This window comes from Pseudoxanthomonas sp. PXM01 (assembly GCF_014851815.1).
Taxonomy (GTDB): domain Bacteria; phylum Pseudomonadota; class Gammaproteobacteria; order Xanthomonadales; family Xanthomonadaceae; genus Pseudoxanthomonas_A.
Map to the genome: position 1 here is coordinate 57,672 of NZ_JACVAJ010000001.1, position 57,671 is coordinate 115,342.

Consider the following 57,671-nt stretch of genomic DNA (forward strand, 5'->3'; position numbering starts at 1 on the left):
TGTCGCGCGAGCACGTGATGGACTACGAACTGATGATGGCCGGCTCGGTCGTCACCATCCTGCCGGTGCTGCTGCTGTTCCTGGTCTTGCAGCGCTACTACATCCAGGGCCTGTTGCTGGGCAGCGTGAAGGGCTGATTCCTTCGCGCTGCGGCCCGTTGCCGGAGACAAAACATGCTGTCGACCTTTGCCCGCCGGATGGCCGGGGTGGTGCTGCTTCCGCTGGCCGGTGCCGTCGCGGCCGAACCGGTGCGCGTGCTGGACGCGTTCGACGATGCCTCCACCTGGCGCGTGGTGACGTCGAATCAGGTGAGCGGTGCCATCCGCCTGGTCGATGGCGTGCAAGGGAAGGGTATGTGCCTGGACTACGACTTCAACGGCGTGTCGGGCCATGCGGGCATCCAGCGCGACCTGCTGATCGACTATCCGCAGAACTACCAGTTCGGCTTCCAGTTGCTTGGCGATTCGCCGCGCAACGACCTGCAGTTCAAGGTCATCGACGCCAGCGGCGACAACGTGTGGTGGGTCAACCGGCCGAAGTACGAGTATCCGACGGCGTGGACGCCGGTGCGCTACAAGCAGCGCCATATCGACAAGGCCTGGGGCCCCGACCCGGACCGCGTGCTGCGCAAGAGCGTCAAGCTCGAATTCACCGTCTACAACAACGTCGGCGGCAAGGGCTCGGTCTGCTTTGACGAACTGACGTTCCAGCCGTTGCCGGTCGATGACGGCGCGCCGCTGATCGGCAAGGCCAGTGCCTCGGTCGCGTTCCCGGCTGGCGCCGCGGCGCTGGCGGTGGATGGCAAGCCGGACACGGCCTGGTCGGCCGACCTGCACGACGACAAGGAGCCGCAGCTGACGCTGGACCTGGGCAAGGTGCGCGAGTTCGGCGGGCTGGTGCTGCGCTGGAAGCCGGATCAGCATGCGTCGGACTACCTGGTGCAGCTGTCGGACGACGGCGTACGCTGGCGCGATGTGCGTACCGTGGTCGATGGCAATGGCGGCAACGATTACCTCGCGCTGCCGGAGTCGGAAGCGCGCTACGTGCGCCTGACCGTCGGCGACGGTCCGGGGCGTTCGTTCGCCCTCGCCGAGCTGGACGTGAAGCCGCTGGCCTTCGCCGCGCATCCCAACGACCTGCTGAAGGCGATGGCGGCGGAATCGCCGAAGGGCTGGTTCCCGCGCGGTTTCAGCGGCGAGCAGCCGTACTGGACCATCGTCGGCCTCGACGGTGGTCGCGAGCAGGGGCTGATCGGTGAAGACGGTGCCGTCGAGATCGCCAAGGGCGGCGTCAGCGTCGAGCCCTTCGTGCAGGTCGACGGACGCTGGATCGGCTGGTCGGACGTGCAGGCGACGCAGTCGCTGCAGGACGGTTACCTGCCCATGCCGACCGTTGCGTGGACGCACGCGGATTTCGCGCTGGCCACGACCGCGTTCGCCGCGGGCAAGCCCGGCGATTCGCGCGTGGTCGCGCGTCATCGCCTGACCAACACCGGCAAGACATCGCGCGAGTACGTGCTGGCACTGGCCGTGCAGCCGTGGCAGGTCAATCCGCCCAGCCAGTTCCTGAACACCACCGGTGGCTTCAGCCCCATCACCGATCTCACCGTGCGCGATGGCGTGGTCAGCGTGAACGGACGCGCCAGCCTGCGCTTCGCCAAGCCCGATGCGGCACTGGCGTCGCGCTTCGATGAAGGACTGGTGCGCGAACGACTGGCGTCGATCGACGCGGTGTCGGGTAGCACCGATGCGCAGGTGGCCGGTGAAGCGGGCGGGCTCGCCTCCGGGGCCGTGCTGTACCGGATCACGCTGGCCGCCGGCGAAAGCCGCGACATCGACTGGGTCGCGCCGCTCGAGGGCGCGCTGCCGGCACGCATCGACGCGGCACGCGACCAGGACGCGACTGCGGCTCTCTGGCGCCGCAAGCTCGGCGAAATGAAGCTGCAGGTGCCCGCCGAAGGTCAGCCCGTGGCCGATACGCTGCGCACGGCGCTGGCGCACATGCTGATCTCGCGCATCGGCCCGCGCCTGCAGCCGGGCACGCGCTCGTATTCGCGCAGCTGGATCCGCGACGGCGCGATGATTTCCGAAGGCCTGCTGCGGCTGGGTCGCCCGGAAGTGGTGAAGGAATACGTCGAGTGGTACGCGCCGTACCAGTTCAAGAACGGCAAGGTGCCGTGCTGCGTCGACGACCGTGGCAGCGACCCGGTGCCGGAGAACGACAGCCACGGCGAGCTGATCTTCAACGTGGCCGAGTACTACCGCTATACCGGCGACAAGGCGTTCCTGCGCAGGATGTGGCCGCATGTGCAGGGCGCGTTCGCCTACATGGAAGAACTGCGCCTCAGCGAGCGCACCGAGGCCAACCGCGCGGTCAACGCGGCGTTCTACGGCATGATGCCGGCCTCGATCAGCCACGAAGGCTATTCGGCCAAGCCGATGCATTCGTACTGGGACAACTTCTGGGCACTGCGCGGCTACAAGGATGCGGTGGACGTCGCCGACGCGCTCGGCGAAACCGCCGCGTCGAAGAAGATGTCCGCTTCGCGCGACCAGTTCCGCGACGACCTCTACGCCTCGCTCGACGCGGCGACCAAACTGCACAACATCAGCTACCTGCCGGGTGCGGCGGAGATCGGCGATTTCGATCCGACCTCGACCACCATCGCGCTGGCGCCGGGTGGCGAGCAGGGCAAGCTGCCGGCGGACCTGTTGAACGGCACGTTCGAGCGCTACTGGACCGAGTTCGTGCAACGCCGCGACGGCAAGCGCGAGTGGAAGGACTACACGCCGTACGAGTGGCGCAACGTCGCCGCGTTCGTGCGGCTGGGCTGGCGCGAGCGGGCCTGGGACGTGCTGGACTTCTTCTTCAAGGACCGCGCGCCACAGGCCTGGAACCAGTGGGCGGAAGTGGTGTCGCGCACACCGCGCAAGCCGTTCTTCGTCGGCGACCTGCCGCATGCGTGGGTGGCCTCGGACTTCGTCCGCTCGGCGCTGGACATGTTCGCCTATACGCGCGAGGTGGACGACAGCCTGGTGCTGGCGGCCGGCGTGCCGACGAGCTGGCTGGACGGGCAGGGCATCGCCATCGATGGCCTGCGCACGCCCAACGGCGTGCTTGGCTACGCGCTGCGCACGCAGGGCGATGAGGTTGTCCTCGACGCGAAGGCTGGATTGAAGCTGCCGGCCGGCGGCCTGGTGCTGCCGTGGCCCTACAAGGATGCACCCGGCGAGACGCGCATCAACGGCAAGCCCGGGCAGTGGAAGGATGGCGAGCTGCGCATCACCACGCTGCCGGCGAAGGTCAGCATCCGGACGCGTTGATACGCGCCACGCTTCACGGAGCCGTCGACAGCTGTGCTCCGTGAGGCGCACGCGGACGGTTCCCGCATGGCCCACGCGCGTCGGTGGACAGGACGCGCCCACGGGTCTCCGGGACGGGCTCTACTCACACCAGGACTGGCGCGCCAGTGGAAAAGACTGACGCGTGAGTGTCGAAGACTGGCGCTACTCACATTGGAACTGGCGTGCCAGTGAAAAAGACTCACGCATGAGTTCCAACGACGGGCTCTACTCACATCAGGACTGGCGCGTCAGTGGAAAAGACTGACGCGTGAGTGTCGAAGACTGGCTCTACTCACATTAGAGCTGGCATGCCAGTGAAAAAGACTCATGCGTGAGTCTCCAGGACTGGCGCGCCAGTCCCGGGGGCTGGTCTCGCCGGCGAACCGCCGCACGTGCGCTGAAGACAGTCTGCGCCGGGGAGGGGCGGGTGCGCGCTACCCTGGGACCGGCTTCCGCCACGTTCGACGCCATGTCCGCCCACGACGCCCCGCGCCTCCCGCTGTGGCCGCTGCCTTTGCTGATCACGCTGCTGTTCGTGGTCGCCGCGCATGCGGCCTACCTGCTGTCGATCCACGGCGGCCACGTGCCGGCCTGCATTCCCTATCTCGACGGCTGCGTGTCGATCAGCCGTGCCGCGCGGCACGGGTGGGGCAATCACCTGTTCCAGCTGCTGGTCATTCCGTGCGCGGTGCTGCATGCGCTTGTGTGGTGGCTGGCGATGCGTTGGCTGCGCGGCGGTCGCGCGATGCTGGTGCTGGGCGTGCTGTCGGCGATCGCGCTGGCGGTGTACGCGACGTTCCTGGGTACGGAGGGCGAGGCGTATCGCTTCCTGCGGCGCTACGGCGTGGTGGTGTATTTCGGGTTCGGCTACCTGGCGCAGCTGGCGCTGATGCGGCGCGCGTCGTTGACGAAGGCGCTGGCCGCGGGCGTCATCGCGTCGATGTCGTGGATTTCGATCGCGATGTTGGCGTTGGGCGTGGCGAACGTCGTGGCCGGCGTGGTCGTCGACGAGCCGTCAGAGAAGGACCGCTGGGAGAACGTCTTCGAATGGTGGCTGGGCCTGCTGATGGTCGGCTGGTACGCCGTGTTGGCGTCAGGGTGGCGACGACGGCATGTTGCGATCGCGCTGCAGACGGATGCCTGACCTCCGGTTGTTCGGCGGGAATGAGCCGTCAGGCAGTACTTCCTTATAGCGAGAGGTTTCCGCCGGGAGCCACATCACGTCCGTATTCGAACGTGCGCTCCGCGACCAGGGCTCCACTACAGGTGAGCGTGACGCGATGTCCTTTGCGCGACGGGTTGATCAGAACGCGCTGTTCGAAGTTGCCTGACACAGTCCACGTCCTTGGAGCGCTGCTGGAATCGGTACCGCCGACAGATAGCACGCAAGCGCTGCTCTCCGGCGTGGAGCCCAGCACGCTGAAGGTGCCGTGTGCGGGACCGAACCAATGTGCGCAGCCTGCCAGCAACATCAGCGTTGCTGCCGACGCAAGAAACTTCACGGCTGCCGAACCTGCGTCAGCCGCGAACGCGCTGCACGATGCCCGCCGCCTTGGCCGAGCTCTCGGTGACCTTGTCCCACTCGCCGTTTTCCAGCCAGTTCTTAGGCACCATCCACGAGCCACCGATGCAGACCACATTCGGCTGGGACAGGTAGTCGGCCGCGGTGTCTTCGGTGATGCCGCCGGTCGGGCAGATCTTCAGTTCCGACATGGGGCCGGCCAGGCCCTTGAGCATCGCCAGGCCGCCGACGGCGGTGGCGGGGAACAGCTTGCAGACGCGGAAGCCGCGCGCCATCAGCGACAGCAGTTCGGTCGGCGTCGCCGCGCCCGGCACCACCGGGATATCGGCGGCGGCCAGCGCATCGGCCAGCGCCGGCGGCGTGCCCGGCGTGACCAGGAAGTCGGCGCCCGCATCGATCGACTGCTTCATCTGCTCGGTCGTCAGCACGGTGCCGGCGCCGATCACGATGTCGGGCAGTTCCTTCTTCAGCATCGCCAGCGCCTCCATCGCCACCGGCGTGCGCAGCGTCAGCTCGATCGCCGGCAGCCCGCCCTTCAGCAGTGCTTCGGACACCTTGCGCGCCTCTTCCAGCGTGTGGACGGTGACGACCGGCAGGATGCCGGCGGCGCGGAGGAGGGATTCGGCTTTCTGCTGGCGGGCTTCGATGGTCATGTCGTTGTCTGGCACGTGCACTGTGTTGGGTGTGGGAGCGACGTCAGTCGCGATGGCGCAAGTGGGAAAGCCTCGCGACTTACGTCGCTCCCACCAGGTTCCGGTCAGGCATCCTTGGCTTCATGCGGCGCTTCGGCGGCATGCGCCGCGTCGCCCAGTTCGTATTCGGCATCGTATTCCCAGGTGCCGTCGTGGTACGGCAGGCCGCAGGAAATCGACATCGCGCCGCGGTCGGCCGGCGTGACCACATCGCGGCTCACCGCGAACAGGTTGCGACCCAGATCCAGCGCGGCGGGCGAGGTGTTCGGTGCGATTTCGCGCGCCGCCCACTCCTGCGCATCGACCAGCGCTTCCAGCGTGCCGGCTTCGGCGTCGAGACGGATGATGTCGCCCTCGCGCAGCTTGGCCAGCGGACCACCACGCGCGGCTTCCGGCGTCAGATGGATCGCGGCGGGAATCTTGCCGGACGCACCGGACAGGCGGCCGTCGGTCACCAGCGCCACGCGGCGGCCCTGGTTCTGCAGCAGGCCGAGCAGCGGGGCGAGCGAGTGCAGTTCAGGCATGCCGTTGGAACGGGGACCCTGGTAGCGCACCACGGCCACGAAGTCCTGCGGCAGCGCACCGGCCGCGTGCAGCTTGTTGAGCGCGCGCGGATCGTCGACGACGACCGCGGGCGCTTCGATGTAGCGGTATTCCGGCTTCACCGCCGAGGTCTTGATCAGCGAGCGGCCGAGGTTGCCGCGCAGCAGGCGCAGGCCGCCCTGGGCCTCGAACGCGCGCGACACCGGGCGCGCGACGTCTTCGTCCGCGCTCTCGGCGATGCCGGGCGCATAGGCGAGCTTGCCGTCCTGCAGGCGCGGCTCGTCGCAGAACGCGCGCAGGCCGCCGGGCACGATGGTGGTGATGTCGTGCATCAGGCCGGCGTCGAGCAGTTCGCGGAACACGAACTGCGTGCCACCGGCGGCAGCGAAGCGGTTCACGTCGGCTTCGCCGTTCGGATACACGCGCGCCAGCAACGGCACGGTCTGCGACAGCAGGTCCATGTCGTCCCAGGTCAGCACGATGCCGGCCGAACGCGCCACGGCGATCCAGTGGATGGTGTGGTTGGTCGAACCGCCGGTCGCCATCAGCGCCGCCATCGCATTGACGATGGCGCGCTCGTCGATCAGGCGTCCGATCGGACGGTAGTCGTCGCCCAGCGCGGTGATCGCCAGCGCACGCTCTGCAGCGGCGCGCGTCAGCACATCGCGCAACGGCTGGTCGGGATTGACGAACGAAGTGCCGGGAAGCTGCAGACCCATCGCCTCCAGCAGCACCTGGTTGGAATTGGCGGTGCCGTAGAACGTGCAGGTGCCGGCGGCGTGGTAACTCGCGGCCTCGGCTTCCAGCAGTTCCTCGCGCGTGGCTTCGCCGGCGGCGTAGCGTTCGCGTACCGCGGCCTTTTCCTTGTTTGGGATGCCGGGCGACATCGGCCCGGCCGGCACGAACACCGCCGGAAGGTGGCCGAAGGCCAGCGCACCCATCAGCAGGCCCGGCACGATCTTGTCGCACACGCCCAGGTACAGCGCGGCGTCGAACATGTCATGGCTCAGCGAGATCGCGGTGGCCTGCGCGATGACGTCGCGCGAGAACAGCGACAACTCCATGCCCGGACGGCCTTGCGTCACGCCGTCGCACATCGCCGGCACGCCGCCGGCGACCTGCGCGGTGGCACCGAGATCGCGCGCGACCTGGCGGATGATCTCCGGGTAATGCTCGAACGGCTGGTGCGCCGACAGCATGTCGTTGTACGCGCTGATGATGCCGAGGTTCGGCGTGACGTCGGCGCGCAGCCGGCTCTTGTCGGTCGGACCACACGCGGCGAACGCATGGGCGAGGTTGCCGCAGCTCAGGCGCGCGCGTTGCGGGCCATCGCGATGGGCGGCATCGATGCCGTCGAGATAGGCGCGACGCAAGGGTGCGCTGCGCTGGCGGATGCGTTCGGTGACTTCCTGGATGCGGGGGTGCAGGCTCATGGGCGTAGGGCTAGGCTGCAGACGCGGTCATTCTGCATGGCGTGGCGATGGAGGGCCGTGATGCGCAACCTTCCTGCGACTCCAGCGCGTGGAGGGGAAGGGCGGTGAACGACGGCGACGGCATGATGCTTTCTACCGCCTTTGCGGCAAGCGCGAAAGCGACCAAAGTCAGACCAGTCGGGGTGCGGCGGCGCTGCGTGTGTTGCGTTGCAGCGCGCATCTGCGCAAAACCTCAGGCGTGCGCGGGGCTTTTCGGTCCGAACAGTTCGACCGCATACGCGGCGGCACCGAGCAGGCCAGGACGTGGATGCACGTTGGCGAGCGTCGGCACGCGGCCCATCGCGGGCGAGAAGCGGCCCTTGTGTTCGAAGCGCTGGCGAAAGCCCGAGTGCTGCAGCGAGGTCAGCAGTTTCGGCACCAGTCCGCCGGTGAGGAATACGCCGTCCCACGCGCCGGTGGTGAGCACGAGGTCGCCGGCGATGGCGCCGAACACCGCGCAGAACACGTCCAGCGTGCGCACGCAGCGTGGATCGCCTGCCGCCGCGCGCGCGGTGACGTCCTTCGGTTCCAGCGGACCGCCCGGATCTTCGCCCGCGATCTCGCTGAGCGCGCGATACAGATTCACCAGGCCGGGACCGCAGATCAGGCGTTCGTTCGACACGCGGCCGAACTGCGCGGACAGGATCTCGAGGATGCGGATTTCTTCCGGCGTACCGGGCGGAAAGCTCACGTGGCCGCCTTCGGTTTCCAGCGGATACGCGCGGCCGTCGCGGATGATCAGCGCCGCCACGCCCAGGCCCGTGCCCGGGCCGATGACGGCGTAGGTGCGCGATTCACTGAGCGGAGCAGGGCGCCATTGCGCACCGCCGATCGCCACGACGTCTTTCGGCGTCAGCAGCGACACCGCCATCGCCTGCGCAGCGAAGTCGTTGACCAGTTTCAGGCCCTGAAAACCGAGTGCCTGCCGCGTGCGGTTCACCGAAATCACCCACGGGTGGTTGGTGATACGGGCCTCATCGCCATCGACACGGCCGGCGACGGCGAATACACCGTTCTGCGCGGTCGCGCCCGTTTCATCCAGGTAGTGCTGCGCGGCGTCCGCGAGCGACGGGAAATCGGCGACCACGAACTCGCGCACGCTGTCGTCCAGCAGCGGCACGGAGGCGGACGTATCGGCCAGCGCGAAGCGCGCATTGGTGCCGCCGATGTCGGCGAGGAGGACGCGATCGGCGCTGCTCATGCGGCAAACATCCTGTTCGATGCGGGGTGACTTCCAATACGGGTCCGCTGCATTCGCCTGGTCGATCCTGTGCTGCCGTGAGGGGGCCACGTCGCGTGGGCGGCGCATGATAGCGCGCACCTGCGCCGACGGCGTGCAAGCCCGCACGCGCATGCGCCATCCGTATACGTATGCGTCATTCCGGAATAGGTGGCGGCGAGGGAAGCCGGGTGGATGGTCGTCGGGCAGGGCATGGATGGCGTGGCGGGTGCGGGCGCTCCGCGTTGCGTGGGCACACGGTCCGCTTGCGTTGTGAAAACGGTTACATGGCAGAATAGCGCAGCCGCCCGGACCAAGGAACGGGAAGCTGCATGCTCGTCCGTACGGGCATGCCTGCACCCGGGAGGGCCGGGCCGCAGCGAACACACACGGGCCTCGCCCGACCGGAGCAATGATGGCCAGCGTCAAACTCGACCGCGTGCGCAAGGTGTACGACAACGGCCAAGTGGCCGTGCACGGGGCCAGTTTCGAGATCGCCGACGGCGAACTCATGGTGCTGGTCGGTCCCTCCGGCTGCGGCAAGTCCACGCTGCTGCGGATGATCGCGGGACTGGAGGAGATTTCCGACGGCAACCTGCTGATCGGTGACCGCCGCGTCAATGACGTTGCGCCGAAGGACCGCGACATCGCGATGGTGTTCCAGAGCTACGCGCTGTACCCGCACATGACGGTCGCCGAGAACCTCGCCTTCGGCCTGAAGCTGCGCGGCGTGGCGCGCGCGGAGATCGACCGGCGCGTCAACGCCGCCGCCGAGACGCTGGGCATGACCCACATGCTGGGCAAGCTGCCGCGCGAGATGTCCGGTGGACAACGCCAGCGCGTCGCGCTGGGCCGCGCACTGGTGCGCGAGCCGTCGGTGTTCCTGCTCGACGAGCCGCTGTCCAACCTCGACGCCAAGCTGCGCCATTCCGTGCGGACCGAGATCGGCCGCCTGCATCGCCAGCTCGGCGCCACCATGATCTACGTGACCCACGATCAGGTCGAAGCGATGACGCTGGGCCAGCGCATCGTGGTGCTTAAGGACGGCGAGATCCAACAGATCGACACGCCGATGGCGCTGTACGAGAAGCCGGCCAACCTGTTCGTCGCCGGCTTCCTCGGCAGCCCCGCGATGAACGTGTTGCACGGCACGCTGAGCGATGCCGATGGCCTGCAGCTGGTGCTCGATGACGGCGCGCTGCTGCCGCTGGGTCACGCGCAGGTTCCGGACGCGTGGCTCGGCAAGCGCGTGGCACTGGGCCTGCGCCCGGAGCATCTGCTGCCGGCCGGCATCGGCAAGCCGGCCTTCGAGGCGCAGGTGGAGTTGATCGAACCGGTGGGCAACGAGGTCTTCGTCAACCTGACCTACGCGGGTCACGCCCTGGTCGCGCGCATGCCGCCCCAGCGGCTGCCCGAGCCCGGCCAGCCGTTGCGCATCACGGTCGAAGGGGCCGCGCTGCATGTCTTCGATCCTGACAGCGGCCTGCGTCTGGGCTGAGGTTCGCGGTGTCGCAGAAAGAAAAAGGGAGGCCGAAGCCTCCCTTTTTTCCTTCCTGACGACGCCGCAGATCAGCCGCGGCTGACGGTGCGCACCGCGTCCGCCACATAGGCCAGGTTCTGCTGGTTCAGCGCGGCCACGCAGATGCGGCCGGTGCCGACGGCATAGATGCCGAACTCGTCGCGCAGCCGGTCCACCTGCGCCTTGCTCAGGCCGGAGTACGAGAACATGCCGGCCTGCCGCTGGATGAAGGCGAACTCCGGCGCGCCGAGGGCCGCCAGCTTGTCGACCAGACCGGCACGCAGCGCGTGGATACGCTCGCGCATGCCGCCCAGCTCGCTCTCCCACAGCGTGCGCAGCTCGCTGCTGGCCAGCACGCCGGCAACCAGGGCGGCGCCGTGCGTCGACGGGCTGGAGTAGATCGTGCGGATGATGCGCTTGATCTGCGACTGCACCGCCTTGGTGTCCGCGGCGTTCGGGCCGACCACCGACAGCGCGCCGACGCGCTCGCCGTACAGCGAGAACGACTTGGAGTACGAGTTGGCGACGATGAAGCTGTCGATCCCGGCCTCGGCGACGATGCGCACGGCGGCGCCGTCTTCGGCGATGCCCTTGTCGAAGCCCTGGTAGGCCATGTCGATGAAGGGGAACAGGCCACGCTCCTTCAGCAGCGCCGCGACCTGCGTCCACTGTTCGACCGTCAGGTCGGCACCGGTAGGGTTGTGGCAGCAGGCGTGCAGCAGTACGACGGTGCCCGGCTTCAGCTGGCCCAGGTCGGCGAGCATGCCGGCGAAATCCAGGCCATGCGTGGCGGCATCGAAGTAGGTGTAGTCGACGATGTCGAAGCCGGCGGCGCCGAACACCGCGCGATGGTTTTCCCAGCTCGGGTTGCTGATCGCGATGGTGGCGTGCGGCAGCAGTTTCTTCAGCAGGTCCGCGCCGACGCGCAGCGCACCGCTGCCGCCGACGGTCTGGGTCGTGGCCACACGACCGGCGGCGACCAGCTCGGAATCCTTGCCGAACACGAGCTCACGGGTAGCGGCGTCGTACGCGGCCAGGCCGTCGATCGGCAGGTAGCCGCGCGGTTTGCCTTCGGCGGCCAGCGCCTGTTCCACCTGGCGGACGCAGTCGAGCAGGGGGATGCGACCCTGCTCGTCGTAATAGATGCCGACGCCCAGGTTGACCTTCTGGGTACGGGGATCGGCGTTGTAAGCCTCGGTCAGCCCCAGGATGGGGTCGCCGGGCACCAGTTCGACGGATGCAAAAAGAGACACGGAGTGGGGACCGTTGATGTGTGAGGGAGGGGGTGAAGCCGCCCGCGATGCTAACAGGCGCGGGCCTTCTCCGTACGCCGCCGGCCTGTCGGCGTACGGCGCCCGCACGGCCCGGGCAGGGTATGTCACGGGCGGCTATACTCATCCGTTGGCGTGCCCGACGGCAGGCCTGATTGCCACGGAATCAATGACTTGGCAGTCGAAGCTGATCCCACTTCACACTTGCGGCAGCGCGTCGGACCGGTCCGGTCGCGGTGCCCGGAAGACACCGCCGCATGCGCCTTTCCACCATCAAGCTGTCCGGTTTCAAGTCGTTCGTCGATCCCACCGTGCTGCACCTGCCGACCAATATGACCGGCGTGGTGGGCCCGAACGGCTGCGGCAAGTCGAACATCATCGACGCTGTGCGCTGGGTGATGGGCGAGAGTTCGGCCAGCCGACTGCGCGGCGATTCGCTGACCGACGTGATCTTCTCCGGCTCGGCCGCGCGCAAGCCGGTGTCGCAGGCCTCGGTCGAACTGATCTTCGACAACAGCGACCACACCATCAGCGGCGAGTTCGCCGCCTTCAACGAAATCTCGGTCCGGCGCCTGGTCAGCCGCGACGGCCAGAGCAACTACTACCTCAACGGCACCAAGTGCCGCCGCCGCGACATCACCGACCTGTTCCTCGGCACCGGCCTGGGCCCGCGCAGCTACTCGATCATCGAGCAGGGCATGATCAGCCAGATCATCGAGGCGCGCCCGGAAGACCTGCGCGTGTACCTGGAAGAGGCCGCCGGCATCTCCAAGTACAAGGAACGCCGCAAGGAAACCGAAACCCGCATCCGCCACACCCGCGAGAACCTGGACCGCCTCAACGATCTGCGCGAGGAGATCGGCAAACAGCTCGAGCACCTCAAGCGCCAGGCCAAGCAGGCCGAGCAGTACAAGGCGCTGCAGGAAGAGCGCCGGGTCAAGGACGCCGAGTGGAAGGCGCTGGAATACCGCGGCCTGGACGGCAAGCTGCAGGGCCTGCGCGAGGCGCTGGCGCAGGAAGAGACGAAGCTGCAGCAGCTGATCGCCGAACAGCGCGAAGCCGAGCGCCTGCTGGAAACCGACCGCGTCCGTCGCGAGGAGGCCGCCGACGGCTTGAACAAGGCGCAGGGCGAGGTCTACCAGGTCGGCAGCACGCTGGCCCGCATCGAACAGCAGATCCAGCACCAGCGCGAACTCGGCGACCGCCTGAAGAAGGCTCGCGACGAAGCCCATAACGCGCTGCAGGAACTCGGCCAGCACATCAGCGGCGACGAGACCCGCCTCACCGTGCTGCGCGAATCCGTCGCCGATGCCGAACCGCAGCTCGAACAGCTGCGCGAGGAGGACGTATTCCGCCAGGACGCGCTGCGCGAAGCCGAGACCGTGCTGTCCGACTGGCAGCAGCGCTGGGAAACCCACAGCCGCGATTCGGCCGAAGCCTCGCGCGCCGGCGATGTCGAGCGCACCCGTGTCGATTACCTCGACCGCCAGTCGCTGGAAGCCGACCGCCGCCGCGAGGTGTTGGCCAACGAGCGCACCGGGCTGGACCTGGACGCGCTGGCGTCCGCGTTCGAACAGCTGCAGCTGCAGCACGACACCCAGAAGGAATCGCTGGAAACCCTGACCGAGCAGGTCGAGGCACGCAAGCAGGGCGCCGCCGACGTGCAGGAACAGCAGCGCGCCACCCAGACCGAGCTGTCCGACGTGCGCAAGCGCGCGCAGGAAGCCCGCGGCCGCCTGTCGTCGCTGGAAACGCTGCAGCACGCCGCGCTGGGCCAGGAGCAGGGCGCGGCGATGAGCTGGCTGAAGGCGCGCGGCCTGGACAATGCGTCCCGCGTCGGCGAAAAGCTGACCGTCGAGGCGGGCTGGGAAAACGCCGTCGAAGGCGCGCTCGGCCAGCTGATCGAAGGCGTGCTGGTCGATGCACCGGAGGCCTTGGTCGATGCGCTGGGCGAACTCGGCGACGGCCGCATCGCGCTGGTCTCGGATGACCGTAGCGACGTCGCGTTCGCGCCGACCTCGCTGGCCGCCAAGGTGCAGGGTCCCGCCGCGATCCGTCGCTTGCTGGCGCGCCTGCACACGGCCGAGGATTTGAATGAAGCCCGCCGCCTGCAGTCGCAGCTCGGCGATGGCGATTCCGTCATCACCCGCAACGGCGAACGCCTGGGCGCCGGCTGGGTGCGCGTGCTGCGCTCCGGCGCAGCCAAGCAGGGCGCGCTGCTGCGCGAGCGCGAGATCCAGTCGCTGCGCGGCGAGATCGAAACCCTGCAGTCGCGCGAGGCGGAGCTGGAAGAACGCCTGGCCAGCCTGCGCGACCACCTGCTCGCTGCAGAACAGCAGCGCGAGGACGCCCAGCGCACGTTGTACATGGCCCACCGCGGCGTGTCCGAGCTGGCCGGCCAGCTGCAGAGCCAGCAGGGCAAGGTCGATGCCACCCGCACCCGCCTGGAGCGCATCGACGGCGAACTCGCGCAACTGGTAGAGACGCTGGACGCCAGTCGTGAACAGGCCCGCGAGGCTCGTGCCAAACTCGAAGACGCGGTCACCCGCATGGGCGACCTGGAATCGAACCGGCAGGCACTGGAAGACGAACGCCGCCAGCTCGTCGAGGCCCGCGACCAGGCCCGCGAAGCCGCGCGCACCTCGCGCGATACCGCGCATGCCCTGGCGCTGACGCTGGAATCGCAGCGTACGCAGATCGTGTCGCTGAGCCAGGCGCTCGACCGCATGGGCGGTCAGCGCGGCCATCTCGATTCACGGCTGGAAGAACTCACCCTGCAACTGAGCGAAGGCGATTCGCCGGTGCAGGAGCTGGAAAGCCAGCGCCAGGCCGCGCTGGAACATCGCGTCACCGCCGACCGGCAACTCTCGGAGGCGCGTTCGCTGCTGGAAGGCATCGACAACGAGTTGCGCAAGTACGAACAGACCCGCCAGCAGCGCGATGAACAGGCCGTGGCGCAGCGCGAGCGCATCTCGCAGCGCAAGCTCGACCAGCAGGCGCTCGCGCTGAAGGCCGAGCAGTTGTCCGAAGGCGTGGTTGCCGGCGGTTTCGTACTGGAAGACGTCATCAATACGCTGCCCGAGGTGGCCGACGTCCGCGAGTGGGAACAGGCGGTCACCCAGATCGATGGGCGGATGCGCCGGCTGGAGCCGGTCAACCTGGCCGCCATCCACGAGTACGGCGAAGCCAGCCAGCGTTCGGAGTACCTGGACGCGCAGAACGTCGACCTGACCACCGCGCTGGAAACGCTGGAAGAAGCCATCCGCAAGATCGACCGCGAGACCCGCGGCCGCTTCAAGGACACCTTCGACCGCGTCAACGCCGGCGTGCAGCAGCTGTACCCGCGCCTGTTCGGCGGCGGCCACGCCTATCTGGAACTGACCGGCGAAGACCTGCTCGACACCGGCGTGGCCATCATGGCGCGCCCGCCGGGCAAGCGCGTGTCCAACATCTCGCTGCTGTCCGGCGGCGAGAAGGCGATGACCGCGGTCGCGCTGGTGTTCGCCATCTTCCAGCTCAATCCCGCGCCGTTCTGCCTGCTGGACGAAGTCGATGCGCCGCTCGACGAGGCCAACGTCGGCCGCTTCACCAACATGGTGAAGGAGATGAGCGAGAAGGTGCAGTTCCTGTTCGTGTCGCACAACAAGGCCACGATGGAAGCCGCACATCAGCTCAGTGGCGTTACCATGCGGGAACCCGGTGTCAGCCGGCTGGTGTCGGTCGACCTGGAAGAGGCCGCCCGCCTCGCCGGTGCCGCCTGACGCCCACCCACATTCCACCTTGCCGGAGAAACCCCTGTGTCCGACATGGCCATCCTTCGCATCGGAATCCTCGTCGCCGGCGTTCTGCTGCTGGCGGCGATCTTCCTGTTCGGCCGTCCCAAGAAGCCCAGCCAGGGCCGCCGCATCGAGACCACCGAGCGCGACACCGCGCGCGTGGAGCCCAGCCTGTCGGGCGACGACACCAGTGAGCAGGTGCAGGACTACAGTGGCGAGCGCGTCAGCCAGCCCGAGCTCGGCCTGCCAGGCGGCACGCCGGTGGCGGGCGTGGAAAGCGACCTGGGCAAGCGGCCCAACCAGGACTTCGACAAGATCGTCTCGCTGTACGTCGCGGCCAAGGCCGGTCAGGTGCTGCGCGGCGAGGACATCGTGGTGGCGGCCGAGAAGACCGGCCTGACCTTCGGCCACATGAATGTCTTCCACCGGCTGGTGGAAGGGCATCCGGAACGCGGCCCGGTCTTCAGCATGGCCAACATCATGCAGCCGGGCAGTTTCGACATGGCCAACATCCGCACGCTGGAAACCCCGGCCATCGCGTTCTTCCTCACGCTGCCGGCGCCGATGACGGCGCTCGAGGCGTGGGAGAAGCTGGTCCCCAACGTCGAGCGCATGGCCGAACTGCTGGGCGGCGTGGTCCTCGACGACAGCCGCAACACCCTCGGTCGCCAGCGCATCCAGCACATCCGCGAGGAGCTGCGCGCGTACGACCGCCAGCATGAGGCGCCGCCGCTGACGAAGGCGCCGCGGTGGTGAGGACCAGGGCCTGAGAAGGCTGGTAAGGAGTGGGGTTAAAGCTAAGGCCGGGGGCAAGCAGTGAAAGGATTCATTCTGCTTCTAGTGATGCTCTTGCTCACAAGCTGCGCAAAGTGGGAGGAGTTCGCCGCACCGCAACCTCATCATTTACTCCAGCATTCTGGTTGGTTTGATGAGCGCCGGGTGTCGGTATGTGGTTGGGTAAAGCATGGACAGAATTCCTGCACTCTCGAAGTGTGCCGAGATGGCTCTACTTCGTGCGCCAACCCAGTATCCGTCTGGATCTCGACTAAGCAGCTATCGTGTTATGCCCGCCCCACTCAGGAAGTGGCGCCGGCTATCGTGCGGGGACGATTCGTTTCGCTTGAGAGCGAAACGTCCTTTGTTCTGGCCTCAGCGGAAGTCAAGTTTGTGGAAGAGTGCGTAGCGAAGCGGCGACGCGCGGGGAAGCGCATGGGTTGAGGTAAGCGAAGCCAGCCTCAAGATCAGCGCATAGGTTGGGGTGAGGGTAGCGAAAACCGACATCATCGGAGCCGGTTGGGTTTCCACGTTTGATCGTTGTCTCGTGTTGGGGTTCGCTGCGCTCACCCCAACCTATGGCATCCGTGCTGACAAGTCGATGGAGTGACGCATGTACTCATGCAGTTCGATAGCCGCCATCTTCCTTGGACTGGCAGTGACCCTTCCGCAGCCGGCAACGTCGGCGGATCCCGCTTTCACGCCGTCACAGGGATGGATCCTGGTACACCATGGCTCGCCGGCCGAAGTGCAGAAGGCAATCGCCGAGTACGACGAGATAGCGCGCGAGATTCACCCCGGCATCTTCCGGGTAGAGCTGCACCCGCAGCCCGATGGTCGGACTGCCGTATTGCTGCCCGATGGGTTTCCGGCTTACGACCTCGTCAACATGACGGGATGGCTGGACACACCGCCTGAGGAGATCGATGCCTACGGTGCGAACGGATGGATCGTGTCACCCACGAGCGGGATCAAGTACAGCCTCATGCCAGAAGTCGAGAACGCATGGGGCGATACGATGCTGGGTGCCTCCTCCGAGGGTGTCTCGATCCGAGTAAGGATCCCGGAGGGCGCAGCGTCGGAGATCGCGCAGCGTGTCCCGTATCAGGTGGAACCACACATCGACCTCGTGCCCGATCCCGTCAGGATGGAGGTGACGCTCGATACCAACACGAAGTTCGGGAATCCAGGTTTCGTCGTCGAAAGGTGACCAATAGGACGGGTTGAGCGGAGCGGCTTTCAACGGCGCAGCCCATCTACCCATCACTCATCACAAGAATGGCTCATGATGGGTATCGCCTTCGGCTCCACCCATCCTACGATGGCGTTCCATCGCTTCACCGCGTGCCTTTTGGGGAACAACGATGTCCGGCCATCGCATCTTCACCACCTCCTTCGCCAGCGTGTATCCGCTGTACGTCCAGAAGGCGGAGCGCAAGGGCCGCACGCAAGCCGAAGTCGACCGGATCATCTTCTGGCTGACCGGTTACGACGCGGCCGGCCTCGAACGTCAGATCCGCGACAAGGTCGATTTCGATACGTTCTTCGCCCAGGCACCGGCGCTCAATCCCAACGCCTCATTGATCAAGGGCGTGGTCTGCGGTGTCCGCGTGGAAGACGTCGATGACCCGTTGATGCGGAAGATCCGCTACCTCGACAAGCTGGTCGACGAACTGGCGAAGGGGAAGGCGATGGAGAAGATCCTGCGGTGATGCCGCAACACGGATGGTGCCCGCAGCAGCCAGGTTGCCCCAACGGAGGTGGAGCATGCGACGTTGTCTTCTGATGATCCTTCTGGTCTGTGCGGTGCTGGTGTCCGAGGCCGATGCCCAGGACCGCGATCCCGCGTTCGTACCGGCCCACGGCTGGATCCTGGTGAAGGAGAAGGTCGAGACGGTACAGGCCGACATCGCGGCCTATCTCGCGCGCTGGCCGGCTGGAAGTCGCCCCGACACCTTCAGGATCGAACTCCACCCGCAGCCCGACGGGCAGGTGGCATTGCTGTTTCCGGAAGGCGTTCCGGCGCCCCAACTCACCCGATTGGCGGCCTGGATAGGCTCGCCCTGCCGGAAGCGGGTTCCCCCCGTCGCTGCCGCGTGGGTCGTGGCCCCGGATGGCGTTGCCTACTACCTCGAATCGGAGCCGGCGCTGGACACGGTGGAGGAGGGCCAGGACCCGCGGGACGACTGCGACGCGGAGGGCGGCCTGCTGACCGGCGCGTCGCGTGCCGGGCAGTCCGTGCGGTACGACGTCCTGAGGACGCGGCTGGTGAAGTCGGACGCAGGGCGCCCCTACCGCGAGGCGCCTGCACTGCGGCGCTCGGACGCCCCGACCACGGTCCGTGTGCCGCTCGACGTTACGATCGAACGCCGCGATGCGCTGGTCCTCGATACGCGCAGCGAACCGGAACTGGTGGATGTGGCCATCGGCTATTGCCGGGTCCTCAACGGTCCTGATGCCGCCATCGAATCGGTATGGTTCTGGCATCAGGCCCATCGTGCCGACGTATCCAGGAAGCTGTGGCACGAAGCGGGCCGCACCGCCATCGCCGCCAGATTGACCACCGCCACCACGGACGGCGACAAGGCCTGCTTGAGCCGCCTCGAACGCGAAGCGAAGATCCGCAGGATCATCCGCGAGTAAGCCACATGTCCCGCAACGTCCTCTTCATCTGCACCCAGAACCGCCTGCGCAGCCCGACGGCCGAGCAGGTGTTTGCCGACTGGCCGGGCATCGAGACGGCATCCGCAGGGTTGGGCAACGACGCCGAAGTCCCCGTGTCGCCCGAACTGCTGGCGTGGGCGGATATCGTCTTCGTGATGGAGAAGGCGCACCGCAATCGCCTGTCGGCGAAGTTCGGCAGCCATCTCAAGGGTGCGCGGGTGATCTGCCTGGATATCCCGGACGAGTACGAGTACATGGACCCGGATCTGGTCCGTCTGCTGAAGCAGAAGGTCACACGCTTCCTGCCCACCGCCTGAGATCATCGTCGCTCTATGCAACGGACACCGCCATGACCCCGACATCCGGCCCGGAAGCCGAAGCCCTCGAACGCGCTGTCAGCGAAGTGCTTCATTACGTGTGGGACCCGATCGGCGTCGCCGGCGTGCCCGGGGCGCGCGACGAGTACGACGGCTACGTGGGAGATGTCTGCGCGCTGTTGTGGCGTGGCGCCGATGCGGAGGGATTGGCTGCGCACCTCGTCGGCATCGCCGATGCGTTGATGGGCCTGCCCGCGACGCAGGCGCGTGCCGAACGCGCCGCGGATATCCTGCTGGCCTGGCGCGATGTCGTGACACGCTGACGTCGCGTCTTTACGGGAGCCACACCATGATCGACCTGAACCTCGCCGACGTCCGCCCCTTCATCGGCAGCAAGGACTTCGACGTCTCCAAGGCGTTCTACGAAGCCCTCGGCTGGACGACCGAGTATCTCGACGACCAACTGGCGCTGATGGCCAACGGCGATCACCGCTTCTACCTGCAGCGCTACTACCAGAAGGACTGGCTGGAAAACACGATGCTGCACCTCACCGTCGCCGATGCCACCGCCTGCCACGCGAAGATCGCCGCCGTGCTGGCGCGCGGTGCCTACGCTGACGCCCGCGTCGCGCCGCCGAAGCAGGAGGACTACGGCGCCCTGGTGATCTACGTCTGGGATCCGGCGGGCGTACTGCTGCATCTCGCGGAGTGGAGGGAATGACGATGAAGCGTCATGTCGTCGCACTGGGCGTCGCCCTGTTGTCATGGGCCGGTTTAGCGATGGGGCAGCCGGTATCGGAATCGACCGATCGCTACGCCTACGTCCGCGCGCGACTCATCCTGGTGGAGCCACAGGCACCTTGCGGTATCAGCTACTCAGGCTCGCGCGCGCTTTACATGGTCCAGGAAGGGCCGGACGGATTGCGCGGCGAGCCATTGGAGGTCGTCGTCGGATGCATCGAGATGCCCATGACCGAATGGGATGGCATGGGCGACCTGAAGACCTTCGTGCCCGGCGACACCCACTACCTGCGCATCAGTCGCGACAACCTGCGCGGGGTAGGGCTCTATGACGACAAGGGAGGCCGGGCGTGGCACCTGCTGGCGGCGTCGCTCCAACCGTTGCAGAGGTCGGCGGCATCCGCCATCAGGGAAGCCGACGTCCGCGCAGTCTTGATCCGGATGGAGCGCGGTCCGGGCTGTGGAAACCTGTTCGTCGGATCGAACGCACTCTACGTCGTCGAGGATGGGCCGGGATTCCTGAAAGGCAGACCGCTGGAGGTCGTCGTCGGCTGCATCGAGATGCCCATGACCGGCGGGGAGGGCATGGGCGACCTGCAAGCCTTCGTGCCTGGTGATACCCATTACCTGCGCATCAGTCGGGACAACCTCCGCAAGGTCGAGGTCTATGACGACAGGGGTGGCAGCGCCTGGCATCTCCTGGCCGCATCGCTTACGCCGTTGGCGACTCAAGGCCCGCCCGCAAACCCCTGAGCACGGTGCCGCAGCGCTGCGTCACCCGGATCATCACACCCTACGGAAAGCACGCGCCATGTCGTCACGCCCCTCGCAGACCTACAGCGGCAGCTGCCACTGCGGTGCGATCCGCTTCGAGATCGACACCGACTTCCCCGAGCTGACGCAGTGCGACTGCTCGATCTGCCGCAAGAAGAACGCGCTGATGGTGAAGGTGCACGAAAGCGCCTTCCGCCTGCTGGCCGGTGAAGACGCGCTGGCCGAGTACCAGTTCCACACGCATACCGCGCACCACCACTTCTGCAAGATCTGCGGCATCTACCCGTTCCACCGCAAGCGCGTCACCCCGGACTACTACGGCATCAACGTGTATTGCCTCGACGGGTTCGATCCCGTCGGCATCCCGGTGCGGATGACGGTCGGGGCGGGCATGCCGTGATCGCGGCCGGATAGACTCCGGCCATGTGCCGCTTCGTCACCGCCGTCCTTCCCGCCAACGCGCCGCATGAGGCGCTGGACGTGTTGGCGCGGGCCTACGGTCGCCGATTCCTCAGACTGTCGAATCCCTCAGTTATGCGGCAGCTCGCACCAGACGAGGCCTATTTCCTGACGACGCTGGGTCATTGCGATTGCGATGAGCCGCTGGGTGCACGTCGTACGGAGGAGGGCGATTGGGAAGGGATGGCCCACAAGCTGGCACGCAAGGGCTGGAGCGAAGGCAAGATCGCCCGTGCCATCGCGCAGAAGCGCGAGCAAGCGGAGGCCGCGGACGACGTGCGGCGGAGACGCGCAGACGATGACCTGACCCGCTGGCTCGCCTTCGTGGATGCCGTCCTGACGCCCGGTCATGTCCGCGAACTTGGCCTGCTGCTGCACTTCTATGGCGGCGGGCCCGAGGACGAAGAGGTGGCGATCCGACACCGCCGCAGAGTGGGTCGTTCGGAAGATCGCGCCGCGCTGCTGCACGGCATGGAACAGGACGTGCTTTATCTGTTCCACGCCTGACCAGGCCCGCATCAGGCGTTCCACGCGCCGCACTTCTCACATTCCCAGCAGAAGATGGCCCTCGGAGCCCCATCGATGGCCCTCCGAGCCCCATCCGCGAGGCATGGATTCCCAACGATGGAGCACTCAAGTGCCATCGATGGGTTTCCGGAAGCCATCGATGGCTTTCAAAGACCCATCGATCGCTTTCCGAAACCCATCGATGGGATTCCAGACGCCATCGATCGCTTTCCGAGAGCCATCGATAGCTCTCGGAATGCCATGCCATCGCTCCCGGAAAGCCATCGATGGCTCTCCGAAACCCATCGATGGCTTTCCGGGCCCGGGACATCACACTCCGGACCCCATCGTTGGCATTCCGGGCTCCATCTGCCCTCGGACCGCGGGCAGGACCGGCCCTCGACGCCCCGGTGTTGCACGCCCTGTCACAGTCGCCGGCCTTAGAATTCCCGCATGACGCCGACCCCCGCCGCCCGCATCGCCGACCTCCGCCGCCAGCTGGAGGACGCCAACTACCGCTACCACGTGCTGGACGAGCCCAGCATCCCGGATGCCGAGTACGACCGCCTGCTGCGCGAGTTGGACGAACTGGAGGCCGCGCACCCGGACCTGGCCGCCGCCGATTCGCCCACCCAGCGCGTGGGCAGCGCGCCGGCCGGCAAGTTCGCCGAGGTCCGCCACGCCATCCCCATGCTGTCACTGGGCAACGCCTTCAGCGACGAGGAAGTGCAGGACTTCGTCCGCCGCATCGCCGACAGGCTGAAGCGGCCGGCGCTGGCGTTCTCGGCCGAACCGAAGCTGGACGGCCTGGCGATCAGCCTGCGCTACGAGGGCGGCGTGTTCGTGCAGGGCGCCACCCGCGGCGACGGCGCCACCGGCGAGGACGTCACCCTCAATCTCAGGACCGTCAAAGCCATCCCGCTGAAACTGCGCGGCAAGGACTGGCCAGCGGTGCTGGAAGTGCGCGGCGAGGTCTACATGCCGCGTGCCGACTTCGAGAAATACAATGAACAGGCCCGCCTGCATGGCGGCAAGGTGCTGGCCAACCCGCGCAATGGCGCCGCCGGCTCGCTGCGCCAGCTCGACCCGCGCATCACCGCGCAACGGCCGCTGGCGTTCTTCGCCTACGGCACCGGCCTGGTGGAAGGCGGCGAACTGCCGGATGCGCATTCGGCCACGCTGAAGCAACTGCGTGCCTGGGGCTTCCCGGTCAGCAGCCTCAGCGACGTGGTGGAAGGCGCCGACGGCCTGCTGGACTACTACCGCCGCATCGGCGAGGCGCGTGACGGGCTGCCGTTCGACATCGACGGCGTGGTCTACAAGCTGGACGACGGGGAAGGGCAGCGCGAGATGGGCTTCGTCTCGCGCGCACCGCGCTGGGCGATCGCGCACAAGTTCCCGGCGCAGGAACAGGCGACCACCGTCGAGGCCATCGAGATCCAGATCGGCCGCACCGGCGCCGCCACGCCGGTCGCGCGGTTGACGCCGGTGCACGTGGCCGGCGTCATCGTCACCAACGCCACCCTGCACAACGCCGATCAGATCGCACGCCTCGACGTGCGCGTGGGCGACCACGTCATCGTGCGTCGTGCCGGCGACGTGATTCCGGAAGTAGCCGGCGTGATCCTGGACCGTCGCCCCGACGGCACGGTGCCGTGGCAGATGCCGACGCACTGCCCGGTGTGCGGCGCCGAGATCGTGCGCGAGGAAGGCGAGGCGGTATGGCGCTGCTCGGGCGAACTGAGCTGCCCGGCGCAGCGCAAGGAATCGCTGCGGCACTTCGCCTCGCGCCGTGCTATGGACATCGAAGGCCTGGGCGACCGCTATATCGAGGACCTGTCCGACCTGGGCTACCTCACGTCGATCGCCGACCTGTACAAGCTGACGCTGGACGACCTGCTGGAGATGAAGCGCCGCGTGGACGAGCGCGACGGCACCACGCCGGAGACGGTCAAGGCCGGCAAGGTCGCGACCAAGTGGGCGGACAACTTGATCGAGGCCATCGACCGCAGCCGCACCACCACGCTGGAGCGCTTCCTGTTCGCGCTCGGCATCCAGCATGTCGGCGAGAGCACGGCCAAGGCGCTGGCGCAGTGGTTCGGTGATCTGCAGCGCATCCGTCACTTGCCGTGGCCGCTGTTCAAACGCGTACCCGACATCGGCGGCGAAGTCGCGCGCTCGCTCGGCCATTTCTTCGACCAGCCCGGCAACCAGCAGGCCATCGATGACCTGCTGGCGCGCGGCGTGGTGATCGGCGACACGCATCCGCCCTCGGGCAAGCTGCGCGCAGAACTCGGCCTGGCGACGGTGCTGGTCGATCTGGAGATTCCCAAGGTCACCCGCATCCGCGCGGAACAACTGGCGTCCGCATTTCCCTCGGTGGACGCACTGCTCGACGCCCCCGCGCACAACTTCGTCACCGCCGGCCTGCCGAGCGAGTCGGCCAACGCCTTCGCCGCGTGGCTGGAGGACGAGGCCAACGCGACGCTGCTGTCGCGCAGTGGCGCGGCGCTGGAGGAGTTGCTGGCGATCACGCCGGAAGATGTCGCCATCGCCGCCGGCCCGCTCGACGGCAAGACCGTCGTCCTTACCGGCGGTCTGGCCGCGATGAGCCGCGACGAGGCCGGCGAGAAACTCGAAGCCCTCGGCGCCAAGGTGGCCGGCAGCGTGTCGAAGAAGACGCATCTCGTCGTCGCCGGCGAAGCCGCCGGCTCCAAGCTCGCCAAGGCACAGGAACTGGGCATCGAGATCTGGGATGAAGCGCAGTTGCTCGCGTTTCTGGCGAAGCATGGGAGTGGCGCGTGAGTCGCTGGCGACCGGGACCGACATGGACGGACGGTGTCGCCGGTCTCGCCTGGGCACCCTCCGGTTCGCGTGATGCGCTGCGCCTTCGTGCCTGGGTGAACCGTCTGGTCCGCGAGTTCTTCTTCGCGCGGGACGTGTTGGAGGTCGAGACGCCGATCATGTCGCGGGCGGGCAATACCGATCCGAACATCGCCTCGTTCTCGCTCGACTTCTCGGGTCGCACTGATGGCGCGCCGCGTACACGCTGGCTGCGCACCTCGCCGGAGTTTCCGCTGAAGCGCCTGCTCGCAGCGGGCGTGGGCGATTGCTTCGAACTGGGCCGGGTATTCCGCGATGGCGAGGCGGGGGGGCGGCACAACCCGGAGTTCACGATGCTCGAGTGGTACCGGGTCGGCTGGACGCTGGAGCCGCTGATCGAGGAGACGGTGGCGCTGGTGCAGGCGGCGCTCTCGATGGTCGGGCGGGAGGCCACGGTGTCGCGGATCAGCTTCCGCGAGCTCTATCGGCAGCGCCTCGGCTTCGATCCGATGACGGCCGACCTGGACGTGGTGCGCAACGCCGCGGCCGGCATCGCCATCGACGGCGAGGGCCTGACGCGCGACGACTGGCTGGACCTGTTGATGACGCATGCGCTGCAGCCCACGTTCGGGCGCGACGAGATCTTCGTGGTCCACGACTATCCGGCCACGCAGTCGGCGCTGGCGCGCGTGGTGGAGCGCGATGGCATGCCGGTCGCGGAGCGCTTCGAGCTTTACCTGGGCGCGCTGGAACTGGCCAACGGCTATCACGAGCTGACCGATGCGGTAGAGCAGCGGGCGCGGTTCGAGCGCGATGTCGCGATGCGGCAGGCGCGTGGCGACATCGCACCGCCGATCGATGCCGCCTTGCTGGACGCACTGGCGAACGGCATGCCGGCCTGCGCCGGCGTGGCGCTGGGCGTGGACCGGCTGCTGATGGCGATGCTGGATACGCCGCGCATCGCCGATGTAGTGGCGTTCGACTTCGCGCGCGGCTGAAAGCCAGCCAAACATTGCGTGCGGGTCGAGCGGACTGCAAACGGTTTCGTGAGGCCGCGTTCATTTTCGCTGCGTAGATTGCGAATCAACACCGACGAGGACGCTGCCATGGAACGCCACCTGATCGCTTCGCTGATGCTGGGAACCGCCGCACTGCTCGGCACCGCTGCGGCCAAGGCCGCGCCGCAGTACGACGATCGCTATGGCGGCAACGGGCAGACGGTCCGCTGCGAGTCGCCGAGCAATCGTTACCGCGAATGCCCGATGGATACCCGCGGCGGCGTGCAGCTGACGCGCCAGCTGTCGAGCACGCGCTGCGAGGAAGGTCGCAACTGGGGCCAGGGCCGTAACGGGGTGTGGGTGGATCGCGGTTGCCGCGCCGAGTTCACCAGCCGTCGCGGCGGCGGTTGGGGCAATGGCGGTGGCTGGTCGGGCAATGGCCAGCGCATCCGCTGCGAATCGGACAATGGCCGTACGCGGACCTGCGCGATCCCGTCGCGCGCCGACGTCAGGCTGGTGCGCCAGCTGTCGAGCTCGCGCTGCGTCGAGGGCCAGACCTGGGGCCAGGACCGCAACGGCCTGTGGGTGACGCAGGGCTGCCGCGCCGAGTTCGAGGTGTACGGACGTGGCAACGGCGGCAACTGGGGGAACAATGGCGGCAATTACGGACGCACCTTCCGCTGCGAGTCCGACAACGGCCGCACGCGCACCTGCGGCGTCGATGGGCGCCGCGTGGAGCTGGTCCGCCAGCTGTCGAGCAGCGCCTGCATCGAGGGCCGTACCTGGGGGCGCGACAACCGGGGCGTGTGGGTGACGTCTGGATGCCGGGCCGAGTTCCGTAGCTGGTGAGTTCCATGAGGGGAACGGCCCGCCCACGGCGGGCCGTTACAATGCGGGCATGAACGACACCATCGATTACGCCCGCTACGACCGCATCCGTCCGATCCGCTGGACGGGCACTGCCCTGGAACTGCTGGACCAGCGCAAACTCCCGTTCGTCGTGGAGTACCTGGCCTGCACGACCAGCGACGAGGTCGCTGCCGCCATCCACGACCTGGCCGTGCGCGGCGCGCCTGCCATCGGTATCGCTGCCGCCTGGGGCGTGGTGCTGGCTTCGCGCGAGGTGCTGGCGGCGACGCCGGCCGAGGCGCTCGAAAAGCTCGAACCGGCCCTGCAGCGCCTCAATGACGCACGCCCCACGGCGGTCAACCTGGCCTGGGCGCTGGCGCGCATGCGGGCCGCGCTGCGCACCGCCGGCAGCGACTGGCGCGGCGTGCTGGAACTGGAAGCGCTGGCGATCGCCGAGGAAGACCTGGCGGCGAACCGCCACATGGGCGAGCTCGGCGCGGCGCTCATCGCTGAGGGCAGCGGCGTGCTGACCCACTGCAATACCGGTTCGCTGGCCACCGCCGGCTTCGGCACCGCCCTGGGCGTGATCCGCGCCGGCGTGGCGCAGGGGCGCATCGGCAAGGTGTACGCCGGCGAGACGCGACCGTGGCAGCAGGGCGCGCGGCTGACCGCGTGGGAACTGCAGCAGGACGGCATTCCCGCCACGCTGATCGCCGACTCCGCCGCCTCGCACCTGATGAAGACCGGCGCCGTGCAGTGGGTGGTCGTGGGTGCAGACCGCATCTGCGCCAACGGCGATACCGCCAACAAGATCGGCACCTACCAGCTGGCCATCGCTGCGCGCCACCACGGTGCGAAGTTCATGGTGGTGGCGCCGTCGTCGACGGTGGACATGGCCACGCCGAACGGCGAGGCCATCCATATCGAGGAGCGCGACCCGGCCGAACTGCTCGGCATCGGCGGCACGCGGGTCGTCGCCGACGGCGTGGCGGCCTGGAACCCGGTGTTCGACGTCACCCCGGCCTCGCTGATCGACGCCATCGTCACCGAGAAGGGCGTGATCGAGCAGCCGGACGAAGCACGCATGCGGGCCGCGTTCGGCGGATGACACCGGCCGCCCGCGCGCCCGTCCCGTCCAACACCGACGCAGCGCGTCAGCGGCGTACGGAGGCGGGCATGCGGGTGGCAGGGGGCGCCTGAGGCGCGGCCACTGCGCACGGGGCGGCGTCACGGACGGTGGCGTGGCACGCGGGTTGCATTGCGGGGAAGGTCCCGTCCAGGAATCGCGCATGCGCGCCCAGACCGTCCACGCACCGATCGTCGCTCCCGGCTTGCGCCACAGCGTGCGCACGCTGTTGTCGCGCCGGTCGACCCGGGCGCTGGATGCCGCCGAACGCGAAGACCTTGCGGTCGCGCAGCTGCGCGCGACACGCCCCATCGTCAGCGGCGTGCTGCTGTGTGGTGCGGTGCTGCTGGCCATCATCGCACTCTTCGAACTGGCGGAAGTGACGCCATCGATCGGCTATCCGGTGTGGGCGCAGCTGCTGGCGTCGGTCGGTGTCGCGGGCTGCGCCGCAGGCGTTGCGCGGCTGGTGCAGTGGCAGCACCGGCTGATGCTGGTGCTGGCGGGCACGCTGCTGGCCGGCATCTTCATGAGCATGCCGCTACCGGGAGCGACCGGCCAACTGGCGCTGCGCACCGGCCTGTTCCAGTTGCTGCCGCTGGCGCTGATGGCGCTGATGGTGCGTCCGGTCTCGCTGCTGGCGCTGGCATTGCTGATCGTGGTGATGGCACAGCTGCGCATCGCGCTGTACGGGGCACCAGGCACGGGCACTGCGCTGTACTGGCTGTACACCCTGACGACGATCGGCTTCGGCCTGGTGCTGGCGGGGTATCGCACGGACTTCGCGGTATCCGCGTGGCAGATGCGCCGCCGGCTGGTGCGGCAGGCGCACACGGATGAACTGACCGGACTGCTGAACCGTAATGGCTGGGGCGACCATGCGGTCGCCGCGCATGCGCGGGCCGTTGCCGTCGGCAATCCGGTGGCGGTGGTGGTGCTGGACATCGATTTCTTCAAGCGCATCAACGACGACCACGGCCACGATGGCGGCGACGCAGTGCTGCAGCGACTGGGCGGCATCATGCGTGCCCGCGTCGGTGCGACCGGTTGCGCGGCGCGTATCGGTGGTGAGGAGTTCGCCGTACTGCTGGAAGGGAACGACGCGCTGGAGGCAGAGGCGTTCGCCGAACGTCTGCGCCGTGAATTCGGCAAGGCGCAGGGCGAGGTGGCGACGACGCTCTCTGCCGGCGTTGCCCACCATCGACCGGGCGAGTCGCTGGGTGACCAGATGCGGCGTGCCGATGTGGCGCTGTACGACGCCAAGCGCGAAGGGCGCGACCGCGTTCATGTTGCGGACGTTTCCTGAACGACCCAGATGTGATTCCAAATGTGACAACCCTGCGCTAGCATCCTTGCGATGTCGGCAGGGCACCCCTGCGACGCAGTGAATACCAGGGGATCATGAACGACGACAGCACCCGGCAGACCTGGGGACGATGGCGACTGCCCCTGCTGGGGCTGGTGGTCCTGCTGATCGTGGTCGGCCCGGTGATTCTGCTCCAGCGCCTGTCGCGCTCCAGCCAGGAAGCCATCGACGTCGTCGTGCACACGCACCAGGTGGAAGCCGCCGTCCTGGCGCTGGCGCTGGATGTCCGCGAGATCGAAAGTTCGGCCATGTTGATCGCGCTGGGCGCGGACCATCCGCTGGCGCGCGATCGCCTGGTGAACGGGCGCCGCGCGTTGCCGGAGCGGTTCGACACGCTGGCCCGGTTGACCGCGGACAATCCCGAGCAGCTGGTGCGCGTCGGCAGGCTGCGCGAACTCGTCGATGCCCGCATCGACGTGGTCGATCAATTGATCGAGGCGCCCGAAGCGTATCGGGGCAGTGTGGTCTCGCCGCTGGCTACGCGGTTCCCCATCCGCGGCCTGCTGAACGACATCCTGGTCGACGAGCAGGCCCTGCTGGCCGAACGCAGTGGCGATGCCACCGAGCAACGGCAGCGCATGGAATGGATCCGGATGATCGCGCTGGGCGCGCAGTTGCTGCTGCTGTCTCTGGTGCTGATGTCGTTGGGTCGCCAGGTGGCGCGCCGGCTTACAGCGGAGAAAGGCACGCTACGGGCGAGCCAGCGCGCACTGGTGGTGCTGGACACGGTGCGCGAGCCCATCGTGCTGCTAGATGGCGAACAGCACATCCAGATGCACAACGCCGCCTTCGGCGAGCTGTATGGCGTCGAGAAGGGCAAGACGGCCGTCAGCCTCGACGAGCTGGGCGAGGCGTGGCAGGACAAGGTGATGCGCCAGCGGCTGGATGACGTGCTGGCGCGCGGTCGCGAACTGTGGGACTACGAACTGCAGCAGGAGACCGCCGACGGCCTGCGCCGCACGGTGCTGCTCAATGCGCGCCGCATGCCGCTTCCCGACAACGACGACCACGCCGTGCTGGTGACGGTCAGCGACATCTCGCTGCAGAAGACCGCGCAGCAGGAGATCGCCGCGCTGAACCGCCAGTTGGAGGGCAAGGTGGAGCAGGTCTCGGAAGTGAACCGCGAACTGGAAGCCTTCAGCTATTCGGTCTCGCACGACCTGCGTGCGCCGCTGCGGCACGTGGCCGGTTTCTCGGACAAGCTCGGCCGCCACCTGGGCGAGGGCATGGACGACAAGAGCCGCCATTACATCGGCGTGATCGGCGACTCCGCGCGCCGCATGTCGCAGCTGATCGACGATCTACTGGTCTACTCGCGCCTGGGCCGCAGCGCGCTGCGCCTGCAGGCGGTGGACATGCAGTCGCTGGTGGCCGAGGCCCGCGCGATGCTGGACGCCAACGAGGCCAACGACGGTCGCGCCGACCGCGTCGAGTGGCGCGTCTCGCCGATGCCCATCGTGCTGGCCGACGAGAATATGATGCGGCAGGTGTGGAGCAACCTGTTGGGTAATGCGCTGAAGTACAGCAGCCAGCGCGAGCGCTCGGTCATCGAGGTCGAGCACCGGTTGCAGGCCGACGGCAGTCATCTGTTCAGCGTGCGCGACAACGGTGCCGGCTTCGACATGGCGTATGCGGGTAAGCTGTTCGGCGTCTTCCAGCGCCTGCACAAGGCCAGCGAGTTCGCCGGCACCGGCATCGGCCTGGCGAGCGTGCGCCGCGTGCTGGGTCGCCATGGCGGCCGCATCTGGGCCGAGGCGGTGCCCGACCAGGGCGCGACCTTCTTCTTCACCCTTCCCGCGGCGCTCGATGCTCCGCTTTCCCGAGAGAGAGACGCATGAGCGACATCCGCACCATCCTGCTGGCCGAGGACAGCCTGGCCGACGCCGAAATGGCGATCGACGCGCTGCGCGAGGCCAACCTGGCCAACCCCATCGTGCATGTCGAGGATGGCGTCGAAGCACTGGATTACCTGTTCCGCCGCGGCGCGCACGCCGATCGCCCCGAAGGCATGCCGTCGGTGCTGCTGCTGGACATCAAGATGCCGCGCATGGACGGCCTGGAAGTGCTGAAGCACATCCGCGGCGACGAGAAGCTCAAGCACCTGCCGGTGGTGATCCTGTCGTCCTCGCGCGAGGAAAGCGACCTGGCGCGCAGCTGGGACCTGGGCGTGAACGCCTACGTGGTCAAGCCCGTCGACATCGACCAGTTCTTCCAGGCGGTGAAGACGCTGGGCACGTTCTGGGCCGTGATCAACGAAACCCCGGCCAAGGGCTGATCCGTGCCACATTCCGGTACCCCGCTGGGCCGCGTCCACATCCTGCTCGTCGAGGATTCCGAGCTCGACGCCGAACTGTTGATCGAGCAACTGCTGGAGGCCGGGCTCGACGCCGAGTTCGTGCGCGTGGATGGCGCGGACGACATGCGGGCGGCGCTGGCGGGCAAGACGTTCGACCTGGTGCTGTCGGACATGGACCTGCCGGGGTTCTCCGGCTACCAGGCGCTCGAGATCCTGCGGGGGCACGATGCGCGCCTGCCGTTCGTGTTCTTCTCCGGCACCATCGGCGAGGAGACCGCGGTGAAGGCCTTGCAGGAGGGCGCCAGCGACTACGTGCTGAAACACTCGCCCGCGCGGCTTCCGTCGGCGGTGGCGCGGGCGATCCGCGAAGCGCGTACCGAGCGCGAGCGCGAACACGCCGAGCGCGAACTGATGCGCTCGCAGCGGCTGGACTGCCTGGCGATGCTGGCGGCGGGCCTGAGCCACGACCTGCGCAACATCCTGCAGCCGTTGCTGATCGTGCCCGACCTGCTGTCGACCTACAGCGAGGATCCGAAGATCCTGCGCCTGGGCGCGGTGATCTCGGAGAGCGGCAAGCGCGGCCACGAGATGGCCGACTCGATGCTCTCGTTCGTGCGCGGTTCGCGCAAGGCCAGCGAGACGATCAACGTGGCGGCGCTCTTCAGCGCGGTGCAGCTGCTGCTGCAGGGCAGCCTGTCGCGGCAGGTCCGACTGACGGTGGAACAGCCGCCGGAAGACCTGCTGATCGAGGGCAATTACACCGAGTTCCAGCAGTGCCTGATCAACCTCTGCCTCAACGGCATCCAGGCGATGGCCGAGCGCGGTGGCCAGCTGACGCTGTCGGCCGCACCGACCGTCACACCGGACGGCAAGGAGTTCGTCGTGCTGCGCGTCACCGACGAGGGCAGCGGCATGGACGAGGCGACGCGGCAGCAGCTGTTCACCCCGTTCTTCACCACCAAGGCCAGCGGTACCGGACTGGGCCTGATGTCGTGCAAGCGCATCATCGATTCGGTGCAGGGACGCATCGAGGTACGCAGCGTCGCGGGGCAGGGCACCACCTTCGAACTGCACCTGCCGGCGCCGCGTACCGACGAGTGGGCGGGCGCGGAGGACGCGTCGTACCTGGATGGCGAAGGTCGCAAGATCCTGCTGGTCGATGGCGATGCGACGCGCCTGTCGCTGCTCGGCAACGCACTGGCCGCGCAGGGCTACGATCCGGTGATGGCGCCGGACGGTGCGATCGCGCTGCAGCAGATCGCCCGCAACGGCCTGCCGGCGCTGGCGATCATCGACGACGACATCCTGATGCTGTCGGCGGCGGACGTGCTGGCGGTGTTGCAGGAGGCGGGATTCGACGGGCCGGTGATCCGTCTGCGCGAGCCGGGCACGCCAGCCGACCGCCATGACAGCGCGGCGACCGTGGTCAAGCCGGTGCAGGTGACGTCGCTGTTCGGTGCGATCGAGCACGCGCTCGGATTGCGCGCCTGACCCCGAACGCGGGTATCAGGCGTCGCTGGATGCCGCCTCAGGCGCGGCCCATCACGGGCTGCGGCTTCAGCCGCTGCCACACGGCACGCATGATCGGCTGCGCGCGGTACCAGCCGATCGGCGTGTCCGGGCAGTGGCGCTGCAAGCGGTCGCGCAGCGAGGGGGCGATCTCGTCGAACTCCTGCCGGTGGTGCAGCAGGTAGGCGTCGTAGCCGATCTTCAGGCATTGCTCCAGGTCGCCCACCGTGGCGCCGACGACCTGGAACGTGTCCTCGTTGAGGCGGGTTTTCCAGTACGCCAGTTCGGCATCGATATCGACGATCTGCGCGGTGGCGTGCGCGTTGCGGTTGTGCAGGCTGCCCATGGTGACTCCCCCGTGTCGGTGTGTGGTGACGGGGTGAGTTTTTGATCGGCGCGGTGATGCTTAAGTGAAATAAAGGGCGTTTTAACCTGCATTTAACCGTGCGCCAGCCTTTTTGTTCACCTTTGCCTTCAGCGCGTGAAGCCATTGCCTGCGCGGCGTTGCATCGCCTCGGCGATCACGGTGCGTTCGTCCATCCCCGTGGCGACCAGAGGGGCGAACAGCGGAGGGTCCTGCTCCAGCGGTGCGTTGAGCCGCTCCCACACGCGTGCGATCACCACCGATGCCAGCGACCAGTCCAGGCGCGTGCCGCGCGCCAGCGCGGCTTCATAGCGCGTGGGCAGGGCGGGCAGTAGTTCCTGCAACGGACGGCGGCGGGAGAGCAGGTAGATGTCGTAGGCGAACTTCAGCGTGGGCACGTAATGGCGGAAGGCCAGGCCAGGGCGATGGAAGGCCTGGCGTGCGTAGGTCTTTTCCCAGAAATGCAGTTCGGTCTGGATGTCGACGACCGCACAGGGCATCGCCACGTCGTTCCAGGCATGGGCGGACGGATCGGGCTGACAGGACATGGATTCCCCTCCATGGCACGGCGCCTGGCGGAGAAGGAACCTGCGGAGGGACCACCATCGGCGGGCACACGACGCATGTGCCTGCGGGCGGCGGCCGTCGTCCGGCCGCGCGGTGCCTGTGGTGACGTGCCACGCCTCCCGAAGAAGGCGCGAGGTTCCCGCCTTGCCGGCGCTTGTCGTTATCGTTGCCCCTGCCTCCATGGACACGCAGGGGCGCGATGCGAGCGGCCAGCCGTTCGTCGTTCGCTACCGATGCGACTTCAATGCATGCGGGGTTGTGCCGCGCCGTGCTCGTCGAGCCAGCGCCAGGTCTCGCGCAGCAGGGTGCGGGCCACCGGCCAGTCCGGCCCGGAATCGCCGCTGAGGCGCTCCCAGTGGGTTTCCAGTTCGAGTTCGGTATCCAGGTCGAGCTGCCCGTCGTGGTCGGCGTGGGAAGCGGCCGCGAACGCATAGGCGCGGCAGGCGTCCTCCCACGCGACATCCGGGTGCAGGCGGCGCCGGCGACCGTAATCATGGACGGTGAAGGCGGCGAAGGCGTCGTGGGTCACGGCCGGTGCGCGGGGCGGCATCTGCCGGAGCGTGTCGAGCTGGTCGCGATAGATCTGTCGGTCCATGGGGGTCTCCGTGGGGGTACTGCCGTGGTATCGCGCGTGACGTTATCGACGGGTGAGAAATCCCTTTGCTGTCCTGTCACAAAGCTGAGATACCGGGCGGGCGATCAGCGGGCAGTCAGTCTCAGTCACTGAGACGCGCCGCGCGTCAGATGGCGGCCTGTCGCCGAGAGAAAGCCCATGCCCGCCCAGACCGCCCTGATCCGTCGCCATGCCGACGAGGCCTCCCTGCTGCCCACGGCCACCGCCGATGGCAGTGCGCTGGCCGAGCGCCTTGCCGGCAAGTACCACGATCGGGTGACCGGGCAATTCGTCATTCCCGCACGCGAGGGACGCTACGAGATGCTGCCCGACGACCTGCCGGCCGCGTTGGTGGCTGCGTTGCGCCAGCGCGGCATCGAACGCCTGTATTCGCACCAGGCCGAGGCGTGGCGGCAGGCGCAGGCCGGCGATCATCTCGCCGTCGTCACCCCGACGGCCTCGGGCAAGTCGCTGTGCTACACGCTGCCGGTGGTCGCGTCGGCGCTGTCCAAGCGCGGCAAGGCGCTCTACCTGTTCCCGACCAAGGCGCTGGCGCAGGACCAGGTGGCGGAACTGCTCGACCTGAGCAAGGCCGGCGACCTCGGCCTGAAGGCGTTCACCTTCGACGGCGACACGCCGGGCGATGCGCGCCAGGCGATCCGCCTGCATGGCGACATCGTGGTCAGCAATCCGGACATGCTGCACCAGGCCATCCTGCCGCACCACACCAAGTGGGCACAGTTCTTCGAGAACCTGCGCTACGTGGTGATCGACGAAGTGCATACGTATCGCGGCGTGTTCGGCAGCCATGTCGCCAACGTGCTGCGAAGGCTCAAGCGGGTCTGCGCGTTCTACGGTGCCACGCCGCAGTTCATCGTCTGCTCGGCCACCATCGGCAACCCGCAGGCACATGCCGAGGCGTTGCTGGAGCTGCCGGTGCACGCGATCACCGAGTCGGGGGCGCCCAGCGGCGAGAAGCACGTGCTGCTGTGGAATCCGCCGGTGGTCAATCCCGACCTGGGCCTGCGCGCGTCGGCGCGCTCGCAGAGCAACCGCATTGCGCGGCTGGCGATCAAGGCGGGGTTGAAGACGCTGGTATTCGCGCAGTCGCGCACGATGGTCGAGGTGCTGACCAAGTACCTGAAGGACGTGTTCGACAGCGATCCGCGGTTGCCGGCGCGCATCCGCGCGTATCGCGGCGGCTATCTGCCGACCGAACGGCGCGAGGCCGAACGCGCGATGCGCGACGGCCGCGTGGACGGGATCATTTCCACGTCGGCGCTGGAACTGGGCGTGGACATCGGCAGCCTGGATGCGGTGGTGCTGAACGGCTATCCGGGCTCCATCGCGGCGACGTGGCAGCGCTTCGGCCGGGCAGGGCGACGCCAGCAGGCCTCGCTGGGCATCCTGGTGGCGAGTTCGCAGCCACTGGACCAGTACGTGGTGCGGCATCCGGAGTTCTTCGCCGACAGCCCGCCGGAACACGCGCGCATTGCGCCCGACCAGCCGATGATCCTGCTCGACCATGTGCGTTGCGCCGCCTTCGAGCTGCCGTTCCTGGCCGGCGAACCGTTCGGGCCGATCGATCCGTCGCCGTTCCTGCAACTGCTGGACGAGGACAGCGTGGTCCATCGCGAAGGCGACCGCTACGAGTGGATCGCCGACAGCTATCCGGCCAATGCGGTCAGCCTGCGCTCGGTGGCCGATGGCAACTTCGTCGTCGTGGACCGTACCGATGGCCGCCAGGTGATCATCGCCGAGGTCGATTTCAGCGCGGCGCCACTGACGCTGTACGAAGGCGCCATCCACATGATCCAGTCCACTCCCTACCAGGTGGAACGGCTGGACTGGGAAGGCCGCAAGGCCTACGTCACCCGCACGCACGTGGATTATTACACCGATGCGATCGACTACACCAAGCTGAAGGTGCTGGAGCGTTTCGACGGTTGCATCGCCGGGCAGGGCACCTGCCACCATGGCGAAGTGCATGTGGTGCGGCGCGTGGCCGGCTACAAGAAGATCCGCTACTACACGCACGAGAACATCGGCTACGGCCCGGTGAACCTGCCCGACCAGGAGATGCACACCACCAGCCTGTGGTGGCAGCTGCCGCCCGCGCTGCTGGAATCCGCGTTCGAATCGCGGCAGGAGGCACTGGACGGTTTCCTGGGTGCCGCGTACGCGCTGCATGTCGCGGCTACCGTCGCGGTGATGGCGGAAGGGCGCGACCTGCAGAAGGCCGTCGGCGACGGTGATGGTGCGTGGTTCGCGCTGCCCGACACGCAAGGGCGGGGCCAGTTGCGCGGCACGGAGAGCCAGGTGCTGTCGCCCGTGTCGGGTGAGCGCTTCATCCCGACGGCCTATCTGTACGACAACTACCCAGGTGGCATCGGCCTGAGCGAACCGTTGTGGCGGCGCCAGCGCGAACTGGTGCAACGGGCGGTGCAGCTGGTGTCCTCGTGCGACTGCCGGGGCGGCTGTCCAGCCTGCGTGGGTCCGGTGTTGGCGAACGACGAGGACGCCGAGACCACGCCACGCGCGTTGGCGGCACGCGTGTTGCGACTGCTGGATGCGGCATGAGCGTCAGCCTGGAGAAACTGCAGCGGTTGCGGAAGCAGGCCGGGCACGGCAGCACCGTGACGTCGCCGGTGCCTTTGCCGCCCGTGCACGATCCGTTGCCTGCGTTGCGCCGCATGCTGTGCATTCGGGAACGCGCTGCGTTGCCGGCGGTTGCCCGCGTGCGCGATCGTGCGCTGCCGGGCGACGAGATCGCGCCGGGCCTGCTGTTGCTGGAACAGGTGTTGCCGTTTGACGCGGTGCCATCGCAGGTCGACGGCACGTTCGCGCGGACGGGTGATTTGCCGACGGGAAGCATGCTGTTCTTCGATACCGAAACCACCGGCCTGTCCGGCGGCACCGGCACGCGCGCCTTCATGGTGGGCGCGTCGGACTTCGTGCCCGGTGGATTGCGCGTGCGCCAGTTGCTGATCACGCACCTGTCGGCCGAGCCGGCGATGCTGCGCGAATTCTCGCGTTGGCTGGCGGAGGACACGCGGCTGGTCAGCTACAACGGGCGCTGCTACGACGCGCCGCTGCTGGCCGCGCGCTACCGGTTGGCACGGCAGGGCACGCCGCTGGCCGGCATCGAGCACCTCGACCTGCTGTTCCCGACGCGCCGGCGCTACCGCGGCGTGTGGGAGAACTGCCGGCTGGCGACCATCGAACACCGCGCGCTCGGCATCGTGCGCGAGGACGACCTGCCGGGGTCGGAGGCACCTGGAGCGTGGCTGCAGTACCTGCGCGGCGGCGATGCGGGCCTGCTGCGGCGCGTGCTGCAGCACAACTTCCAGGACGTGGTGACGCTGGCGCACCTGCTGCTGCATCTGTCTGCGCCGAACGAGGCGCGACCGGATGGAAGCGTATTTACTTGCATCCCGCCTTGACCTTGCGCGGGGGCGGGCGGATGCTGGCTGCGTCGGAACCCCACCAAGACGCACTGCCTGTCCGCCCTGCCACAGGAGCCGTCCCATGCCTCGTCCCGTCGTCCTCTGCCTGCTGCTCGCAGGCACGTCGTTCACCGCCGTCGCGCAGGACACGTTGCCGCCCGTCGATCGCTTCTACGTCGGGGCAGGGCGCTACTGGGCCGACCATGATCTCGACACCCGCTGGGATGCCAGCGATGGCTCAATGGGCACGCACGTCAACTTCCAGCGCGACCTCGGCTTCGTCGACCGCCAGGATGCGCTGGTCTGGAACATCGGCGGCAGTGTCGGCGAGGAGCGGCGACACAAGGTCGATGCCTTCGGCTACGACTACGACGATGACACGGCGCGGCTGCTGGACCGCACACTGCTGATCGGCGACAACGCCTATCCGGTCGATGCGGACCTGGCCGGCACCCTGGACCTGAAGATCACGGGCGTGTCCTACACGTGGTTCTTCCACCACGATGGCCAGCGTGCGTTTGGCATGGGCCTGGGCGCGATGCGCTACGACGTCGACATCGATCTCGATGCGACGGCGGTGGTGGCGGGCGCGCCGGTCGCCTATGCCAACACGCTGTCCGAGGACGAGTGGGCGCCGATGCTGCGCGCCGAGTATGCGCATGCGCTGTCGGCCCACTGGCGGTGGGGCGCGTCGCTGGCCTACACGAAGAAGGCCGGTGGCAACGTCACCGGCGATGCGCGCGACGTCCAGGTGCGGCTGGAGTACTTCCCGTGGCAGCACGTCGGATTCTCGCTGCGCTACAACTACAACGATGTCGACCTGGATTTCGAACGCGCGCGCTTCGACGGGAACCTGAACCTCAACAATCGCGGGCCGCAGTTGCTGGCGATGTTGCGCTTCTGAAACACCGTCTGTCGGGGCTGCACCGACAGCGGAGTGTGAAGGGTTGCGCATTCCCGGCATCGCGCCTCAAGAATGCATCGGTACGGCCGACACCCTTGCTAGATTCCATTGGTCCGTGCGTCCCCGAGCGGGAGGCGCGCATTGAACTTGCAAGAAAAACAAAGGGGACGTGCCTTGCGCATTCTTTACGTTGGCGACACCGCCTGCCTGCCTGACGATCTGGCCGATTACATCGGCGACATGGGCGACGAGTGGACCGTCGAATCGGTGGCCGATGGCAAGTCGGCCATGTTCGCGGTGGCCAACGGCCCGGTCGACGTGGTGATGGTGGGGCCGGCGCTGTCCGACCTGCCGCCGGCCACGCTGCTGGGCCAGATCCGTACGCTGCGTCCGGAAACCATCCGCATCGCGCTGCTGGAAGGTAGCGCCGACAGCCTGGCCGCCCCGATCAAGCTGATCGGCGTGGCGCACCGCTTCCTGCCGTTGCCGCTGACGTCGGAGACGGTGCTGGAGTCGATCCACAGCCTGGAAGAACTGCGCGACCTGCTGGACAGCCCGCGCCTGCGCCGTGCGATCGGCCGCGTCGAACACCTGCCGTCGCCGCCGCACCTCTACTTCGCGCTGACGCGTGCGCTGGAAGAGGACGAGGGCACGGCCAACGATATCGCCAAGCTGGTGTCCGGCGATCCGGCCATCGCCGCCAAGGTGCTGCAGCTGTGCAACTCGGCCTACTTCTCCAATGGCCGTTCGGTCACCGACCTGCGGGCCGCGGTGACACGGCTGGGCCTGGGGACGCTGCGCGACCTGGTGCTGGCCAGCGAGGTGTTCTCGATGAAGACCACCTCCGGTGTCGATCGTGCCGCCCTGCAGCACCGCGCGCTGCTGGCTTCGCGCCTGGCGGCGAAGATCCTGCCACGCACCAGTTCCGAACTCGGCGCCACCGCGGCGCTGCTGGCCGATATCGGTCTGCTGCTGCCGGGCGTGCGCGATGAGCGCGACACGCCGGCCGCCGAGGACGACGACCGTCCGGGCCACACCGAGGCGGGCGCCTACCTGCTGGGCCTGTGGGGCCTGCCGATGCCGATCGTCGAAGCGGTGGCGTTCCACCGCCAGCCGCAGCGTTCCAGCCTGCGCAGCTTCTGGGTGCCGGGCGCCGTGCACGTGGCCGGCGCGCTGGCCAGCAACGAGCCGGTGGACGAGGGCTACCTGAAGTCGCTGGGCGTGCTGGACCAGCTGCCCAACTGGCGGCAGATGGCCGAAACCATGGTCGAGCGCGCCGAGGAACAGGCCGCCTGACGGCCTCAGTCGTGGGGCGCCGCTAGCCGATACACGGCGGCTCCGCCAGTCTCGCCCTGAGCGACGGAAGGGTGTACAAATGTACACCCATGAGCCCCGTCGACCTGCCTCCCCAACGTGCCGCCGTGCTGGCCTTCCTGCGCCGGGAGCTGGCGGCCGGGCGCGCGCCCAGCCTGGCGGACATCGCCGATGCGTTCGGCTTCGCCTCCCGCAACGCCGCGCAGAAGCATGTGCAGGCGCTGGTGGCCGACGGCCTGCTGGAGCAGGCGCCCGGCCAGAAACGTGGCCTGCGCCTGCCCGGTGGCATGGCGGACCTGCTGCCGTTGCCGGTACTGGGGCGCGTCGCCGCCGGCCAGCCGATCGGCGCCGACATCGGCCTGGACGAGCAGCTGTGGCTGGACCGCCGGCTGTTCTCGCCGCAGCCGGATTACCTGTTGAAGGTGCAGGGCGATTCGATGATCGACGACGGCATCGTCGATGGCGATCTGGTCGGCGTCCATCGCACCCCGGACGCGCGCGACGGACAGACCGTCGTCGCGCGCATCGACGGCGAACTGACCATCAAGCGCCTGCAGCGCGAACGCCGCCGCATCCGCCTGCTGCCGCGCAATCCCACGCACGCGCCCATCGACGTGCAGCCCGGACAGGACTTCGCCATCGAAGGCGTGTACTGCGGCCTGGTGCGACGCGGCTGAGATGGGCGCCGTCGTCGCCCTCGACACGTTGCTGGCGGCGCGCACGCTGTGGCATGCCGGGCGCAGCGCGGCCATCGCCGCCGACGGTGAGCCCACCGGACACGATGCGCTCGATGCCTTGCTGCCGCAGGGCGGCTGGCCACGACGTTCCCTGACCGAACTGCTGTTGCCCGCCGACGGTGTGGGCGAATTGGCGCTGCTGCTGCCCACGCTGTCGCGGATGACCCAGGCCGGCAGCACGGTGGCGGTGATCGCACCGCCGTATGTCCCGTATGCGCCGGCATGGCAGGCCGCCGGTGTTGACCTGTCGCTGCTGGAAATCGTCGACGCCGCGCCACGCGATGCGTTGTGGGCGTTCGAGCAATGCCTGCGCAGTGGCGCCTGCGCCGCTGTGCTGGGGTGGCCGGCGCATGCCGACGGGCCTGCGCTGCGCCGCCTGCAGGTGGCCGCCGACAGCGGCGAATGCCTGGGTTTCGCACTGCGCGACCGTCGCCATGCCGCCAATCCCTCGGCCGCCGCGTTACGACTGGAAGCCGTCAGCGATGCGCATGGCGGCAGTACCTGGCAGGTGCGCAAATGCCGCGGCGGGCCGGCGCCCGCGCAGTCGTTCGCGCTGGTCGCGCATTGAGGCGGGCGCATGCTCTGGGCCTGTGTACTGCTGCCGCAGCTGGCGCTGGACGCCGTCCTCCGGCGTCTGCCCGATCCTGACGCGCCGCTGGCGCTGGTCGGTGGTCCCCTGCAATTGCGCACCCTGCATGCGGTGAATGCATCCGCCGCACAGTCGGGCCTTCGTGCTGGCATGCGCCTGACCGCCGCGCACGCGCTGCTGCCGGAGTTCGCGATGGTCGAGCACGATCCGTCGGCGGAAGCGCGCTGGCAGCGTTTCCTCGCGTCATGGGCATACCGGCACAGCTCGCTGGTCAGTGCGCAGTGGCCGGGTTGCCTGGTGCTGGAAGTGCGCGCCAGTTTCCGCCTGCTGGGACCGTGGCCGCGCATCGAGGCGCGGCTGCGCGAGGAACTCGGCGCGCTCGGCTTCCAGCACCGCATCGCCCTGGCGCCCACGCCGCGTGCGGCGCACGTGTTCGCTGGCCTGCGCGACGGCTTGGCGATGATGCAGGCCGAGGGGATGGCGGACCTGTTGGATCGCGTGCCAGTGCGACGCGCACGACTGCCGGACGACAATGGCGAGCGCCTGCACCGCATGGGCATCCGCGACCTGCGGACGTTGCGCGGGCTGCCGCGCGACAGCCTGCGTCGCCGTTTCGGCCTGCCGGTGCTGGAACACCTGGATCGCCTGTACGGGCAGACCGACGATCCGCTGGCGTACTACGCGCCGCCGGATCACTTCGATGCGCGCATCGAACTCGGCTACGAAGTCGAGAGCCACATGGCGCTGCTGTTCCCGCTGCGCCGCCTGATCGGCGACCTGTGCACCTATCTGTCGATCCGCGACGGCGGTGTGCAGCGCTTCGTGCTACGGCTGGAGCACGAGGAAGGCCATACCGATGTCGAAGTCGGCCTGCTGGCCGCCGAACGCGAACCGGCGATGCTGTTCGAGTTGACCCGCAACCGGCTGGAACGCGTGCAGATCGACCGGCCGGTGGTCGGCGTGCGCCTGCTGGCGCGCGAACTGCCGCCGTTCGTGCCGGCGGCGCGCGACCTGTTCGATACGCGCCCGCAACAGCAGCTGCCATGGCCGCAGCTGCGCGAACGGTTGCGCGCGCGCCTGGGCGATGACGCGGTGTACCGGGTAGCGCCGGCCGGCGATCCGCGCCCCGAACGTGCGTGGCGCCGTGTGCAGGGCGACGGCACGCGTATTGCCATGGCGCCGGTGCGTCCGCCACGGCCGGCCTGGCTGCTACCGCAGCCGGTGCCGCTGCGCGATCCGCATCCGCGCATCGTCTCCGGCCCCGAGCGGCTTGAAAGCGGCTGGTGGGACGGTGAGGACGCACGCCGCGACTACTACGTGCTGGAAACCTCGCAGGGCCAGCGCGCCTGGGCGTTCGCGCCGCCGGGCGAGCAGGGCGGCTGGATGCTGCATGGGTGGTTCGCGTGAGCCGCGAGGAAGGACGCGGCGATCATCCCGGTGCGCACGTGCCACGCGCCTGGGAGACCGCGCAGCGGTTGCGCCTGCACGTCGCGGCCAACGACGATGCCACGGTCGACGACGGCCTGCCGGCGTATGCCGAACTGCACTGCCTGTCGGATTTCTCCTTCCTGCGCGGCGCATCCAGTGCGGAGGACCTGTTCGTCCGTGCGAAGCAATGCGGTTACCAGGCGCTGGCGATCACCGACGAATGCTCGCTGGCCGGCATCGTGCGCGGGCTGGAAGCCTCGCGTGCGACGGAGCTGAAGCTGATCGTCGGCAGCGAATTCACCCTCGTATGCGGGCTGAAGTGCGTACTGCTGGTGGAGACCCTGCATGGGTACACGCGCCTGTGCGAACTGATCACCACCGCGCGCCGCGCCGCCCCCAAGGGCACGTACCGGCTCACGCGCCAGGAGGTGGAACGGGTGCTGGGGTCCGATGATCCCGAGGCCGGTGGCCTGTTCGCGCTGTGGCTGCCGGCGCGCATGCCGGACGAGGCGCAGGGGCGCTGGCTGCAGCAGGTGTTCGGCGCGCGCGCGCATCTGGCAGTGGAACTGCATCGTGAGCAGGACGATACGGCGCGGCTGCAACAACTGCTGGATCTGGCGCAGCGATTGTCGATGACACCGCTCGCCAGCGGCGACGTGCACATGGACGTGCGCCGGCAGCGGGCACTGCAGGACACGATGACGGCGATCCGCCACGGCCTGCCGTTGTCCGAGTGCGGCGAACACCTTTTCCGCAACGGTGAGCGCCACCTGCGCACGCGGCGGGCGCTGGGCAATATCCATCCGGCGGCATTGCTGGACAACGTGGTCGCCCTGGCGCAGCGCTGCACGTTCTCGATGGAGGAAGTGAAGTACAAGTATCCCGCCGAACTGGTGCCGGCCGGCCATACGCCGACCAGTTGGTTGCGCGAGCTGACCGAGCGGGGGATGCACGAACGCTGGCCTTTGGGCACGCCGCCCTCCGTGGTCGAGCAGATCGACGGCGAACTGGCCCTGATCGAAGAGCTGAAGTACGAGGCTTTCTTCCTCACGGTCGAGGATATCGTGCGCTTCGCCAAGTCGCGCGACATCCTGTGCCAGGGACGCGGCTCTTCGGCCAACTCGGCCGTGTGTTTCGCGTTGGGCATCACCGTGGTGAATCCGGCCGAGAGCCGGCTGCTGATGGCGCGCTTCCTGTCCCGGGATCGTGGTGAACCACCGGACATCGACGTCGACTTCGAACATGCGCGTCGCGAGGAGGTGCTGCAGTACGTCTACGGAAAGTACGGCCGCCGCCGTGCCGCACTGGCGGCGACCGTGATCCGCTACCGCGGCAAGAGCGCCGTGCGCGACGTGGCCAAGGCCTTCGGGCTGCCGCCGGACCAGATCGGCCTGCTGGCCGAGTGCTACGGCTGGGGCAACGGCGAGACGCCGATGGAACAGCGACTGCGCGAGGCCGGATTCGATCCGGAGAATCCGCTGATCCACCGCGTGCTGGCGGTGACGACCCAGTTGCGCGGCCACCCGCGCCATCTTTCGCAGCATGTCGGCGGCTTCGTCATCAACGACGGTCCGCTGTCCGAGGTGGTGCCGGTGGAAAACGCCGCGATGGACGAGCGCACCATCATCCAGTGGGACAAGGACGACCTGGAGACGATGAAGCTGCTGAAGGTCGACTGCCTGGCGCTGGGCATGCTGACCTGCATCAAGAAAGCCGTCGACCTGGTGACGAAGCATCGCGGTTACACGATCGATCTGGCGCATGAGCCGCCATCCGGAGACGCCCCGACCTACGCCATGATCCAGGCGGCCGACACCGTCGGCGTGTTCCAGATCGAGTCGCGTGCGCAGATGAGCATGCTGCCGCGGCTGAAGCCGAAGAACTTCTACGACCTGGTGATCGAAGTGGCGATCGTGCGTCCCGGCCCCATCCAGGGCGGCATGGTGCATCCGTATCTGCGGCGACGGCAGGGCAAGGAGCCGGTGACGTATCCCTCCGACGGTATCGAGGCCATCCTCGGCAACACGCTGGGCATTCCGCTGTTCCAGGAGCAGGTGATGGAGCTGGTGATCCATGCCGGCTACACACCGTCGGAAGCAGATGGCCTGCGCCGTTCGATGGCGGCGTGGGGCAGGGGCGGCGACATGGCGCCGCATCGCGACAAGATCCGCCGGTTGATGGAGAAGAAGAACTACTCGGGCGAGTTCATCGACCAGATCTTCGAGCAGATCAAGGGCTTCGGCTCGTACGGCTTTCCGCAGAGCCATGCGGCTTCGTTCGCCAAGCTGGTCTACATCAGCTGCTGGCTGAAGCGGCACGAGCCGGCCGCCTTCGTCTGCGCGCTACTCAACGCGCAGCCGATGGGGTTCTATTCGGCCAGCCAGATCGTGCAGGACGCGCGACGCGGGCAGGGCGGGCGCGTCGGCATCGGGATCCGTCCGGTGGACGTGGCCTGCAGCGACTGGGACAACACGCTGGAAGGTGGCGCACTGCGTACCGGCGTGGATGACGGTGGGCAGGCGGCGCTGCGCCTCGGCCTCCGTCAGGTCAGCGGGCTGTCGGAGGTAGTGGGCGAGGCGATCATGGCGGCCCGCGCGCAGCGGCCTTTCACCGACGTGCGCGACCTGTGCCTGCGTGCCAACCTCGACGAGAAGGCGCGCACGTCCCTGGCCGAAGCCGGTGCGCTGCAATCGCTCGCCGGCCATCGCCATGCCGCCCGCTGGGCCGTGGCGGGCGTCGAGCGCCAGCGTCCGTTGTTGCCGGGCAGTCCCGACGAAGACGACATCGTGCTGCCCGCGCCGAATCCGGTCGAAGACGTGCTGTCGGACTACCGCGTCACCGGCCTGACGCTGGGCATGCATCCGCTGGCGTTGCTGCGCGATCGCCTGCGTCGTGAGCGCGTGGTGGATTCGCGACAGTTGCAGGACCTGCCGCATGGCCGTAGCGTGCACGTGGCAGGCATCGTCACCCAGCGCCAGCGGCCGGGGACGGCCAGCGGCGTCATCTTCGTCACGCTGGAAGACGAGCATGGCGTGGTCAACGTGGTGGTATGGGCGCGCATCGCCGAGCGTCGGCGCAAGGCACTGCTCGGCGCGCGGCTGCTGGGCGTGCGTGGACGCTGGGAACACGTCGACGGCGTGCGCCATCTGATCGCGCAGGACCTGCATGACTTCAGTCACCTGCTGGGCGAGTTGCAGACCAGCTCCCGCGACTTCCACTGAGGCCATGATGCGCGCACTCGCTCCCCTGACCGACGACCTGTTCGCACCCGCGATGGTGCAGTTGGTGGACGATGCCGAAGGCGGGATCCGCTACTGGCCGGAGGTCATCGATCCGCTGACGGCACGTGCATGGTTCGATCGGCTGCGGGCAAGCGCGGCGTGGACGCATCTGCAGCGCCCGATGTACGACCGCATCGTCGACGTGCCGCGCCTGCTGGCGAACTATGCCGTGGACGCACTGCCGGACGACCTGCCGCTGGCGGGCCTGCTCGCCTGCGTGCAGACGAAAGCGCCGGCGCCTTACTCGCGCATCGGCATGAACCTCTATCGGGACGGCCACGACAGCGTCGCTATGCATGGTGACAAGCTGCATACCGTGGCGACCGGCCATCCGATCACGCTGGTCTCGCTCGGCGCGCCGCGGCGCATGCTGATCCGGGCGACATCCGGTGCGCGCGATACGGTGGCCGTGGACCTCGCGCCCGGCAGCGTCCTGTCGATGAGCCATGCCTCGCAGAGCACGCACGAGCACGGCATCCCGAAGACCCGGCGCGCGCAGGGTGCGCGGATCAGTGTGGTGTTCCGGGTGAGGCCGCCGTCGTCTGTGGGAACAGGCGGGGTGGCAGGCGTGGGAGCGACGCAAGTCGCGATGGGCCACCGGTAAAGCTTCATCGCGACTTGCGTCGCTCCCACACCGGTTTTCCGGTTCCCTCAAAAAAAAGCGCCGCGAGGGCATCGCGGCGGGAGGGCAAGGACTGCTTGAAAGAGAGGGGGCCGTCGTCAGCCCATCAGCTTGAACAGCGACAGCTGCTGCATCTGCATGAAGACCGTCTGTGCGGCCTGCAAGGCGGTGTTTTCCATCTGGTAGCGGCCGATGGCCTCGGCCCAGTCCAGGTCGCGCAGTCCGGACAGGGTGTCCTTCAGGGTGATGTTGTTGGCTTCGCGCAGCGAGGCGGCGGTCTCGATGGCCGACAGCTGCGCACCGCCACTGGCGCGCGCATCGATCATCCTGCCCTGCGCGGTACCGACATCGCGCATCGCGGCCTGCAGGCTGTTCTGCATGGCGGCGCGCTGTGCGTCCGTCGTCGGACTGGTGTCCAGCGTGTCGATCAGTCCTTGCACGGTGGCGAAGATGTCGCGGCTGCCGGACGGACCCAGCGTGAAGCTGTCGCCGTTGGCGGGCTGGCCATCGATCTTCATCTGCACGCCGGCGAAGGCGATGCTTTCGCCCTTGGCGTAGGTGCCGGACGTGACCGGATTGCCGCCGGCATCCACCACCTGGTAGGTATTGCCGGCGCCGAACGACAGCGTGTATGTACCGCCGTCCCATACGGTGGAATCGGTGACGCTGAAGCCCATCAGCAGGCCGGTGCCGGTGTTGCCGCTGGCGGCCGCGCCGTCGATGCGGCCGTCACCGGTCCGCAGGCGCAGGAAGACGTCGCTGCCGGGCAGGGTATCGGAGACGAACATGTCCGGCGCCACTTCCACCTGCCGCTGCGTCTGGTCGCCGCTGTAGATCACGTTGCCGCCGGCGATGGCGAACGGCGCGCTGCCGTCGCTGGTGCCGCCGAACAGGTAGCGGCCGGCGCCGTCGGTGCTGTTGGCCAGGTCCAGCAGGCCGGCGTAGATCGCCTTCAGTTCGGTGCTGATCGCCTGGCGGCTGTCGTCGCCCATGGCGGCATTGTTGGACTGGATGACGAGTTCGTTGACACGCGCCATCGCCTCGCCGACGCGCGTCAGCGCGTTTTCCTGCAGGCCGAGGCGGTTCTGCACCGCGTTGGCGTTCAGGCCGAAGCGTTCCAGTTCGGCGACCGCACGATCCAGGCCCACGGCGGTACCGGCGGCGACCGGGTCGTCCTTCGCCGTCACCAGGCGCTGTCCGCTGGCGAGCTGCTGCTGCGTGTGCGCCAGCTTCGCCTGCTTGGCCAGCATCGTCGAGATCGACTGCTGGTACATCATGTTGGTCGAGATGCGGTAGTTCATCGGCGGGTCGCAGCCAGGAGCGATTGGAAGAGCGTGTCGGCGGTGGCGATGATCTGCGACGCGGCCTGATAGGCCTGCTGCAGACGCATCAGGTCGGCGGCTTCCTCGTCCAGGTTCACGCCGGAAATCGCATCGCGCGAGGCCTGCGCCTGGTCGTGGATGACCTGCTGTGCCTGCGCGGAATAGTCCGCCTGGCGTGCCGCCGAACCGACCTGCGTGGTCAGTCCGCCGATGGCGCCGTTGAGCGTCAGCGTGCCGCCGTTGAGTACGCGCGCATCGTCCAGGTTGGACAGCAGCTTGGCGTTGCCGTTGTCGCTGGAGTTCGCGCCGGTGGGGCCCACGCGGAAGCTGTCGCCTGCGGCGGGCGCGCCATCCAGCACCACGCTCCAGCCGTTGTAGGCCACGGTCTGGCCAGGCGTGTAGGGGAACGGACCGGTGCCGTTGATCGTGTACTGGGAGGCGTCGATGAACTCGATGTCGACCGGCGCCAGCAGGTTAGTGTTGGCGGCGTCGGTGACCTTCAGGCCGCTGACCTTGCCGCTGCCGGTATTGGCGAGGTCGGTGTTGGCCTTGACCGGCGTCGCCGCGGCGATGCGCGCGGGATCGGTGATGGCCACGCTGAGGTTGCCGGCCGCGCCCGCGGTCGGCTGCAGCAGGAAGCGGTCGTTGGTGCCCGGTGTGGTGCCGGGCGCGAGCCGCACCTCGATCCCGTTGACCACCAGCGGATCGGTGGCCGTGCCGGTGCCGGTCATCGGAATGCTGGCGCCGGTGTCGGGATTCGTCGCCACCCAGGCGGCGCCGTCGAAGCGCAGCAGCACGTTCTGCGCGCTGAGCGCGCCCGTGCTGCCGACGGAGGTCTGCAGCGCCGCGTTGCCGGTATTGCCTGCATTCGATGAAATGCGCGGCGCCGGCAGGTTGAAGAAATCGGTGCCCAGCTGGCCGTACTGGTCCATACCGGCGCGGTGGCCGGCGTTGAACGTCTGCGCCAGCGAGGTGGCGACGCGGCCGAGCTCGGCCGCGGCCGGGTCCAGCACCGTGGTGCGGAATTCGAGCAGGCCGCCGATCTGGCCGCCGAGCGCACGCTTGTCCAGCGTGGTGCGTTGGCCATTGGTTTCCAGCGCCACCTGCAGGCGCTCGGGGCGGTATGGATCGGGCACGGTCACCAGCGTGCTGGCGGTGGCGCCCACCACCAGCGGCTGGCCGCCGGCGCTGAAGACGTTGACCAAGCCGCCGTCCTGCACGACCGCGTTGCCGCCGGTGTAGCCCACCAGTTCGCTGATCAACTGGTCGCGACGGTCCAGCAGGTCGCCCGACGGACTGCTGCTGCCGCCGATGCGGCCATTGAGCTGGGCGATTTCCTTGGCCAGCCGGTTCACTTCACCGGTGGCGGCGGTCAGGCCCGCGTTGACTTCGGTGTCGAGCCCATCGAGGTGCTGGTCCATCTGGCGGAAGCGGGTGACCAGCGCATTGGCCTGCGCCAGCACGCTTTCACGGTCGGCCGAACCGGCGGCATTCGACGACAGCGCATTGACCGAATCGAAGAAGCTGGACCACGGCGCGCCGATGCCGGTCGCCTTCTCGGAGAACAGCTGGTCCATGCGCGTGGACAGCGTGGACAGCTGTTGCAGGCGCGCGAGTTCGCCGCCGCTGTCGAGCAGGCGCGAGGTGGCCAGCGAATCGGCCATCCGGCGGACGTCGACGATCTGCACGCCGTTGCCCTGGTAGCCGTAGCCGAAGTAGGTGCCGTCGCGCGCCTCGAACTCCACGCGCTGGCGCGAGTAGCCCGGCGTGTTGATGTTGGCGACGTTGTGGCCGACGGTGGACAGGGCGCGCTGGAAGGCGATCAGGGCGCTGCTGCCGGTGGCGAGTAGGTTCGACATGCGTTATCCCCAGGTCAGCGCCGCAGCGCGTTGCCGATGGCGTTGCCCACGACGTTGCCGACCTTGCCGCCGACGGTGTCGCCGATCGCCGACAGCACCTTGCCGAGGGTCGGGCCGTTGGCGATCGAGGCGATCTTGTTGGCGTAGGTGGGATCGGTGGCGTAGCCGGCGCGCTGCAGGCCGCGCGCGAAGCCGGCGATGTCCTTGCCGGCCGCGAGCGCCTGCTGGTAGCGTGGGTTGTTCTTCAGCAGCCGCACGTAGTCGGCGAAACTTTCGGCGGGCGACGCGTACGCGCGGAAGTCCGCGGTCTCGGTGTGCTTCACGCCGTTGGTGTATTCATGCGTGGCGGTGCGGGCGCGCTCGCCCTTCCAGCCGGTGGCCTTGATGCCGAACAGGTTGTGCGCGCTGTCGCCGTCGCCGGTCTTGATCTGGCGCTTGCCCCAACCGGTTTCCAGCGCGGCCTGTGCGACCAGCGCCCGCGGGTCGACGCCCAGTTCCTTCGCCGCCTGCTTGGCGTGGTCCCAGATCTCGGCGACGAAGCGTTCCGGCGTGTTGCGTGCGTACTTGGACGCATCGGCAGACGCGACCTGTTCCACTTCGTCGCACGCCGCGGCATCCGGGCGCACGGTGATGGTCTCCAGCGTGACGGTGCCGGGCAGGGCGTTGGTGTCGCGCGCACTGCTGCCGATGCCGCGGCCGGCGATGGCATCGAGCATCGAATCGGCTTCTCCGCCCGGCAGCAGGCGCTTGTACGCCGACAGCGCGGTGCTGGCGGGGACGGCAGGCGTGGCGGCATCGGTGGCGCCCAACTGGCGCGCGATCATCGGCGCCAGGCCCAGCCCGCGCCCCTGCGACATCGCGGTGGCGAGCTGCTGGTCGTACATGTCGCGGAAGACCTGGTTTTCGCCCGGGAACAGCGAATCGCCGAAGCCGGCCTCGCGCATGCACTTGATCATCATCTGCGCGAACTGGCCTTCCAGCTTCTTCGCGACGTCGTGGATGCGTGCGTTGTCCGGCTTGCCGCCGGCATCGGCCAGCGACAGCGAGGGATTCAGCGTTCCGATGGGCATGCTGGCCATGTCAGATCACCTCGAGCTCCGCGCGCAAGGCGCCGGCCTGCTTCAGGGCTTCCAGGATCGCGATGAGGTCGCCGGGCGCGGCGCCCACTTCGTTGACGGCGCGGACGATCTCGTCCAGCGAGGTGCCGCCCTCGAACTTGAACATGCGGCTGCCTTCCTGGTTGACCGACACGCTGGACTGCGGCGTGATGACGGTCTGGCCGCCGCGGGAGAATTCGTTCGGCTGGCTGACGTTGGCCGACTCGGTGATCGTCACCGTCAGCGAACCGTGCGTCACCGCCGCCGGCATCACCTGCACCTGCGCGCCGATCACTACGGTGCCGGTGCGTGCATTGACGATGACCTTGGCCGGCGCGCTGCCCGGCGTCAGTTCCAGGTTCTCGACCTGGGCGAGGAAGTTGACGCGACGCGAGATGTCGGCCGGCGCGCGCACGGCGACCGTCACCGCGTCGACGGCGTAGGCGCTGCCGCTGCCGAAGTTCTGGTCCAGCGCGGCGACCATGCGCGAGACGGTGGTGAAGTCGGCGCGATGCAGGTTGAGGGTGACGGTATCCGCGCCGCTGTCCAGCGCATTGGGAATGGCGCGTTCGACGGTGGCGCCGTTGGGAATGCGGCCCACGCTCGGCACGTTGACCGACACGCGCGAACCATCCTTGCCCTGCGCGCCGAAACCGCCGACGATCAGGTTACCCTGCGCGATCGCGTAGACCTCGCCGTCGGCGCCGCGCAGCGGGGCCATCAGCAGGCTGCCGCCGCGCAACGAGGTGGCGTTGCCGATCGAGGACACGGTGATGTCGATCGGCTGGCCGGGCTTGGCGAAAGCGGGCAGATCGGCGTGGATCGCCACGGCCGCCACGTTCTTAAGCTGCGGATTGACGTTGGCCGGGATGTTGACGCCCAGCTCGCCCAGCATGTTCTTCAGGCTCTGCACGGTGAAGGGCGCCTGGCTGGTGCGGTCGCCGCTGCCATCCAGACCCACGACCAGGCCGTAGCCGACCAGCGGGTTGCTGCGCACGCCGCCGACCTGGGCCAGGTCCTTGATGCGCTCGGCGCGGGCGGCGGGCGCCAGGCAGATCAGCACCAGGCCGATCCACGCCAGCAGGCCGAGCAGGGTGTAGGTGTCGATGCGGCGCGGCTTCTTCGTGTTCTGCGGCGCAACGCGATCGGTGTCGTTGGTGTCCATCACGCGAGGCTCAGTTCGGGAAGATCGGGGAATTGAAGAAGCGGCCCAGCCAGCCCATCGAATTGGACTGCGCGATGGCGCCGCGGCCGCCGTAGGCGATGCGCGCGTCGGCGACCTTGCCGGAAGAGATCGTGTTGTCCGGATTGATGTCGGCCGGGCGCACGATGCCCTGGATCTGCACCAGCTCGTCGCCCTGGTTCAGGCGCATGTTCTTCTGGCCCTGCACGACCAGGTTGCCGTTTGGCAGGCGCTGGATCACGGTGACCGTCACGCTGCCCTGCAGGCGGTTGCTCTGCGCGCTGTTGCCGGTGCCGTTGAAGCCGCGGTCGCCATTGACCGACGCGCTGAGAATGTCGCGGCCGTTGAGCGTGACCGGTGCACCGGCGATGTTCGGCGCGGCCAGCGCGATCTCGCTCTTCTTGTCCACCGAGGTGGTGGCCGAGGTCTGCGCCGTGGTGTTCTCCACCAGGCTGATCGTCAGCAGGTCGCCCACGTCGCGCGCGCGGCGGTCGGCATAGAGGTTCAGGCCGGGGCCGGCGCGGTAGATGGAACCGGCGGTCGCCGGTGCCTGCGCAGCAACGATGGGCTGGATCGGCTGCATCGGTGCGTAGGGGCGCACGTCGCCAACATAGCGTGCACAGCCCGGCAGCAGCATCAGTGCGCAGGCGAGGGTGGTGGCGGACGTGGAGCGCTTCATGGCGTGTCTCGTGGCGTGTCGGGTGGGTGCGACGTCAGACGTTGTTGTTGAGGTAACCGAGCATCGAGTCGGTGGTGGAGATCGCCTTGGCATTCATTTCGTAGGCGCGCTGGGTTTCGATCATGCTGACCAGCTCTTCCACCACGTTGACGTTGGAGCCTTCCAGCGAGCCCTGCACGACGCTGCCCAGCCCATTGAGGCCAGGTGTGCCGTTCTGGGCCGGACCGGAGGCGGTGGTCTCGACGTAGAGGTTCTCGCCCTTGGCCTGCAGGCCCGACGGATTGACGAAGTCGGTCAGCGTCAGCGAGCCGATCTCCAGCGCCTGCGCCTGGCCGGCCATCGTCACGCTGACGGTGCCGTCGTTGCCGATGGTCAGCGACTGCGCGCCTTCCGGGACCTGGATGCCGGGCTGCACCGGATAGCCGCTGTTGGTGACCAGCTCGCCCTGCGCGTTGATCTGGAACGAGCCGTCGCGCGTGTAGGCCGGCGAGCCGTCGGGTAGCAGCACTTCGAAGAAGCCGCGGCCGTTGACCATGACGTCCAGCGCGCGGCCGGTCTGCTGCGGGTTGCCCTGCTGGAAATCCTTGGAGGTCGACACGACGCGCACGCCGGTGCCGAGCTGCAGGCCGGACGGCAGCTGGGTCTGCGAGGAGGTGGAACCGCCGGGCTGGCGGACCTGCTGGTACAGCAGGTCTTCGAAGCTGGCGCGGTCGCGCTTGAAGCCGGTGGTGTTGGTGTTGGCCAGGTTGTTGGAGACCACGGACATGCGCGTCTGTTGCGCGTCCAGTCCGGTCTTGGCGACCCAGAGGGCTTGGTTCATGGCGTGGTTCCTCGCGGATGGAAGGGGTGGAATCGCGTGGCGCGGTTCCTCGCCTCCTCTCAGGCAAGTCCTGTGCCGAAACGGGTGTCGTGGTTCTGGCGCGGGCGATTGGGCCGAAGTGCGACGGGGGTCATGGCCGTGGCGCTGATGTGGCGGAAAGCCGTCGTTCTAGCCCCTCTTCCTGCGGGAGAGGGGTTGGGGTGAGGGGCGATGGAGTCCGGTGCCTGTGCGAGCCGTTGGCCTGTCCAAGGTCTTGCGTTGGATGTCTGGGCCCGTCGGGATGGTTCTTTTGGGGTTGCCGGCATGGCGCCGCTCGCCGCGGGGGCCTTCTTTCTTTGCTTGTGCAAAGAAAGAAGCAAAGAAACACACCCCAGGCGGCACGCCCTCCGCTGCGCTCCGGGTCCGCGAGCGGGCCGGGAATTTTCGTAAGGCACATCCCTGTGCCATACGAAAACGCCGTCATCCATGACGGCGCCCTTCGGGTTTTACCCAGCCCACTCGCCGTGCCTCATGGGGGCCCGAAGGCAGCAGCGGAGCAAAGCCCTCGTCGGAGTTATCTGGGGTGGCTCTTGGGCCCCCTGAGGTCCGGCAGTCCCGGCGGGTAAAACCCGTAGGGCGGCGCACAAGGATGTGCGCCGTTTTCGGCCGGGGCAGGATGCCCCGTCCGAAAATTCCCGTCGGGACTGCGCACCCGCCGCTTGCGGCGGGCGGACCGCCGGGGTGTGCTTTCTTTGCCTACTTTCTTTGCACAAGCAAAGAAAGTAGGGCCTCCGCGGCGAGCGGCGCCATGCATCCAGAAAAAGAAAGACTGCCCCGCAAGGCCACGAAACCAAGGGCATTGAGGACGTGGTCGATGCCAACGATAGGGAAGGGAACAGACTCCGTCGCCCCTCACCCCAACCCCTCTCCCGGTGGGAGAGGGGCTCAAGCGGCGTCAGCCGCCGAGGCGCAGCAACTGGTTCGACGACTGCGCCATCTCGTCGCCACTGCGGATCACCTTCACCTGCATCTCGAACTGCCGCTGCAACTGGATCATCTGCACCAGCGCACCGGCCGCATCCACGTTGCTGCCTTCCAGCACGCCCATCGTCAGGCTGTTGCCATTGGCGACGGGCAGGGTCGGTGCCTGCGGATCCTTCGGACGCATCAGCCCGTCGCCACCGCGGGCCAGCTGCGACTGCGCCGCTTCCACGATGCGCATGCGGCCGACGATGGCCATCGTCTGCGGGCCTTCGCCCTGCGGAATGATCGACACCGTGCCGTCGGCGCCGATGTCGATCGACTGCGCCGGCGGCACCGCGATCGGGTTGCCGTTGTCGTCCAGCACCGCACGGCCGCCGGCGGTGACCAGCTGGCCGTTCGGGGTGACGCTCAGCTCGCCGTTGCGCGTATACGCCGTACCGCCGTCGGCAGCCTGCACCGCCATCCAGCGGTTCGGCTGCAGCGAGACGTCCAGCGAGCGCCCGGTGACCATCTGCGAACCGGTGCGCCCGTCGAAGCCGGGATCGATCAGCACCGCGTCCACGCGCGAGGGAAAGCCCTGGCCCTGGATCTTGAACGCCTCGGTGCCGGCCAGTGCGGCCTTGAAGCCCTTGGTGTCCACGTTGGCCAGGTTGTGCGACACGGTGCCCTGCGCCTGCAGCGAAGCGCGGGCGCCGGTCATCGCGACGTAAAGGGCCTTGTCCATGCGTCAGTCTCCGTCGGCGTCGGCCGGATCAGCGGATGTTGATCACCGCCTGGGTGATCTGGTCCTGCGTGGAAATGGCCTGCGAGTTGGCCTGGAAGTTGCGTTGCGCCACGATCATGTTGACCAGCTGCTCGGTCAGGTCGACGGTCGAGGCCTCGAGCGCGCCGGCAGCCACCTGGCCGAAATCCGACGTACCCGGTGCGCCGATGCGCGGCTCGCCGGATGCATGGCTGTGCGTCCAGGTGTTGTTGCCCTGCGACACCAGGCCTTGCGGGTTGCTGAAGTTCGCCAGCGCGACCTGGCCGATCGGGCGATCGACGCCGTTGGAGTAACGCGCGTAGACCACGCCGGTTTCGGACACGCTGAACTCGTTGAGTTTGCCGGTGGCGTAGCCGTCCTGGTTCTGGATGCGCTTGGAGAACTGCTCGCCGTACTGGGTGGTGCCGCTGATGTCCAGCGTCATGTTCAGCACGCCGGCGCCGGTGCTGGGCGTGAACGGCGCCAACGCGATCTGGCCGTTGGCGGGTGCGGTCAGGGTGCCGTTGTTGTCGAACTGCACGGTGGTCGGCGCACCCATCGAGGCGCCGTCCACGTAGGTGTGCATCTGCCACTCGTTCGGATTCGGCGTCTTCACGTAGTAGACGGTCTGCTGGTGGGCCACGCCCAGCGAGTCGTACACGGTGACCGAGGTGGTTTCGTTGTAGCTGGCGCTGTCGGTCGGCGAGAACGGCGTGATCGTCGGCTGCGCGGCATTGCCAGGCAGGGTGACGCCCAGTTCGACGTTGGTGGTCGGCGAGGGCGGGCTGTCCGTGGTCAGCAGGCGCAGGTCGGTCATGTTGCCGGTGTCGAAGCCGACACCGTCGGCGCGCGGCGGGAACACCTGCAGGCGATAGCCTTCCGGCGTGGTCACGTAGCCGGCCGGATCGCGCTGGAAGTTGCCGGCACGCGTGTAGACGTTGGTGCCGTTGTTGTTGACGGTGAAGAAACCTTCCTTGTCGATCGCAAGGTCCAGGTAGCGCCCGGTCTGGTTGATGTCGCCCTGCGAGAACTGCTGGGCGACATTGGTCAGGCGCACGCCGGCACCGACGTTGTTGCGCGTGAGGCCGTAGCCCGTGGTGGAGAACACCTCGGCGAACTCCGCGCGCGACTCCTTGAAGCCGGTGGTGTTGACGTTGGCGATGTTGTGCGAGGTGACGTTGAGGTCGGCGTTGGCCGCTCTCATGCCGGACAGCGAGCTTTGGAATGCCATGGAAGACTCCTTGCGGGATGCGGTGGGAGCGTGGGTGTCAGGACGTCGACTTGCCGATGCGCAGCACGTAGTCGAGCGGGGCGGTGCCCAGGCCGGGCAGGTTGAGGTACAGGCCGTCGGAGCCGATGGTCACGCTTTCCACGGTGGCGTCGACGTAGGTGTTGAGTGCGGTGCCGGTACCGTCGGTCGCGGTATGGGTGGCCTTGATCGAGTACTTGCCGGCCTCGGCGCGTTCGCCGTTGGCCTTCAGGCCGTCCCAGGAGAACGCGGTCTCGCCCTTGCCGGTCGCTTCGACCTCGACGGTGTCCACGACCACGCCGCTGGCATCCTTGATCTCGAAGGTCACCTTGCCGGCGCCGGGCGACATCACCAGCCCGGTGGCGTTGCCGGAGGCGGGCAGGGCGATGGATTCGGACGGCACCACCACCGAATGGCCGACCAGCGCGGCGCCTTTCAGCACCTGGTCGCCGGTCAGCGCGGCGGTGAAGCCGTTGACGGTGCTGTTGAGGTCGCTGATGCCCTGCACGGTGGAGAACTGCGCCAGCTGGGCGACGAACTCGCTGTTGGACAGCGGCTTCAGCGGATCCTGGTTGCTCAGCTGCTCGGTCATCAGCCGCATGAAGTCGGCCTGACCCAGGGTGTCGGCCTTCTTCTTCGGGGTCGCACCGGTGCCGCTGGTGTTGAGGGCGGCAAACGGATCGCCGTTGACAGTGGTCATGCGCGTGCTCGGTCAGGGGAGGGGCGCATCAGCGGCCCATCGTCAGGGTGGCCAGGGCGAGTTCCTTGGCGGTGTTCAACACTTCCACGCCAGCCTGGTAGCCGCGCGAGGCGGAGATCAGGTTGACCATCTGCGCGACCGGATCCACATCCGGCGCATAGACGTAGCCATCGCCGTCGGCCATCGGGTGGCCCGGCTCGTAGCGTTTGATCGGCGGTGCTTCGCTCTGCGTGATCTCCTTCACCTGCACCGAGGTCAGCGAGCCGTCCGCATTGAGCTTGCGCGCCTGGAAGATCGGCTCGATCGGCTTGTAGACCGCGTCCGGCGAGGAGGCGATGGAGTCGGCGTTGGAGAGATTGCTGGCGATGGTGTTCAGGCGCACGGACTGCGCCTGCAGCGCGGACCCGGCGACGTCGAAGATGGGCAGGTTGCTCATGGCATGCCTCCTTACTGGCCGGTGATCGCGGTGAGCATGGTGCGCACCTTGGATTCGATGAAGCTCAGCGAGGCGCGGTACTCCAGCGCCGCGCGGCCGTAGGCGGCGCGCTCGGTATCGGCGTCGACGGTGTTGCCGTCCAGGCTGGGTTGCACGCCGTCGCGCTCGAAGATGCGCGGCGAGGCGTTGAGCAGGGTC

General features: G+C 67.9%; 49 protein-coding genes and 1 pseudogene (2 of these 50 cut by a window edge). 32 read left to right on the top strand and 18 right to left on the bottom strand.

The genetic code is table 11. The features are described from left to right. The 3 genes from IB230_RS00260 to IB230_RS00270 form a co-directional block, all read left to right on the top strand. Positions 1–137, top strand: the end of a protein-coding gene (locus IB230_RS00260; protein WP_192267639.1) for a carbohydrate ABC transporter permease. Its footprint begins 685 nt before the window's first position; the window shows 137 of its 822 coding nt (coding positions 686–822); its start codon lies beyond the left edge, outside the window; it ends in the stop codon at positions 135–137. Between the two features lie 60 nt (positions 138–197). Then, on the top strand, positions 198–3,323 hold the full coding sequence (locus IB230_RS00265) for a discoidin domain-containing protein (protein WP_192271155.1): 3,126 nt from the start codon (positions 198–200) through the stop codon (positions 3,321–3,323). A gap of 490 nt (positions 3,324–3,813) precedes the next feature. Further along, on the top strand, positions 3,814–4,488 hold the full coding sequence (locus tag IB230_RS00270; RefSeq protein ID WP_192267641.1) for a hypothetical protein: 675 nt from the start codon (positions 3,814–3,816) through the stop codon (positions 4,486–4,488). Positions 4,489–4,862: 374 nt separating this feature from the next. Here IB230_RS00270 and IB230_RS00275 read toward each other — a convergent pair whose 3' ends face one another. The 3 genes from IB230_RS00275 to glk form a co-directional block, all read right to left on the bottom strand. Beyond that, positions 4,863–5,519 (bottom strand): bifunctional 4-hydroxy-2-oxoglutarate aldolase/2-dehydro-3-deoxy-phosphogluconate aldolase, encoded by a 657-nt coding sequence (locus IB230_RS00275; RefSeq protein WP_192267643.1) that lies wholly within the window; start codon positions 5,517–5,519, stop codon positions 4,863–4,865. A 104-nt stretch (positions 5,520–5,623) separates the two neighbouring features. After that, on the bottom strand, positions 5,624–7,534 hold the full coding sequence (gene edd, locus IB230_RS00280; protein ID WP_192267645.1) for a phosphogluconate dehydratase: 1,911 nt from the start codon (positions 7,532–7,534) through the stop codon (positions 5,624–5,626). 232 nt (positions 7,535–7,766) lie between these two features. After that, on the bottom strand, positions 7,767–8,774 hold the full coding sequence (glk, locus tag IB230_RS00285; protein WP_192267647.1) for a glucokinase: 1,008 nt from the start codon (positions 8,772–8,774) through the stop codon (positions 7,767–7,769). Positions 8,775–9,207: 433 nt separating this feature from the next. Here glk and ugpC point away from each other — a divergent pair, with 433 nt between their 5' ends. Then, the gene (ugpC, locus tag IB230_RS00290) at positions 9,208–10,290 is read left to right on the top strand and encodes a sn-glycerol-3-phosphate ABC transporter ATP-binding protein UgpC (protein ID WP_192267649.1); all 1,083 of its coding nucleotides are present in this window, start codon (positions 9,208–9,210) and stop codon (positions 10,288–10,290) included. A gap of 71 nt (positions 10,291–10,361) precedes the next feature. Here the strand turns inward: ugpC and IB230_RS00295 are convergent, their stop codons facing one another. Beyond that, the gene (locus IB230_RS00295) at positions 10,362–11,564 is read right to left on the bottom strand and encodes an amino acid aminotransferase (RefSeq protein ID WP_192267651.1); all 1,203 of its coding nucleotides are present in this window, start codon (positions 11,562–11,564) and stop codon (positions 10,362–10,364) included. Between the two features lie 275 nt (positions 11,565–11,839). On the opposite strand from IB230_RS00295, the gene smc reads away from it, so the two are divergent. The 19 genes from smc (at position 11,840) to IB230_RS00390 (ending at position 32,540) form a co-directional block, all read left to right on the top strand. Continuing rightward, positions 11,840–15,343 (top strand): chromosome segregation protein SMC, encoded by a 3,504-nt coding sequence (gene smc, locus IB230_RS00300; protein ID WP_192267653.1) that lies wholly within the window; start codon positions 11,840–11,842, stop codon positions 15,341–15,343. 36 nt (positions 15,344–15,379) lie between these two features. After that, on the top strand, positions 15,380–16,114 hold the full coding sequence (gene zipA / locus IB230_RS00305; protein ID WP_192267656.1) for a cell division protein ZipA: 735 nt from the start codon (positions 15,380–15,382) through the stop codon (positions 16,112–16,114). 676 nt (positions 16,115–16,790) lie between these two features. Beyond that, the gene (locus IB230_RS00310) at positions 16,791–17,342 is read left to right on the top strand and encodes a hypothetical protein (RefSeq protein ID WP_192267658.1); all 552 of its coding nucleotides are present in this window, start codon (positions 16,791–16,793) and stop codon (positions 17,340–17,342) included. A 154-nt stretch (positions 17,343–17,496) separates the two neighbouring features. Then, the gene (locus IB230_RS00315) at positions 17,497–17,844 is read left to right on the top strand and encodes a DUF2200 domain-containing protein (protein ID WP_192267659.1); all 348 of its coding nucleotides are present in this window, start codon (positions 17,497–17,499) and stop codon (positions 17,842–17,844) included. Between the two features lie 55 nt (positions 17,845–17,899). Further along, complete coding sequence (locus IB230_RS00320) at positions 17,900–18,775, top strand: hypothetical protein (RefSeq protein ID WP_192267661.1); 876 nt, start codon at positions 17,900–17,902, stop codon at positions 18,773–18,775. Positions 18,776–18,780: 5 nt separating this feature from the next. Next, entirely contained in the window at positions 18,781–19,113 is a 333-nt protein-coding gene (locus IB230_RS00325; RefSeq protein WP_192267663.1) for a low molecular weight protein tyrosine phosphatase family protein, read from the top strand. Positions 19,114–19,145: 32 nt separating this feature from the next. Further along, positions 19,146–19,436 (top strand): hypothetical protein, encoded by a 291-nt coding sequence (locus tag IB230_RS00330; RefSeq protein ID WP_225589102.1) that lies wholly within the window; start codon positions 19,146–19,148, stop codon positions 19,434–19,436. Between the two features lie 26 nt (positions 19,437–19,462). After that, positions 19,463–19,834, top strand: a complete 372-nt coding sequence (locus IB230_RS00335; RefSeq protein WP_192267665.1) for a hypothetical protein — start codon at positions 19,463–19,465, stop codon at positions 19,832–19,834. Next, on the top strand, positions 19,831–20,607 hold the full coding sequence (locus tag IB230_RS00340; RefSeq protein ID WP_192267667.1) for a hypothetical protein: 777 nt from the start codon (positions 19,831–19,833) through the stop codon (positions 20,605–20,607). The genes IB230_RS00335 and IB230_RS00340 overlap by 4 nt, the downstream gene beginning before the upstream one ends. A gap of 58 nt (positions 20,608–20,665) precedes the next feature. Further along, a complete protein-coding gene (locus IB230_RS00345; protein WP_192267669.1) occupies positions 20,666–21,028 on the top strand; it encodes a GFA family protein in 363 nt (120 codons plus the stop codon). A gap of 23 nt (positions 21,029–21,051) precedes the next feature. Further along, positions 21,052–21,594: a hypothetical protein gene (locus IB230_RS00350; RefSeq protein WP_192267671.1), complete on the top strand. Its 543-nt coding sequence runs from the start codon at positions 21,052–21,054 to the stop codon at positions 21,592–21,594. A 453-nt stretch (positions 21,595–22,047) separates the two neighbouring features. After that, the gene (gene ligA / locus IB230_RS00355) at positions 22,048–24,399 is read left to right on the top strand and encodes an NAD-dependent DNA ligase LigA (protein WP_192267673.1); all 2,352 of its coding nucleotides are present in this window, start codon (positions 22,048–22,050) and stop codon (positions 24,397–24,399) included. Continuing rightward, on the top strand, positions 24,396–25,415 hold the full coding sequence (gene epmA / locus IB230_RS00360) for an EF-P lysine aminoacylase EpmA (RefSeq protein ID WP_192267675.1): 1,020 nt from the start codon (positions 24,396–24,398) through the stop codon (positions 25,413–25,415). Before ligA ends, epmA begins: the two co-directional genes overlap by 4 nt. A gap of 108 nt (positions 25,416–25,523) precedes the next feature. Beyond that, positions 25,524–26,264, top strand: a complete 741-nt coding sequence (locus tag IB230_RS00365) for a DUF3011 domain-containing protein (protein WP_192267677.1) — start codon at positions 25,524–25,526, stop codon at positions 26,262–26,264. Between the two features lie 49 nt (positions 26,265–26,313). Beyond that, positions 26,314–27,372: an S-methyl-5-thioribose-1-phosphate isomerase gene (gene mtnA / locus IB230_RS00370; protein ID WP_192267679.1), complete on the top strand. Its 1,059-nt coding sequence runs from the start codon at positions 26,314–26,316 to the stop codon at positions 27,370–27,372. A 181-nt stretch (positions 27,373–27,553) separates the two neighbouring features. Then, positions 27,554–28,693: a GGDEF domain-containing protein gene (locus IB230_RS00375; RefSeq protein ID WP_192267681.1), complete on the top strand. Its 1,140-nt coding sequence runs from the start codon at positions 27,554–27,556 to the stop codon at positions 28,691–28,693. A gap of 95 nt (positions 28,694–28,788) precedes the next feature. Next, positions 28,789–30,591 (top strand): ATP-binding protein, encoded by a 1,803-nt coding sequence (locus tag IB230_RS00380; RefSeq protein ID WP_192267683.1) that lies wholly within the window; start codon positions 28,789–28,791, stop codon positions 30,589–30,591. Further along, complete coding sequence (locus tag IB230_RS00385; RefSeq protein WP_192267685.1) at positions 30,588–31,028, top strand: response regulator; 441 nt, start codon at positions 30,588–30,590, stop codon at positions 31,026–31,028. The genes IB230_RS00380 and IB230_RS00385 overlap by 4 nt, the downstream gene beginning before the upstream one ends. Positions 31,029–31,031: 3 nt before the next feature. Beyond that, entirely contained in the window at positions 31,032–32,540 is a 1,509-nt protein-coding gene (locus IB230_RS00390; protein WP_192267687.1) for an ATP-binding protein, read from the top strand. A gap of 37 nt (positions 32,541–32,577) precedes the next feature. Here the strand turns inward: IB230_RS00390 and IB230_RS00395 are convergent, their stop codons facing one another. From IB230_RS00395 to IB230_RS00405, 3 genes are all read right to left on the bottom strand, one after another. Beyond that, complete coding sequence (locus tag IB230_RS00395; protein WP_192267688.1) at positions 32,578–32,904, bottom strand: hypothetical protein; 327 nt, start codon at positions 32,902–32,904, stop codon at positions 32,578–32,580. A gap of 128 nt (positions 32,905–33,032) precedes the next feature. Then, positions 33,033–33,470: a hypothetical protein gene (locus IB230_RS00400; RefSeq protein ID WP_192267690.1), complete on the bottom strand. Its 438-nt coding sequence runs from the start codon at positions 33,468–33,470 to the stop codon at positions 33,033–33,035. A gap of 260 nt (positions 33,471–33,730) precedes the next feature. Continuing rightward, entirely contained in the window at positions 33,731–34,084 is a 354-nt protein-coding gene (locus tag IB230_RS00405) for a hypothetical protein (RefSeq protein WP_192267692.1), read from the bottom strand. 177 nt (positions 34,085–34,261) lie between these two features. Here IB230_RS00405 and IB230_RS00410 point away from each other — a divergent pair, with 177 nt between their 5' ends. The 9 genes and pseudogenes from IB230_RS00410 (at position 34,262) to IB230_RS00450 (ending at position 46,405) form a co-directional block, all read left to right on the top strand. Next, positions 34,262–36,682 (top strand): DEAD/DEAH box helicase, encoded by a 2,421-nt coding sequence (locus IB230_RS00410; protein ID WP_192267694.1) that lies wholly within the window; start codon positions 34,262–34,264, stop codon positions 36,680–36,682. A 104-nt stretch (positions 36,683–36,786) separates the two neighbouring features. Next, positions 36,787–37,545 (top strand): annotated as a pseudogene (locus tag IB230_RS00415) (ribonuclease H-like domain-containing protein); the annotation flags it as partial. An 85-nt stretch (positions 37,546–37,630) separates the two neighbouring features. Continuing rightward, positions 37,631–38,452: a hypothetical protein gene (locus IB230_RS00420; protein WP_192267698.1), complete on the top strand. Its 822-nt coding sequence runs from the start codon at positions 37,631–37,633 to the stop codon at positions 38,450–38,452. Positions 38,453–38,626: 174 nt separating this feature from the next. Continuing rightward, positions 38,627–39,748, top strand: a complete 1,122-nt coding sequence (locus IB230_RS00425; RefSeq protein ID WP_225589104.1) for an HDOD domain-containing protein — start codon at positions 38,627–38,629, stop codon at positions 39,746–39,748. 89 nt (positions 39,749–39,837) lie between these two features. Beyond that, entirely contained in the window at positions 39,838–40,443 is a 606-nt protein-coding gene (gene lexA, locus IB230_RS00430; RefSeq protein ID WP_192267700.1) for a transcriptional repressor LexA, read from the top strand. 1 nt (position 40,444) lies between these two features. Beyond that, positions 40,445–41,071, top strand: coding sequence for a translesion DNA synthesis-associated protein ImuA (gene imuA, locus IB230_RS00435; RefSeq protein WP_192267702.1), 627 nt, complete (start codon positions 40,445–40,447; stop codon positions 41,069–41,071). A 9-nt stretch (positions 41,072–41,080) separates the two neighbouring features. Continuing rightward, positions 41,081–42,499: a DNA polymerase Y family protein gene (locus IB230_RS00440; protein WP_192267704.1), complete on the top strand. Its 1,419-nt coding sequence runs from the start codon at positions 41,081–41,083 to the stop codon at positions 42,497–42,499. Next, entirely contained in the window at positions 42,496–45,741 is a 3,246-nt protein-coding gene (locus IB230_RS00445; protein ID WP_343227236.1) for an error-prone DNA polymerase, read from the top strand. The genes IB230_RS00440 and IB230_RS00445 overlap by 4 nt, the downstream gene beginning before the upstream one ends. 7 nt (positions 45,742–45,748) lie before the next feature. After that, positions 45,749–46,405, top strand: coding sequence for an alpha-ketoglutarate-dependent dioxygenase AlkB (locus IB230_RS00450; protein WP_192267706.1), 657 nt, complete (start codon positions 45,749–45,751; stop codon positions 46,403–46,405). A gap of 116 nt (positions 46,406–46,521) precedes the next feature. Here IB230_RS00450 and flgL read toward each other — a convergent pair whose 3' ends face one another. From flgL to flgB, 11 genes are all read right to left on the bottom strand, one after another. Then, positions 46,522–47,724, bottom strand: a complete 1,203-nt coding sequence (gene flgL, locus IB230_RS00455; protein ID WP_192267708.1) for a flagellar hook-associated protein FlgL — start codon at positions 47,722–47,724, stop codon at positions 46,522–46,524. Beyond that, positions 47,721–49,604 (bottom strand): flagellar hook-associated protein FlgK, encoded by a 1,884-nt coding sequence (gene flgK / locus IB230_RS00460; protein ID WP_192267710.1) that lies wholly within the window; start codon positions 49,602–49,604, stop codon positions 47,721–47,723. The genes flgL and flgK overlap by 4 nt, the downstream gene beginning before the upstream one ends. A gap of 14 nt (positions 49,605–49,618) precedes the next feature. Continuing rightward, complete coding sequence (gene flgJ / locus IB230_RS00465) at positions 49,619–50,674, bottom strand: flagellar assembly peptidoglycan hydrolase FlgJ (protein ID WP_192271169.1); 1,056 nt, start codon at positions 50,672–50,674, stop codon at positions 49,619–49,621. Positions 50,675–50,684: 10 nt separating this feature from the next. Further along, entirely contained in the window at positions 50,685–51,866 is a 1,182-nt protein-coding gene (locus IB230_RS00470; protein ID WP_305077059.1) for a flagellar basal body P-ring protein FlgI, read from the bottom strand. Between the two features lie 10 nt (positions 51,867–51,876). Next, complete coding sequence (gene flgH, locus IB230_RS00475; protein WP_192267712.1) at positions 51,877–52,563, bottom strand: flagellar basal body L-ring protein FlgH; 687 nt, start codon at positions 52,561–52,563, stop codon at positions 51,877–51,879. A 34-nt stretch (positions 52,564–52,597) separates the two neighbouring features. Next, positions 52,598–53,383 (bottom strand): flagellar basal-body rod protein FlgG, encoded by a 786-nt coding sequence (gene flgG / locus IB230_RS00480; RefSeq protein ID WP_192267714.1) that lies wholly within the window; start codon positions 53,381–53,383, stop codon positions 52,598–52,600. Between the two features lie 934 nt (positions 53,384–54,317). Continuing rightward, positions 54,318–55,070 carry a flagellar basal body rod protein FlgF gene (locus IB230_RS00485; RefSeq protein WP_192267716.1) on the bottom strand — a complete coding sequence of 251 codons (753 nt, stop codon included), beginning with the start codon at positions 55,068–55,070 and terminating at the stop codon, positions 54,318–54,320. Between the two features lie 28 nt (positions 55,071–55,098). Further along, entirely contained in the window at positions 55,099–56,319 is a 1,221-nt protein-coding gene (flgE, locus tag IB230_RS00490; RefSeq protein ID WP_192267718.1) for a flagellar hook protein FlgE, read from the bottom strand. A 37-nt stretch (positions 56,320–56,356) separates the two neighbouring features. Further along, positions 56,357–57,037 (bottom strand): flagellar hook capping FlgD N-terminal domain-containing protein, encoded by a 681-nt coding sequence (locus IB230_RS00495; RefSeq protein ID WP_192267720.1) that lies wholly within the window; start codon positions 57,035–57,037, stop codon positions 56,357–56,359. 28 nt (positions 57,038–57,065) lie between these two features. Then, a complete protein-coding gene (gene flgC / locus IB230_RS00500; protein WP_192267722.1) occupies positions 57,066–57,473 on the bottom strand; it encodes a flagellar basal body rod protein FlgC in 408 nt (135 codons plus the stop codon). Positions 57,474–57,484: 11 nt separating this feature from the next. Then, positions 57,485–57,671: the final stretch of a flagellar basal body rod protein FlgB gene (gene flgB, locus IB230_RS00505; RefSeq protein ID WP_192267724.1), read on the bottom strand. The gene runs 200 nt beyond the window's last position; 187 of the gene's 387 nt are visible here — the last part of the coding sequence; its start codon lies off the right edge, out of view — the gene reads right to left on this strand; the stop codon is at positions 57,485–57,487.

Bases quoted from the DNA above. Each gene is read 5' to 3' on its own strand.
- IB230_RS00265 (WP_192271155.1), top strand. From the start codon at position 198: ATGGCCGGGGTGGTGCTGCTTCCGCTGGCCGGTGCCGTCGCGGCCGAA.
- IB230_RS00270 (WP_192267641.1), top strand. From the start codon at position 3,814: ATGTCCGCCCACGACGCCCCGCGCCTCCCGCTGTGGCCGCTGCCTTTG.
- IB230_RS00275 (WP_192267643.1), bottom strand. From the start codon at position 5,519: ATGACCATCGAAGCCCGCCAGCAGAAAGCCGAATCCCTCCTCCGCGCC.
- edd (WP_192267645.1), bottom strand. From the start codon at position 7,534: ATGAGCCTGCACCCCCGCATCCAGGAAGTCACCGAACGCATCCGCCAG.
- glk (WP_192267647.1), bottom strand. From the start codon at position 8,774: ATGAGCAGCGCCGATCGCGTCCTCCTCGCCGACATCGGCGGCACCAAT.
- ugpC (WP_192267649.1), top strand. From the start codon at position 9,208: ATGGCCAGCGTCAAACTCGACCGCGTGCGCAAGGTGTACGACAACGGC.
- smc (WP_192267653.1), top strand. From the start codon at position 11,840: ATGCGCCTTTCCACCATCAAGCTGTCCGGTTTCAAGTCGTTCGTCGAT.
- IB230_RS00315 (WP_192267659.1), top strand. From the start codon at position 17,497: ATGTCCGGCCATCGCATCTTCACCACCTCCTTCGCCAGCGTGTATCCG.
- IB230_RS00320 (WP_192267661.1), top strand. From the start codon at position 17,900: ATGCGACGTTGTCTTCTGATGATCCTTCTGGTCTGTGCGGTGCTGGTG.
- IB230_RS00325 (WP_192267663.1), top strand. From the start codon at position 18,781: ATGTCCCGCAACGTCCTCTTCATCTGCACCCAGAACCGCCTGCGCAGC.
- IB230_RS00330 (WP_225589102.1), top strand. From the start codon at position 19,146: ATGACCCCGACATCCGGCCCGGAAGCCGAAGCCCTCGAACGCGCTGTC.
- IB230_RS00335 (WP_192267665.1), top strand. From the start codon at position 19,463: ATGATCGACCTGAACCTCGCCGACGTCCGCCCCTTCATCGGCAGCAAG.
- IB230_RS00340 (WP_192267667.1), top strand. From the start codon at position 19,831: ATGACGATGAAGCGTCATGTCGTCGCACTGGGCGTCGCCCTGTTGTCA.
- IB230_RS00345 (WP_192267669.1), top strand. From the start codon at position 20,666: ATGTCGTCACGCCCCTCGCAGACCTACAGCGGCAGCTGCCACTGCGGT.
- IB230_RS00350 (WP_192267671.1), top strand. From the start codon at position 21,052: ATGTGCCGCTTCGTCACCGCCGTCCTTCCCGCCAACGCGCCGCATGAG.
- ligA (WP_192267673.1), top strand. From the start codon at position 22,048: ATGACGCCGACCCCCGCCGCCCGCATCGCCGACCTCCGCCGCCAGCTG.
- IB230_RS00365 (WP_192267677.1), top strand. From the start codon at position 25,524: ATGGAACGCCACCTGATCGCTTCGCTGATGCTGGGAACCGCCGCACTG.
- mtnA (WP_192267679.1), top strand. From the start codon at position 26,314: ATGAACGACACCATCGATTACGCCCGCTACGACCGCATCCGTCCGATC.
- IB230_RS00375 (WP_192267681.1), top strand. From the start codon at position 27,554: ATGCGCGCCCAGACCGTCCACGCACCGATCGTCGCTCCCGGCTTGCGC.
- IB230_RS00380 (WP_192267683.1), top strand. From the start codon at position 28,789: ATGAACGACGACAGCACCCGGCAGACCTGGGGACGATGGCGACTGCCC.
- IB230_RS00385 (WP_192267685.1), top strand. From the start codon at position 30,588: ATGAGCGACATCCGCACCATCCTGCTGGCCGAGGACAGCCTGGCCGAC.
- IB230_RS00395 (WP_192267688.1), bottom strand. From the start codon at position 32,904: ATGGGCAGCCTGCACAACCGCAACGCGCACGCCACCGCGCAGATCGTC.
- IB230_RS00400 (WP_192267690.1), bottom strand. From the start codon at position 33,470: ATGTCCTGTCAGCCCGATCCGTCCGCCCATGCCTGGAACGACGTGGCG.
- IB230_RS00405 (WP_192267692.1), bottom strand. From the start codon at position 34,084: ATGGACCGACAGATCTATCGCGACCAGCTCGACACGCTCCGGCAGATG.
- IB230_RS00410 (WP_192267694.1), top strand. From the start codon at position 34,262: ATGCCCGCCCAGACCGCCCTGATCCGTCGCCATGCCGACGAGGCCTCC.
- IB230_RS00420 (WP_192267698.1), top strand. From the start codon at position 37,631: ATGCCTCGTCCCGTCGTCCTCTGCCTGCTGCTCGCAGGCACGTCGTTC.
- lexA (WP_192267700.1), top strand. From the start codon at position 39,838: ATGAGCCCCGTCGACCTGCCTCCCCAACGTGCCGCCGTGCTGGCCTTC.
- imuA (WP_192267702.1), top strand. From the start codon at position 40,445: ATGGGCGCCGTCGTCGCCCTCGACACGTTGCTGGCGGCGCGCACGCTG.
- IB230_RS00440 (WP_192267704.1), top strand. From the start codon at position 41,081: ATGCTCTGGGCCTGTGTACTGCTGCCGCAGCTGGCGCTGGACGCCGTC.
- IB230_RS00450 (WP_192267706.1), top strand. From the start codon at position 45,749: ATGCGCGCACTCGCTCCCCTGACCGACGACCTGTTCGCACCCGCGATG.
- flgL (WP_192267708.1), bottom strand. From the start codon at position 47,724: ATGAACTACCGCATCTCGACCAACATGATGTACCAGCAGTCGATCTCG.
- flgK (WP_192267710.1), bottom strand. From the start codon at position 49,604: ATGTCGAACCTACTCGCCACCGGCAGCAGCGCCCTGATCGCCTTCCAG.
- flgJ (WP_192271169.1), bottom strand. From the start codon at position 50,674: ATGCCCATCGGAACGCTGAATCCCTCGCTGTCGCTGGCCGATGCCGGC.
- IB230_RS00470 (WP_305077059.1), bottom strand. From the start codon at position 51,866: ATGGACACCAACGACACCGATCGCGTTGCGCCGCAGAACACGAAGAAG.
- flgH (WP_192267712.1), bottom strand. From the start codon at position 52,563: ATGAAGCGCTCCACGTCCGCCACCACCCTCGCCTGCGCACTGATGCTG.
- flgG (WP_192267714.1), bottom strand. From the start codon at position 53,383: ATGAACCAAGCCCTCTGGGTCGCCAAGACCGGACTGGACGCGCAACAG.
- IB230_RS00485 (WP_192267716.1), bottom strand. From the start codon at position 55,070: ATGGACAAGGCCCTTTACGTCGCGATGACCGGCGCCCGCGCTTCGCTG.
- flgE (WP_192267718.1), bottom strand. From the start codon at position 56,319: ATGGCATTCCAAAGCTCGCTGTCCGGCATGAGAGCGGCCAACGCCGAC.
- IB230_RS00495 (WP_192267720.1), bottom strand. From the start codon at position 57,037: ATGACCACTGTCAACGGCGATCCGTTTGCCGCCCTCAACACCAGCGGC.
- flgC (WP_192267722.1), bottom strand. From the start codon at position 57,473: ATGAGCAACCTGCCCATCTTCGACGTCGCCGGGTCCGCGCTGCAGGCG.